The organism is Telmatospirillum siberiense, from assembly GCF_002845745.1.
GTDB lineage: Bacteria > Pseudomonadota > Alphaproteobacteria > Rhodospirillales > Magnetospirillaceae > Telmatospirillum > Telmatospirillum siberiense.
The window spans coordinates 56868-114117 of sequence record NZ_PIUM01000017.1; the positions used below are offsets into that span (position 1 = coordinate 56868).

General features: G+C 64.2%; 49 protein-coding genes and 1 tRNA gene (2 of these 50 only partly in view). 22 read left to right on the forward strand and 28 right to left on the reverse strand.

The genetic code is table 11. The features are described 5' to 3' along the window. The 6 genes from CWS72_RS14855 to CWS72_RS14880 all read right to left on the reverse strand — a co-directional run. Positions 1 to 386, reverse strand: partial view of an ABC transporter ATP-binding protein gene (locus tag CWS72_RS14855; protein WP_101251406.1) — the 5' end (the start) only. The gene continues 604 nt to the left of window position 1, outside the view; 386 of the gene's 990 nt are visible here — the first part of the coding sequence; it begins with the start codon at positions 384 to 386; its stop codon lies beyond the left edge, outside the window. A gap of 4 nt (positions 387 to 390) precedes the next feature. Next, positions 391 to 1281, reverse strand: coding sequence for an ABC transporter permease (locus tag CWS72_RS14860; protein ID WP_101251407.1), 891 nt, complete (start codon positions 1279 to 1281; stop codon positions 391 to 393). A 26-nt stretch (positions 1282 to 1307) separates the two neighbouring features. Beyond that, a complete protein-coding gene (locus CWS72_RS14865) occupies positions 1308 to 2249 on the reverse strand; it encodes an ABC transporter permease (RefSeq protein ID WP_101251408.1) in 942 nt (313 codons plus the stop codon). A 32-nt stretch (positions 2250 to 2281) separates the two neighbouring features. Next, positions 2282 to 3874: a gamma-glutamyltransferase gene (ggt, locus tag CWS72_RS14870; protein WP_101251453.1), complete on the reverse strand. Its 1593-nt coding sequence runs from the start codon at positions 3872 to 3874 to the stop codon at positions 2282 to 2284. Between the two features lie 2 nt (positions 3875 to 3876). After that, complete coding sequence (locus tag CWS72_RS14875; protein WP_101251409.1) at positions 3877 to 4569, reverse strand: GntR family transcriptional regulator; 693 nt, start codon at positions 4567 to 4569, stop codon at positions 3877 to 3879. 102 nt (positions 4570 to 4671) lie between these two features. Then, positions 4672 to 6084, reverse strand: a complete 1413-nt coding sequence (locus CWS72_RS14880; protein ID WP_101251410.1) for an amidase — start codon at positions 6082 to 6084, stop codon at positions 4672 to 4674. 69 nt (positions 6085 to 6153) lie between these two features. On the opposite strand from CWS72_RS14880, the gene CWS72_RS14885 reads away from it, so the two are divergent. Beyond that, a complete protein-coding gene (locus CWS72_RS14885; RefSeq protein WP_199175698.1) occupies positions 6154 to 6933 on the forward strand; it encodes an IclR family transcriptional regulator in 780 nt (259 codons plus the stop codon). Positions 6934 to 7086: 153 nt separating this feature from the next. Here CWS72_RS14885 and CWS72_RS14890 read toward each other — a convergent pair whose 3' ends face one another. Together CWS72_RS14890 and CWS72_RS14895 are read right to left on the reverse strand one after the other, a co-directional pair. Continuing rightward, positions 7087 to 8184, reverse strand: a complete 1098-nt coding sequence (locus CWS72_RS14890) for a site-specific DNA-methyltransferase (RefSeq protein ID WP_101251412.1) — start codon at positions 8182 to 8184, stop codon at positions 7087 to 7089. Positions 8185 to 8235: 51 nt separating this feature from the next. Beyond that, positions 8236 to 8850, reverse strand: a complete 615-nt coding sequence (locus CWS72_RS14895) for a ribonuclease HII (RefSeq protein ID WP_101251413.1) — start codon at positions 8848 to 8850, stop codon at positions 8236 to 8238. Positions 8851 to 9008: 158 nt separating this feature from the next. On the opposite strand from CWS72_RS14895, the gene CWS72_RS14900 reads away from it, so the two are divergent. Next, complete coding sequence (locus CWS72_RS14900) at positions 9009 to 9692, forward strand: DUF6901 family protein (protein ID WP_101251414.1); 684 nt, start codon at positions 9009 to 9011, stop codon at positions 9690 to 9692. Positions 9693 to 9703: 11 nt separating this feature from the next. On the opposite strand, the gene CWS72_RS14905 is transcribed toward CWS72_RS14900, so the two are convergent. Continuing rightward, on the reverse strand, positions 9704 to 10771 hold the full coding sequence (locus CWS72_RS14905) for a PA0069 family radical SAM protein (RefSeq protein WP_199175699.1): 1068 nt from the start codon (positions 10769 to 10771) through the stop codon (positions 9704 to 9706). A 230-nt stretch (positions 10772 to 11001) separates the two neighbouring features. On the opposite strand from CWS72_RS14905, the gene CWS72_RS27825 reads away from it, so the two are divergent. Beyond that, a complete protein-coding gene (locus tag CWS72_RS27825; protein ID WP_158240666.1) occupies positions 11002 to 11160 on the forward strand; it encodes a hypothetical protein in 159 nt (52 codons plus the stop codon). Positions 11161 to 11210: 50 nt separating this feature from the next. Here CWS72_RS27825 and moaB read toward each other — a convergent pair whose 3' ends face one another. The 3 genes from moaB to CWS72_RS14920 form a co-directional block, all read right to left on the reverse strand. Continuing rightward, positions 11211 to 11756: a molybdenum cofactor biosynthesis protein B gene (moaB, locus tag CWS72_RS14910; RefSeq protein ID WP_101251416.1), complete on the reverse strand. Its 546-nt coding sequence runs from the start codon at positions 11754 to 11756 to the stop codon at positions 11211 to 11213. Then, a complete protein-coding gene (locus CWS72_RS14915) occupies positions 11743 to 13569 on the reverse strand; it encodes a lytic transglycosylase domain-containing protein (RefSeq protein ID WP_241911737.1) in 1827 nt (608 codons plus the stop codon). The genes moaB and CWS72_RS14915 overlap by 14 nt, the downstream gene beginning before the upstream one ends. 154 nt (positions 13570 to 13723) lie before the next feature. After that, positions 13724 to 14551 (reverse strand): uracil-DNA glycosylase, encoded by an 828-nt coding sequence (locus CWS72_RS14920; RefSeq protein ID WP_241911738.1) that lies wholly within the window; start codon positions 14549 to 14551, stop codon positions 13724 to 13726. A gap of 145 nt (positions 14552 to 14696) precedes the next feature. Between CWS72_RS14920 and CWS72_RS14925 the strand changes: the two genes are divergently transcribed. The 4 genes from CWS72_RS14925 to CWS72_RS14940 all read left to right on the forward strand — a co-directional run bounded on the left by CWS72_RS14925 (position 14697) and on the right by CWS72_RS14940 (position 21837). Beyond that, positions 14697 to 16343, forward strand: coding sequence for an electron transfer flavoprotein-ubiquinone oxidoreductase (locus CWS72_RS14925; RefSeq protein ID WP_101251456.1), 1647 nt, complete (start codon positions 14697 to 14699; stop codon positions 16341 to 16343). Positions 16344 to 16385: 42 nt separating this feature from the next. Then, the gene (locus CWS72_RS14930; protein ID WP_101251417.1) at positions 16386 to 18155 is read left to right on the forward strand and encodes a tetratricopeptide repeat protein; all 1770 of its coding nucleotides are present in this window, start codon (positions 16386 to 16388) and stop codon (positions 18153 to 18155) included. Continuing rightward, entirely contained in the window at positions 18152 to 19057 is a 906-nt protein-coding gene (locus tag CWS72_RS14935; protein WP_101251418.1) for a 4-(cytidine 5'-diphospho)-2-C-methyl-D-erythritol kinase, read from the forward strand. The genes CWS72_RS14930 and CWS72_RS14935 overlap by 4 nt, the downstream gene beginning before the upstream one ends. Before the next feature lie 452 nt (positions 19058 to 19509). Beyond that, positions 19510 to 21837 (forward strand): NADP-dependent malic enzyme, encoded by a 2328-nt coding sequence (locus CWS72_RS14940; protein WP_101251457.1) that lies wholly within the window; start codon positions 19510 to 19512, stop codon positions 21835 to 21837. Positions 21838 to 22052: 215 nt separating this feature from the next. Here the strand turns inward: CWS72_RS14940 and CWS72_RS14945 are convergent, their stop codons facing one another. Together CWS72_RS14945 and CWS72_RS14950 are read right to left on the reverse strand one after the other, a co-directional pair. Beyond that, positions 22053 to 23432, reverse strand: a complete 1380-nt coding sequence (locus tag CWS72_RS14945) for an alpha/beta hydrolase family protein (protein WP_146002762.1) — start codon at positions 23430 to 23432, stop codon at positions 22053 to 22055. A 59-nt stretch (positions 23433 to 23491) separates the two neighbouring features. Then, a complete protein-coding gene (locus CWS72_RS14950; protein WP_146002763.1) occupies positions 23492 to 24535 on the reverse strand; it encodes a hypothetical protein in 1044 nt (347 codons plus the stop codon). Positions 24536 to 24739: 204 nt separating this feature from the next. Here CWS72_RS14950 and CWS72_RS14955 point away from each other — a divergent pair, with 204 nt between their 5' ends. The 3 genes from CWS72_RS14955 (at position 24740) to CWS72_RS14965 (ending at position 27699) form a co-directional block, all read left to right on the forward strand. Then, entirely contained in the window at positions 24740 to 25816 is a 1077-nt protein-coding gene (locus CWS72_RS14955; RefSeq protein WP_101251421.1) for a response regulator, read from the forward strand. Between the two features lie 3 nt (positions 25817 to 25819). Beyond that, the gene (locus CWS72_RS14960) at positions 25820 to 27541 is read left to right on the forward strand and encodes a sensor histidine kinase (protein ID WP_101251422.1); all 1722 of its coding nucleotides are present in this window, start codon (positions 25820 to 25822) and stop codon (positions 27539 to 27541) included. Positions 27542 to 27624: 83 nt separating this feature from the next. Next, positions 27625 to 27699, forward strand: a tRNA-Gln gene (locus CWS72_RS14965). Positions 27700 to 27789: 90 nt separating this feature from the next. On the opposite strand, the gene modA is transcribed toward CWS72_RS14965, so the two are convergent. After that, positions 27790 to 28560, reverse strand: coding sequence for a molybdate ABC transporter substrate-binding protein (gene modA, locus CWS72_RS14970; protein WP_101251423.1), 771 nt, complete (start codon positions 28558 to 28560; stop codon positions 27790 to 27792). 783 nt (positions 28561 to 29343) lie between these two features. Here modA and CWS72_RS14975 point away from each other — a divergent pair. Together CWS72_RS14975 and CWS72_RS14980 are read left to right on the forward strand one after the other, a co-directional pair. Continuing rightward, positions 29344 to 29670 (forward strand): hypothetical protein, encoded by a 327-nt coding sequence (locus tag CWS72_RS14975; RefSeq protein ID WP_146002764.1) that lies wholly within the window; start codon positions 29344 to 29346, stop codon positions 29668 to 29670. 105 nt (positions 29671 to 29775) lie between these two features. Beyond that, positions 29776 to 30537, forward strand: a complete 762-nt coding sequence (locus tag CWS72_RS14980; RefSeq protein ID WP_101251425.1) for a DUF2076 domain-containing protein — start codon at positions 29776 to 29778, stop codon at positions 30535 to 30537. 63 nt (positions 30538 to 30600) lie between these two features. On the opposite strand, the gene CWS72_RS14985 is transcribed toward CWS72_RS14980, so the two are convergent. From CWS72_RS14985 to CWS72_RS14995, 3 genes are read right to left on the reverse strand one after another with little or no spacing between them, the layout of a single operon-like run. Next, positions 30601 to 31299 carry an alpha/beta fold hydrolase gene (locus CWS72_RS14985; RefSeq protein WP_206747701.1) on the reverse strand — a complete coding sequence of 233 codons (699 nt, stop codon included), beginning with the start codon at positions 31297 to 31299 and terminating at the stop codon, positions 30601 to 30603. Positions 31300 to 31304: 5 nt separating this feature from the next. Next, positions 31305 to 33854: a bifunctional lysylphosphatidylglycerol flippase/synthetase MprF gene (gene mprF / locus CWS72_RS14990; RefSeq protein WP_158240668.1), complete on the reverse strand. Its 2550-nt coding sequence runs from the start codon at positions 33852 to 33854 to the stop codon at positions 31305 to 31307. Between the two features lie 49 nt (positions 33855 to 33903). Further along, positions 33904 to 34566 carry an MBL fold metallo-hydrolase gene (locus CWS72_RS14995; protein WP_274540603.1) on the reverse strand — a complete coding sequence of 221 codons (663 nt, stop codon included), beginning with the start codon at positions 34564 to 34566 and terminating at the stop codon, positions 33904 to 33906. Positions 34567 to 34991: 425 nt separating this feature from the next. Here CWS72_RS14995 and CWS72_RS15000 point away from each other — a divergent pair, with 425 nt between their 5' ends. After that, a complete protein-coding gene (locus tag CWS72_RS15000) occupies positions 34992 to 36677 on the forward strand; it encodes a methyl-accepting chemotaxis protein (protein ID WP_101251428.1) in 1686 nt (561 codons plus the stop codon). Between the two features lie 143 nt (positions 36678 to 36820). On the opposite strand, the gene CWS72_RS15005 is transcribed toward CWS72_RS15000, so the two are convergent. The 4 genes from CWS72_RS15005 to bioB form a co-directional block, all read right to left on the reverse strand. Continuing rightward, positions 36821 to 37375 (reverse strand): histidine phosphatase family protein, encoded by a 555-nt coding sequence (locus CWS72_RS15005; protein ID WP_158240669.1) that lies wholly within the window; start codon positions 37373 to 37375, stop codon positions 36821 to 36823. Then, positions 37372 to 38502: an MFS transporter gene (locus CWS72_RS15010; protein ID WP_101251430.1), complete on the reverse strand. Its 1131-nt coding sequence runs from the start codon at positions 38500 to 38502 to the stop codon at positions 37372 to 37374. The genes CWS72_RS15005 and CWS72_RS15010 overlap by 4 nt, the downstream gene beginning before the upstream one ends. Before the next feature lie 5 nt (positions 38503 to 38507). Then, positions 38508 to 39635, reverse strand: coding sequence for an alpha/beta fold hydrolase (locus CWS72_RS15015; RefSeq protein WP_158240670.1), 1128 nt, complete (start codon positions 39633 to 39635; stop codon positions 38508 to 38510). A gap of 541 nt (positions 39636 to 40176) precedes the next feature. Continuing rightward, complete coding sequence (bioB, locus tag CWS72_RS15020; protein WP_101251432.1) at positions 40177 to 41178, reverse strand: biotin synthase BioB; 1002 nt, start codon at positions 41176 to 41178, stop codon at positions 40177 to 40179. A 100-nt stretch (positions 41179 to 41278) separates the two neighbouring features. Here bioB and CWS72_RS15025 point away from each other — a divergent pair, with 100 nt between their 5' ends. From CWS72_RS15025 to CWS72_RS15045, 5 genes are read left to right on the forward strand one after another with little or no spacing between them, the layout of a single operon-like run. After that, the gene (locus tag CWS72_RS15025; protein WP_101251433.1) at positions 41279 to 42463 is read left to right on the forward strand and encodes an aminotransferase class I/II-fold pyridoxal phosphate-dependent enzyme; all 1185 of its coding nucleotides are present in this window, start codon (positions 41279 to 41281) and stop codon (positions 42461 to 42463) included. Then, complete coding sequence (locus CWS72_RS15030) at positions 42460 to 43137, forward strand: alpha/beta fold hydrolase (protein ID WP_199175700.1); 678 nt, start codon at positions 42460 to 42462, stop codon at positions 43135 to 43137. The genes CWS72_RS15025 and CWS72_RS15030 overlap by 4 nt, the downstream gene beginning before the upstream one ends. Further along, on the forward strand, positions 43138 to 43914 hold the full coding sequence (locus tag CWS72_RS15035) for a methyltransferase (protein ID WP_101251435.1): 777 nt from the start codon (positions 43138 to 43140) through the stop codon (positions 43912 to 43914). Further along, a complete protein-coding gene (gene bioD, locus CWS72_RS15040) occupies positions 43911 to 44525 on the forward strand; it encodes a dethiobiotin synthase (RefSeq protein ID WP_101251436.1) in 615 nt (204 codons plus the stop codon). The genes CWS72_RS15035 and bioD overlap by 4 nt, the downstream gene beginning before the upstream one ends. Continuing rightward, the gene (locus CWS72_RS15045; protein WP_101251437.1) at positions 44522 to 45811 is read left to right on the forward strand and encodes an adenosylmethionine--8-amino-7-oxononanoate transaminase; all 1290 of its coding nucleotides are present in this window, start codon (positions 44522 to 44524) and stop codon (positions 45809 to 45811) included. The genes bioD and CWS72_RS15045 overlap by 4 nt, the downstream gene beginning before the upstream one ends. A 253-nt stretch (positions 45812 to 46064) precedes the next feature. On the opposite strand, the gene CWS72_RS15050 is transcribed toward CWS72_RS15045, so the two are convergent. The 6 genes from CWS72_RS15050 to CWS72_RS15075 all read right to left on the reverse strand — a co-directional run bounded on the left by CWS72_RS15050 (position 46065) and on the right by CWS72_RS15075 (position 50574). After that, entirely contained in the window at positions 46065 to 46799 is a 735-nt protein-coding gene (locus CWS72_RS15050; protein ID WP_199175701.1) for an SDR family oxidoreductase, read from the reverse strand. 31 nt (positions 46800 to 46830) lie between these two features. Beyond that, a complete protein-coding gene (locus CWS72_RS15055; protein ID WP_101251439.1) occupies positions 46831 to 47643 on the reverse strand; it encodes a glycoside hydrolase family 25 protein in 813 nt (270 codons plus the stop codon). A 165-nt stretch (positions 47644 to 47808) separates the two neighbouring features. After that, positions 47809 to 49131, reverse strand: a complete 1323-nt coding sequence (locus CWS72_RS15060; RefSeq protein WP_101251459.1) for a CCA tRNA nucleotidyltransferase — start codon at positions 49129 to 49131, stop codon at positions 47809 to 47811. An 11-nt stretch (positions 49132 to 49142) separates the two neighbouring features. Beyond that, positions 49143 to 49418 carry a hypothetical protein gene (locus tag CWS72_RS15065; RefSeq protein WP_101251440.1) on the reverse strand — a complete coding sequence of 92 codons (276 nt, stop codon included), beginning with the start codon at positions 49416 to 49418 and terminating at the stop codon, positions 49143 to 49145. After that, positions 49415 to 50011, reverse strand: a complete 597-nt coding sequence (locus CWS72_RS15070) for a CoA pyrophosphatase (RefSeq protein WP_241911739.1) — start codon at positions 50009 to 50011, stop codon at positions 49415 to 49417. The genes CWS72_RS15065 and CWS72_RS15070 overlap by 4 nt, the downstream gene beginning before the upstream one ends. A 23-nt stretch (positions 50012 to 50034) precedes the next feature. Further along, positions 50035 to 50574, reverse strand: a complete 540-nt coding sequence (locus tag CWS72_RS15075) for a DUF1285 domain-containing protein (RefSeq protein ID WP_101251442.1) — start codon at positions 50572 to 50574, stop codon at positions 50035 to 50037. Between the two features lie 110 nt (positions 50575 to 50684). Between CWS72_RS15075 and CWS72_RS15080 the strand changes: the two genes are divergently transcribed. The 4 genes in view from CWS72_RS15080 to CWS72_RS15095 are tightly spaced (at most 3 nt apart) and all read left to right on the forward strand, a layout consistent with a single transcriptional unit that may run on beyond the window. Beyond that, a complete protein-coding gene (locus CWS72_RS15080) occupies positions 50685 to 51653 on the forward strand; it encodes an AAA family ATPase (protein ID WP_420824068.1) in 969 nt (322 codons plus the stop codon). Next, the gene (locus CWS72_RS15085; RefSeq protein WP_101251443.1) at positions 51653 to 52519 is read left to right on the forward strand and encodes a DUF58 domain-containing protein; all 867 of its coding nucleotides are present in this window, start codon (positions 51653 to 51655) and stop codon (positions 52517 to 52519) included. The genes CWS72_RS15080 and CWS72_RS15085 overlap by 1 nt, the downstream gene beginning before the upstream one ends. A 3-nt stretch (positions 52520 to 52522) precedes the next feature. Continuing rightward, on the forward strand, positions 52523 to 55225 hold the full coding sequence (locus tag CWS72_RS15090; protein WP_101251444.1) for a DUF4159 domain-containing protein: 2703 nt from the start codon (positions 52523 to 52525) through the stop codon (positions 55223 to 55225). Further along, positions 55222 to 57250, forward strand: the 5' portion of a protein-coding gene (locus CWS72_RS15095; protein WP_101251445.1) for a hypothetical protein. The gene runs 17 nt beyond the window's last position; only the first 2029 of its 2046 coding nucleotides appear in the window; its start codon is at positions 55222 to 55224; its stop codon lies off the right edge, out of view. Before CWS72_RS15090 ends, CWS72_RS15095 begins: the two co-directional genes overlap by 4 nt.

Sequence of the window (57250 nt, forward strand, 5' to 3'; positions counted from 1 at the left end):
GCCCGGGCCTCGGCGGCCGACAGGCCCTGATGCAGACGCAATGTTTCGCCGATCTGGTATCCGATGGTCAGGACGGGGTTGAGGCTGGTCAACGGCTCCTGAAAGATCATCGAAATATCGTTGCCGCGGATGGAGCGCATTTCGCGCTCCGGCAGGCCGAGCAGGTCGCGGCCGTCGAAACGGATGGATCCCGCGATGCGTCCGGCCGATGGGGGGATCAGGCGCATCAGCGACATGGAGGTAACCGATTTTCCGCAGCCGGATTCGCCGACGATGGCCAGCGTTTCGCCTTCCTCGACATGGAAGCTGACGCCCTCGACCGCCCGGTTGACTCCCTCCGGGGTGCGGAAATGGGTCTGGAGATTTTCGACTTCGAGCAAGGCCATGGCGTCAAACCCCCTTGACCATGCGCGGGTCCAGCGCGTCGCGCAGCCCATCGCCCAGCAGATTGACCGCCAGCACGGTGGTCGACAGGAAAAGGGCGGGGAAAAAGACGATGTAGGGCTTGACCTGCCAAAGGGCCCGGCCCTCGGCCATGATATTGCCCCATGACGGAATGGATGGCGGCGTGCCGGCCCCGACGAAGGACAGAATGGCTTCGAGGATCATGGCGCTGGCGCAGATGTAGGTGGCCTGCACCGTCATCGGGGCCAGGGTGTTGGGCAGGATGTGGCGGAAGATGATCATCGGGGTTCGCGTGCCGCAGGCGATCGCCGCATCCACATAGGGCTGATCGCGCAAGGACAGCACGACGCCCCGGATCAGGCGCGACACCCTAGGGATTTCCGCGATGGTGATCGCCAGGATGACGTTGCCCATGCTGCCCCGGGACAGGGTCATCAGGGCGATGGCCAGCAGAACCGGCGGAATCGACATCAGCCCGTCCATGGCCCGCATGATCAGCCCGTCGCTCCAGCGCACGAAGCCGGATACCAGGCCGATGGCGAGCCCGACCAGGGACGACAGCAGTGAGACGCCGAAGCCGACCATCAGCGAGGCGCGCGTTCCGTAGATCACGCGGGAATAGATGTCTCGTCCCAGTTGATCGGTTCCGAACCAGTTGTTTCCCGAAGGGGGCCGAAGGCGCCGCGCCGGCGCTAATGCGCCTGGATCCAGGGTTCCGAGCCAAGGCGCCAGGACGGCCGTCAGAACCAGCAGCAGCAACAGTCCCGCCCCCAACACCAGCGTCGGATGCCGTGCGATGAAAGTACGGACGGGGCCCCTGCGGCGGATGGGCGGCAGGATATCGGGCAAAGCCTCGGCGACCGCGAGGTTTGCCATCGTCCGGTCGGGGGATGGGAACTGGGTCAATAGCGGATCCTCGGGTCGAGAAGGTTGTAGCAAAGGTCGATCAGCAGGTTGATCAGCACGTAAGTGCCGCTGCAGAGCAGCACGACGCCCTGGATGACCGGATAATCGCGATGGAGGATGGCGTCGATGGTGAGGCGGCCAAGTCCGGGAATGGCGAAGACGCTTTCCGTCACGACGGTTCCGCCGATCAACAGCGCGATTCCCAGGCCGATGACGGTCACGATCGGAACCGAGGCGTTCTTCAGGGCGTGGATCATCAGGATACTGGCGGATCCCAGCCCCTTGGCCCGTGCCGTGCGGACATAGTCCTGGGTCAGCACTTCGAGCATGGTGGCCCGGGTAATGCGGGCGATCAGGGCCACATAGACGCAGCCCAGCGACGCCGAGGGCAGGATCAGGCGGGACAGCCAGGGCCAGAGACCATCATCCATCGGGACATAGCCCTGGACCGGCAGCCAGTCGAGGTTGAGCGCGAAAACATAGGCCAGCATATAGCCGACCACGAAGACCGGCAGGGAGAAGCCCAGCACCGCCAGCGCCATCAGAAAGCGGTCGATGAGGCTTCCCGCCTTCCAGGCCGCGATCACCCCCATGGGAACGGCCAGTCCGACCGAGACGAGCATGGTCATCCCCATCAGGGACAGGGTCGGACCGACGCGCTGGCCGATCAGCATCGTCACCGGCTGGTCGCTGAAGATCGATTGCCCCAGGTCGCCGTGCGCCAGTCGCCACAGCCAATTCCAGAATTGGACCGGAAAGGGACGGTCGAGGCCCAGGCTGGCGCGGATGCGGGCGATGTCGGCGATACTGGCCTGATCGCCGGCGATCATGGCGGCGGGATCTCCGGGGACCACGAACAACAGGCTGAAGACGAACAGGCCGACCAGCAGCATCACCGGGACCGTCGTCAACAGGCGTTTCAACAGGTAGATCAGCATTGCTTTTCCTTCTTCCTGTTCCGATGGCGCATCTAATAGCCCAGGGCGCAGCCGTCCTTGCGGGGGTCGGACGCGCCGGTCAAAGTGCCGTTTTCCCAGTCGATCATGATCGACTGGGCTCCGCCGATGGGCGCGGCTGGTTCGGTGAGCCGGAAGCCGCGTTCGGCCAGCGCGGAACGGGTGGCGGACGGCAGGGTATGTTCGGCGTCCACCTCGCCCGAGCCCGGTTTGGGAAACAGGCGCGGCAGTTCCATGGCCGATTGCATGTCCATGCCGTAATCCAGGACCCTGGAGAGGAAATAGGCATGCCCCATGGCCTGATAATGGCCGCCCATGACGCCGAACGACATATGCACACGCCCGTTTTTGGTCACCATTCCCGGGATGATGGTGTGCAACGGTCGCTTGCCGGGCGCGATGGTGTTGGGATGGCCCGGTTTCACCACGAATCCCTGGCCCCGGTTATGCAGCAGCACGCCGGAGGCGGGCGCCGCGATGGCGCTGCCGAACGGGTTGAATAGAGAGTTGATGAAGCTGACGGCGTTGCGATCCTTGTCGACCACCGTGATATAGACGGTGTCCCGATGTTCGGGCGGCGCGAAGCAGGGAAGGGTCTCCACCGCCCGCTTCGGGTCGATGACGGCGCGCAACCGGTCGGCCAGGGCGTCGGAAAGCAGCCAGTCGGTGGGGACGGGAGCCTGATCCGGATCGGCCAGCACCGCGTCGCGGACCGAGTAGGCCAGGCGGGTCGCTTCGATCTCCCGATGCAGGCGTTCCACCGACATCGGTTCGCCCTCGGCTCGGAAGCCCCTCAAGATGTTGAGGATCAGCAGGGCGATGATGCCCTGTCCATTGGGGCCGCATTCGTGGATGTCGTATCCCCGGAAGGTGGTTTTCACCGGCGTGAAGTAATTGCCCCGGGCCGATTTGAAATCATCGAGGGTATGGAGTCCGCCCTTGGCGCGCAGACAGTCCACCAGTTCCGCCGCCACCGCGCCCTGGTAGAAAGCATCGCGACCGGCGGCGCCGATTGCTTCCAGGGTGTCGGCGAGCCGGGTTTGCCGATGCTTTTCGCCGGCATGCGGCGTCCGCCCGTCCGGCAGAAAGATGGCCGCCGTGTTCGGATCTTTCGCCAGCAGATCCTTCTGCGCCGCCCAATCGAAGGCGACGCGGGGGGTGATGGCATAGCCATCCCGGGCCAGGGCGATGGCGGGGCGCAGCACCTCTTCCATGCTCTTGCGTCCATGGTCGGCGATCAGCCGCGTCCAGGCGTCCACCGCCCCGGGGATGGTCACCGCATGGGGGGAATGCCTGGGGATCTCGGTAAAGCCGTTCTCCCGATACCACTCCGGGGTGGCGGCGGCCGGCGCCCGGCCGGATCCGTTGTAGGCGATCAATCGATCGCTGCCGGCGGGAGAGAAAAGCGCGAAACAATCGCCGCCGATCCCGGTGGAGCCCGGTTCCACCACGCATTGCACGGCGCAGGCGGCGACCGCGGCATCCATGGCGTTGCCTCCGGCGGCGAGCATATTGACGGCGGTCAATGTGGCCAGGCCGTGGGAGGTGGCGGCCATGCCGTTGCAGGCGACCACCTGGGAGCGGCCGGGTGACTGGAAGTCTCGCATGTTCAGGCCTTTCGGGCTTTTTCGGGGGCGCACAGCCCGTCTTGGGATTTGATGAATTCGACGAGGCTGGGCGCGGTGCGCAGCACATGGGCGCGCATGGCGGCCTCGGCTTCCGCCGGATCGCCCTTTTTGATCGCCTCGACCAGCAGTCGCTGCGGCGGGGTGGCGCCGCGCGGCTTCTCGGCATGATGAAACCAGATGCGCAGGTAGGGATCGATGGTGGCGTAGAGCGAGTTGATCTGGCGGATCAGCGTCGGGCGCCGGCTCAGTCCCGAGAGATACTGATGAAACGCCTGGTGGTGATGGTTCCATTGACCGTTCTCGCCCGCATCGCTTTGTTCCATGCGATCGAGGAACCCGTTCAGTTCGGAGATCACCCCGGCATCGATGGACGGTATCGCCAGGCGAAGGGCCAGGCCCTCGAGCACCGCCCGGATTTCGAACAACTCGCTGATTTCATCGGCGGTCAGTCTGGTGACCACCGCTCCCCGGTTGGGACGCGTGGTGACCAGCCCTTCGACCGCCAGCCGGGCCAGGGCTTCGCGCACCGGCATGCGGCTCAATTGCAGTTCGGCGGCGACGTCTTTCGCGATCAGGTGGTCGCCGGGCCGATACCGGCCCTCGCGGATGGCGGCCAGAATGAAGCGGTAGGCCTCCTCCTGGGCTGAGCTGTAGGACTGCGGATCTCCGTACATTGGCGTCCCCGGAAATTTAAGATTGGATCCACGTATCCATGCATCCATATATCCAAAAAGTCAGAGTGTCCATAATTTAATCAGTATGGAGTTAAGCCTAAATTATGAGCATATTGGGTGACGCTTCCAGCATTGCCGGACCGATTCGACGGCCTGCGCCAGCTTCAGCAATCCAAGCTCGTCACGGTATTTTCCAACGATCTGGATGCCCACCGGCAGGCCGCCGGCGGTGAAGGCGAAGGGGACGGAAATGGCGGGATGACCGGTTATCGAGATGTGATAACAGGACTTCATCCAGTCGATATAGGTTTCCATGTCGGTGCCATCGATGGCACGGACATACTCCTCTTCCACCGGAAATGGCGGCACCTGGCTGACCGGGGCGACAAGGAAATCGTGGGTTTCGAGAAAATTCCGCATGCGGTGGAATGCCTGCAGGCGGGCTGCCTCCGCCTCGGCCACCCGTCGGCCGGTGAGGGCCAGTCCCAGTTCGATATTCCAGATCACCGTCTCTTTGAGCATATCGCGATGACGCTCGAGGGTGGATCCGTAGCCCGTCGCGAAAGCCAATCCCCGCAGAGCCTGGAAGGCGGAGTTGGCCTCGCCCAGATCCGGCGTCGCCTCCTCGACGACGCATCCTAAGTCTTCGAAAAGACCGGCGCTCGCCGCGGTGATCGAACGGATCTCGGGATCCATCGGCAGGCCGCCGAGGTCGGGACTGATGGCGATCCTCAGTCCCTTGGTGTCGCCATCCAGGGACGTGCGGAAGAGGGCGCCGTCGCCGGGGACCGACAAGGGGTCGCGGGGATCGGCGCCGGCCTGCACGCTGAGCAGCAGGGCGGTATCGGCGACGGTCCGGCCCATCGGTCCGGCGACGGTCAAGGTGCTGAAGGCATTGGCGGAAGGCCATTGGGGGACCCGTCCGATCGACGGCCGGAGACCGACGACATTGCAATAGCCGGCGGGATTGCGGAGCGATCCGCCCATATCGCTACCGTCGGCAAGGGCGGTCATGCCGGTGGCGAGCGCGATGGCGGATCCGCCGCTGCTGCCGCCCGGCGTGCGGCTGATGTCGTAAGGATTGCGGCTATAGCCGAAGAGCGCGTTGAAGGTGTGCGATCCGGCCCCGAATTCCGGCAAATTGGTTTTTCCGACGCAGATCGCCCCCGCCGCTTTCGCGCGGGCGACCACCAGGCTGTCGACGTTCGGGATGAAGTCGGCGAAGAGCTTCGATCCGAAAGTGGTGCGCAGGTCCCTGGTCTGGAAGGAATCCTTATGCGCGATGGGCAATCCGTGAAGCGGGCCGAGATCCTCGCCCCGGGCCTGCCTTTCGTCGGCGGCCGCCGCATTCTCCATCGCCTTGTCGGCCTCCAGGGTGACGATGGCGTTGAGGCGGGGATTGATTTGGGAGATCCGCTCAAGATGCGCGGCCATCAGCTCCCGTGCGCTGAGGTGGCCGGCTCGGATTTCGCTGAGTGTTTCGACGGCTGGACGCAGGCAGGGATCAGATTCCATAGACAGGCTCCGTATCGATATGCGATACTTAATATCGCTTAATGGATAGAATGGATCTTTTTGGAGATCATGGCAATGGATGTCGCCGAAGGAGGGCGGGATCTCCTGTTCGTCGAATCGCTGGAGCGCGGAATGCGGCTGTTGGCGGCTTTCCGCGGAACGACGGACAGTCTGGGATTGACCGAACTGGCGGCGGCGACCGGGCTGACCAAGAGCGCCGCGCAGCGTTTCGCCCACACCTGGGAGCGGATGGGCTATCTGGAGAAGGACGCGCGAAGCCGTCGTTTCCGGCTGGGGATCCGGGTGCTCGAGCTGGGTTTCTTCTTCCTGCGCGGCCATCCGCTGGCCGGCCGGGCGATGCCCCATCTGCTGGCGGTCCGAGAGCGGCTGGGGGTGGCGGTCAATCTCAGCCTGCGGGACGGAGCCGACATCGTCTATGCGGTGCGCGAGCCGGATCAGCGGCTGACCTTGGCGGAAATGCTGCCGGGACGGCGGATGCCGGCCTTTTGCACCAGTGCCGGCAGGGCCTTGCTGGCGCATTGCGGGGATGACGAACTGGATGCCGTCCTGGCGGCCCCGGGCCGGATCCGCTATACGCCCCACACCGAGACCGATGCCCAGGCGCTACGCCGGGAAATCGAGACGGTTCGCCGCCAAGGCTTCGCCATCGCTCGCGATCAGGTGCTGATCGGCCAGATCGGTGTCGCCGCCGCGGTCCCCGATTTCGGACGGCAACCGGCGGCGGCGGTCAATATGACAATGACGACCGACCAGTGGGGCGAGGCGCGGATCGTTCGCGAACTGGTTCCGCAGCTGATGGCTGTCACCGAAGCGATCAGCCGGGGGTGAGGGCTGGATTGGCCGAACTGCCGGGCGCGGGACTGCGAGTTTCCGGCCCCGGGGGAGGCTCTAGGCTTGCGTGACGCTGAAAAAACTCCGTTTTTTCAAATGCTCAAACGCCGCTCGGGCTAACGGCGCGATTCAATCTAAACGCAACGCGCTCTAATGCAGTTCGGCCCGGATCTTCTGGCGCAACAGGTCGATGGTGTGGAATTCGCCGTTCTGTTCGAAATGCCAGAACGTCCAGCCGTTGCAGGCCGGCGCTCCCTGGACGGCGGCGCCGACCTGATGGATCGACCCCTTGTGGTCCGCCGAGATGAGCGTTCCGTCGGCACGGATCTTCGCCGTCCAGCGGCGGCGCTCGCCGCCCCACAGAAGATCGCCCGGTCCCAGATAGCCGCGTTCGAGAACCGTGCCAAAAGGAATGCGCGGTTCGTTGCGTTTGTTGGGCGTGGTCAACACCGAGAGGTCGATGACCTCGCGGACCGCGTTGATGCGGGCGCGGGCGGCGGAAATATAGGTTTCGTCCCGCTCCAGGCCGATCCAGCGCCGTCCGAGCTTCTTGGCGACGGCGCCGGTGGTGCCGGTCCCGAAGAAGGGATCCAGGATCACGTCGCCGGGATTGGTGGTGGCCAGCAGGATGCGATAGAGCAGCGCCTCCGGCTTTTGCGTCGGATGGGTCTTCTTGCCGTCGCTTTTCAGCCTCTCGGATCCGGTACACAGCGGCAGCATCCAGTCGCTGCGCATCTGCAAGCCGTCGTTGAGGTTTTTCATGGCCTCGTAATTGAAGGTGTAGCGTGCGTTCGGCGCCTTCACGCACCACAGCAGCGTCTCATGGGCGTTGGTGAAGCGGGTGCCGCGAAAATTCGGCATGGGATTGGTCTTGGTCCATACCACGTCGTTCAGGATCCAAAAGCCGAGATCCTGGAGTATCGCGCCGACCCGATAGATGTTGTGGTAGCTGCCGATCACCCACAGAGAGCCTTCGTCCTTCAGGACGCGCCGTGCCGCGGACAGCCAGTCGCGGGTGAAGCGATCGTAGGTGGCGAAGCTGTCCGAAGGGTTGCTCTGGTCCCCGAAGCGATCCCATTCCTCATCGACGCCGTCGACACGGCTGTTGTTGGGGCGTAGCAGTTCGCCGCCCAACTGAAGGTTGTATGGCGGATCGGCGAAGACGAGGTCGACCGATCGCGCCGGCAGCGCGTTGAGGGAGGCGACGCAATCGCCTTGCAGAATCACGTTGGTTTTGAGCGTGGCCATCGGCGCACTTTGAGTCAAAGATGAGCCCTCGTCAAGAACTCACTGGAATCCCTATTCTTTTAACAGAAGATCGCGAATCGGGGCGAAGCTACGGCGATGATGGGGGGTAATCCCCTGGTTATGAATCGCCGCCAGATGTTCGGCCGTTCCGTAGCCGGCGTTGCGATCCCAGCCATATCCCGGCATGGTCAACGCCAGGGAACTCATCAGGCGATCGCGGGTGACCTTGGCGATCACCGATGCCGCGGCGATGGAAAGGCTTTTCCGATCGCCCTTGACGACGCATTGAATTCGGCAGGGCAGCGGCGGCCGTTGATTGCCGTCGACCAGCGCCCAATCGACGGAGGTCTGCGTCAGGAGGGCGTCGAAGGCCCGCCGCATGGCCAGAAATGTCGCCTGCAGGATATTGATGCTGTCGATTTCACCGACATCGGCCTCGCCGAGACCGACCTGGGCGCAATCCCGGATGATGTCGAACAGATAGTCCCGCTTCTTGGCCGATAAAAGCTTCGAATCGTTGAGCTGCCGGAGCAACGGTTCGGGAAGCGAGTCCGGCAGGATGACCGCCGCGGCGACCACCGGCCCGGCCAGGGGGCCGCGGCCGACCTCATCGATACCGCAAATCGTCCCATCCAGGGCGTGCTCAAGAGAAAAGTCGGGATGCATGAAAAAAACGCCTGCTCCAAGATAAAGGTCGGTTATTGCTTTCACTACCGTGTTACGTGCGGGAGTGGAAGCTTTCAACACGAAAAGAGCAAAAATCGCGCATAATGTGGTATTCATGACAGAATCAACGGGTGATTACCGCTTCATCGAGATATACCATGGAGCACTATGTCATCTATCGCTTCTTTGCCGCGGACAACGAGAAAATCGAGGTTCGGCTGGATTTTGATGCGATCACATTCGAATTGTTGCCGGTAACTGGGCAGCCCACGCCGGATTGGGCGAGATTGGATCATCATCCCTGTCGGGACTGCGCCTGCCCGACGGACGTCATCTACTGTCCGACGGCCCTGGCCCTGGCCCGGTTCATTGGATCCTTCGACACGCGCTTCTCTTATGAGAAGGCCGTCGTCGAAATCGAAACACCACAGCGGGTTATCCTGTCGAAAGGAAGTTTCCAGTCGGGCATGGCTTCGCTGCTTGCGGTGGTTTGCGCCACGTCGGGATGTCCGGCCACTCGGTTCCTGCGGCCCCAGGTCCGCTTTCTCATTCCGTTTTCCGATGGGCGGGAAGCCTTGTTCCGGACCGTGTCGACCTACCTGCTTTGCCTCCATATGAACGCCGCCGAAAAGGAACCGGTCCAACGGCGCTATCTTGACGAGGTGGCGGCGCGTTACGTCTTGTTGCGGCAGGTGACGGCCAATCTGGTCGTGCGGTTGCGGCCGGTGCTAAGGCGTCATGCGGCTCTCAACGCCGATATTCTTCTCGATGCCTTTTCCGAGATCGCCGCCGTCGATTTCGACGAGGGACTTGCCGAATTGCGGATGTTTTGCGGCGATTGACCGACCCCTCCTCAGAACAGCGTCATCTGGTCGCCGGGACGGGGCGGCGGGGCGAAAAGGTCGGTTCTCGTCAACCGCGCCTGCCCGCCGATGAGGCCGTATCGGCGCATGGCCATCTGGAATCGTTTTTCCAGAAGGGTGCTCAATGTGCCTTCGCCGGTGAACCGCCGGCCGAAGGTGGCATCGTTCAGTCGTCCTTGCCGATATTGCCGCAGCAGGTTGAGAACGTGGATGCGTCGTTCCGGGCGATGCTTCTCCAGCCATAGATTGAACAATTCACGGGTCTCGTGGGGAAGGCGCAACAGCGTCCAACTGGCGCTTTTTGCGCCATGGGCGGCCGCGGCCTCCAGGAGGCGCTCCAATTCGTGATCGGTCAGTCCGGGAATGACCGGAGCGACCGAAACGGCGGTGGGAATGCCGGCATTCGCCAAGGCGCGGATGGCCGCCAGGCGACGCGTCGGCATGGCGGCTCGGGGTTCGAGGAGGCGGGCCAGGTCGCGGTCCAAGGTGGTGACCGAGAGAGCGACGCTGGCGAGGCCATCGGCAGCCATTGCCGCCAGGATGTCGATATCGCGGACGACCAGGGCCGATTTCGTGGTGATGGTGACGGGGTGCCGGAAGTCCCGCAATATTTCAAGGATCGAGCGCATGATGCGTTGCCGGCGCTCGACCGGTTGATAGGGATCGGTATTGGTCCCGATGGCGATGGTTCGGCAGCGATATCCCTTATGCCGAAGTTCCGCTTCCAACAAGGCGGCGGCGTTGGGTTTGGCAAACAGCCTGGTTTCGAAATCGAGCCCGGGGGACAAGCCCAAATAGGCGTGGCTGGGCCGCGCATAGCAGTAGACGCAGCCGTGCTCGCAGCCACGATAAGGGTTGATCGATTGTTCGAAGGGAATATCCGGCGAATCGTTGGTGGAGATGATCCGCCGCGCTTGGTCTTGCTCAAGCGTCGTCGCCAAGGGGGGGAGGTCGTCTTCGCGCCACCAGCCATCGTCGAAGGCTTCCCGCTGGTGAGGTTCGAAACGGCCGCAGGGATTGGCGAGCGCGCCCCGATGAGATGTGGGATCGTGGGTCATTCCCGCCAAATTGGGGAAAATAACGAACATTTCAAGAACAAAAAGGGGAAAGTATATCGATGGTTGAGTGTGTGTTGAAGTTTGGCGCGAAAAATTCGGGGAAAATATCGTTTTGATTGATTATTTTATGAGCGGGACTATCCAAAAGGGTATCTGGAATTGTTCCAGTCCTCTCGATAAACTGGAAAAAACGGCGGAATCGCCATCATAAAAACAGGAGGACACGGGGTATGGAAGAACGGAAAGATCCCAACCGCGGGCAGACGGGGAAAGACGCGGAGAAGGAGCCGCCGTCGCCCGACGAACGGTCGGCGGAAATGCGCAATACCGGTGAGGCGGCGGATCGTCAGCCGCAGTATGACGCCTTCATGCGGGTGATCCGCCGCTGATCGACGAGGCCGCCGGGGGCGACTTAACGATGCCCCCGGTCATCTTCATGTCAGTCGTGCGGCTTGAGATGTTCCAGCAATCGGGGCATCAGTTCGACCAGATTGCACGGACGGTGCCGGCTGTCGAGCTGCCAGCGCAGGATGTCGTCCCAGCCGTCGCGGCAGGCGCCGGGCGAACCGGGCAGGGCGAATAGATAAGTGCCGTGGGCGAGGCCGCCCGTCGCGCGGCTTTGGATGGTCGACGTGCCGATCTTCGGAAAGGACAGTTGGCGGAACAATTCGCCGAAGCCTTCGATTTCCTTCTCATAGACGGCGTGAAAGGCCTCCGGCGTGACGTCGCGCCCGGTGAGGCCGGTGCCTCCGGTGGAAATCACCACGTCGACATTGGGGTCGGCGATCCAGCGCTTGAGCTGCGCGACCAACAGATCCTTGTCGTCCTTGATGATCCGCTTGTCGACGACCTTATGTCCGGCTTCGGTGATGCGCTCGACCAGGGTGTGACCCGAGGTGTCATCCGCCTCGGTGCGGCTGTCGGAAACTGTCAGGACCGCGATATTGACTGAAAGAAAGGCCCGTTCACCATCAATTTTTGACATGCTTGACCGCCTGAATTTTTGACTCGGCGCCATCATACAACGGCCAATCGCCGGCGGCGATGGCGTCGAGTGACGGAGACGTCTGTCCAAGGCGGTTGCGATAGGCCCAGAAATTGGTCATGACCCGTTCGACGAAGGCGCGGGTTTCATGGACGGGGATGCTTTCCATGAACAACAGGGCGTCCCCATTATGTTGCACGTTCTGCAACCAGCGGGCCACGTTGCCGGGACCGCTATTGTAGGACGCGGCCAGGAAAAGCAGGTTTCCCTTGATCGTTTCGTCATCGAGCAGGCGGCGCACATAGCGCTGTCCCAGCTCCAGATTGACCTGCGGATCGGTCAGCTTTCCCGCGCCCATGGAGCGCGCGGTGCGGGGCATGAGCTGCATCAGGCCGACGGCGCCGGCGGGGCTTTTTGCCCTGGGATTGAACGAGGATTCCTGACGGGCGATGGCCAGGATCAGGGCCCGGTCGATCGACCAGCCGCTGCTTGGGTGCCAATCGGGCAGCGGATAATCGGCGCTGTCGTGATAACGGCCGTCCCTGGCTTCGATCCGGCCGCCCAGGCTGACGGCCAGCGACGGCATGCCGCCGGCGTTGGACAGGGTCAGAATGGACTGGGTGAGCGCCGGCCCGGCATCGTCGGACAGGCGGCGCAACTCGTCCTCGGCGCGGCTCGGGTCGCCGATTTGCAGCAGGGCCAGGGCCCGGCGGCCCGGCGGAACCCGCTTCAGAACGTCGCCGTCCAGGTCGGTAAAGGGCCGGGCTTCCCAGGAGTACTGAATGTCTTCGCCCAGGGCGCGGCGTGCCAGAAGGCCGTAGAATGTACGCGGATAAGCCGCGGCGCGCTGCAGCCAGTGATTCACCAGTTCGGGACGATGGGCGGCCAGATTGGCCCGGGCCGCCCAAAAGGCGCCGGCGGACGTGAGCCAGTTGGAGACGTCGTTGGCGTTGCCGACGGCTTCGAAGTGACGCGCCGCGGCGGAATTGTGCGCTCCGCTTCGCCACAGGGCGAGGCCGGCCACCCAATGGGCTTCGGGAAGGACATCGCCGGAGCGTTCGGCCGCCGCGGCGGCCCATTGCAGGGCTTCGGCGTCGCGGCCTTCCGAGAAATAGGCGATGGAGAGAACGGTCCCCAGTTCGTCCTGGTCGACTTGATCGAACAGACGCTTCGCTTCGGCGCTTTCCATCAGGGCCTGGGCGGTGTCGTATTTTCCCTGACGCGCCAAGCCCCGGAAGCGTTCCTTCAGATCCTGCTGGCGTCGGCGGTCGGCGGCGGCGAGGTCGCGATTGCTCTCTACCGAGAACTCCTCCCACATGGGATCGTCGTCGCGGCTGGTCGAAACCGTGGCGGTGCGTTCACTGCGTGCCGGCGGCTTTAGGGCCGCGGCGCTGCCGCCCAGGCGCTGCCGGGCGAGATCATAGATGGCGTTGGCTTCGGGAAGATCGGCGTAGCGCGCCATCCAATCCTTCAGCTCTTCGGTCTGGGGACGATAGGTCGCGGCGAGATAACGCTGCGCCAGCAAATGGCCGAGCAGCAGCGGGTCATTCAGCCGGGCGATCTCGCGGTCCGCGGCCCCCCATTGACCACGGTCCTGCGCATCGAAGGCGGAACGGTAGATCTGGGCGTCGCTTTCGGAAATGACCGAAGGAACGGCCGTCTGGCGGCCCAGCTTTCCGGCGGCGCCATTGATGGCGGCCACCACGCTTTCGGAATCGCTGTCCGCGGGGATGGGCTGGGCGGCCCACGCTGAGTGCGTGGCCGAGGTTAGAACCAGGGCCAGGAATGCCTGGAGAAGCCTGCTTCGCAGCATCGTCTCTCCTCTTCCGTAATCGATTTCGCCGATTGTTATCTTCAGCTTTATAAATCGATTCGAAGCGGCGGAGCAAGCCTTGATGGCCAATATCCCTAAAGTTTTCCTCAGTTTTGTGGAAACTCAATGCGTTAGGGGAGGGGGTTCGGCATGCTTATTCGGTATGGCTGTCCAGCTTTTTGCGGATAGATAGAAAATCGCTCCATGCCTCTCGCTTCGCATGCGGGGTCCGCAACAGATAAGCCGGATGATAGGTCGGCATCGCCGCGACCGGGCGGGGCAGCCCGCTGGAGGAATAGTCGTACCAGCGCCCCCGCAAACGGCTGATGGCGTCATGCTTGGCGAGCAGCGCGGTGGCCGGCGCGCCGCCCAGAAAGACCAGGATCTCCGGGGAAACCAGCTCGATATGCCGGCTGATGAAGGGCAGGCACAGTTCCACTTCGGTCGGTTCCGGCTTGCGATTCCCCGGTGGCCGCCAGGGGACGACATTGGTGATGTAGGCGTCGTTCCTGTCCAAGCCGATGGAGGCCAGCATGCGATCGAGCAGTTTTCCGCTGGCTCCGACGAAGGGCAGTCCCAACCGGTCCTCGTCCGCCCCCGGCGCCTCGCCGATCAGCATGACGCGGCCTTGCGGATTGCCGTCGGCGAAGACCAGGCGCTGGCAGGTCCGTTTCAGGGCACAGCCGTCGTAGGCTTCCATGGCGCTGCGCAATTCGTCGAGGTTTTTGCACTCCATCGCCAGATGGGCGGCGGTGGCCCGGTTACCATCCTTGTTCGTCCGTGCAGGCATTGCCGCGGCCGGAAAGGACGTGGAGGGCCGGGACGGCGGTGGTGGCTGCGGAATCGGCCTGGCTGGCGCCATTTGCGCCAGCGCGTAGCGATCCAGCGGCTCCTCGCCGGTCGCCTCGTCCACGCCGGCCTCGATATACCAGCGCAGGATCTGGGCGGGCGTCATGGCGGAAGATGTCTGCGGTTGCATCATGGCGCAACACTAGCATGAGGGAGGGATCGCCAGAAGGCCGATTGCCCTCCCTGGTGGCTATGTTATAGAGGCTGTGGCGGGACAAGGGGATATTGGAACGGCCGACAAGCCGAATCATGCCGAAAACGGCTGGAAGAGAATGGCGATGGAAAGAGAATCGATGGAATTCGATGTGGTGATCGTCGGGGCCGGGCCGTCCGGGCTCGCCGCGGCGATCAGACTCAAGCAATTGGCGCTGGCCGGGGGGCGCGAATTGTCTGTTTGCATCATCGAAAAAGGTTCGGAGCTGGGGGCTCATATTCTTTCCGGCGCGGTCTTGGAGACACGCGCTCTCGATGAACTTATTCCCGACTGGAAGGAAAAAGGCGCCCCCCTGCTGACTCCGGCGGGCGAGGACCACTTCCTGTTCTTCACCGAAACAAAATCGTTCCGGCTGCCGACGCCGCCGCAGATGCATAACCACGGCAACTATATCGTCAGCCTCGGCAATCTGGTCCGCTGGCTGGGGGCGCAGGCCGAGGAACTGGGTGTCGAGATATTCCCGGGATTCGCCGCGGTCGAGGTCCTTTACGATGAACGGGGCGCGGTGCGGGGCATCGCCACCGGCGACATGGGCATCGGCCGCGATGGTCAGCCGACCGCCAATCATACGCCGGGCGTCGAGCTTCTGGCCCGCCAGACGCTGTTTGCCGAAGGGTGCCGGGGGTCCCTGACGAAAAGCCTGTTCGAGCGCTATGGCCTGCGCAAGGAGGCCGATCCGCAGACCTATGGCATCGGCGTCAAGGAGCTGTGGGAAATCGATCCGGCCAAACATAAGGCCGGCTTGGTGGTCCATTCGGTCGGTTGGCCGTTGGACGGCGAAACCTATGGCGGATCCTTCCTTTATCATCTGGAGAACAATCAAGTCGCCGTCGGCTTCGTCGTCGGACTGGATTACAAGAACCCCTATCTTTCTCCGTTCGAGGAATTGCAGCGCTACAAAAGCCATCCGGCGATCCGCCCCACCTTCGATGGCGGGCGGCGCATCGCCTACGGGGCGAGGGCCTTGTCGGAAGGCGGTCTGCAATCCATTCCGAAACTGACCTTCCCCGGGGGCCTGCTGATCGGCGACACGGCGGGTTTTCTCAATACGCCGAAGATCAAGGGTATCCATACGGCCATGAAGTCGGGCATGGTGGCCGCCGAAGCTGTGTTCGACAGCCTGGGGGAGGCCGACGAAGGCACCGCCGGCGGGCGTGAAATCGCTGCCTTTACCACGCGTCTTCAGGCTTCCTGGGTCTGGGAGGAACTGTATCTGGCCCGCAACATCCGGCCGGCGTTTCATTGGGGGTTGTGGGCCGGGCTCGCCTATTCGGCGATCGATACCTATCTCTTCAGGGGGCGGGCGCCCTGGACATTGCCCGTGCATGCCGATCACGATCAATTGCGCAAGGCTGCCGACTCGACCCCGATCGTTTATCCGAAGCCGGACGGCCTGGTCACCTTCGATCGCCTGTCTTCGGTGTTCATTTCCAATGCGGCGCACGAGGAAGACCAGCCCGTCCATCTGCAGCTCAAGGATCCAAATGTTCCCATCACCGTCAATCTTGCCCTGTACGACGCGCCGGAGCAGCGCTATTGTCCGGCCGGCGTTTACGAGATTGTAAGAGATGACGCCGGACAATCGCCCCGTCTTCAGATCAACGCCTCCAATTGCGTTCATTGCAAATCATGCGATATCAAGGATCCTACCCAGAACATCAATTGGGTGGTCCCGGAGGGGGGCGGTGGTCCAAATTATCCGAACATGTAATCGTGTGGCGGCGGCCCGGGCGGGCTGCGTGAGGATGGTAATATGGTGATGCGTGGGTCGGCGGTTCGCCTCGCTCTCGGTGCTCGGGGGCTATTCGCCACTCTCCTGATCGCCTCGCTGCCCGCCTGCGGCAACGGCTTGCGCTCGGATGGCCCGACTTCCCTGCCGTCCGACAGCGCCCTGATCGGCCGACCGATGCCGGCCGGCGGTTCGGGGGCGGGGAATTATCTCGCCGGCCGTTTCGCCCAGGACCAGAACGATCTGGCCGCCGCTTCCAGATATCTGCAAAGGGCTCTCGAGCAGGATCCCGAAAATATCGAGATCCTGCAGCGGGCCTATCTTTCCATGGCCGCCGCCGGCCAGTTGAAGGCCTCGGCGGCGATTGCCCAGCGGCTTCTGACCTATGACGGGGAAGCCTCGGTGGCCGCGCTCATGGTGGCCGAACAACAGGGCAAGGATGGGGATTGGAAAGCCGTCGAGGCGACCGTCTCCGGGTTGCCGCGGCGCGGCTTGAACACCTTCATGATGCCGCTGGTGATCGGCTGGGCGAAAGTCGGTCAGGGGAATTTTGATGCCGCCCTCGAAACCATCGCCCCCCTGGCGCAGAACAGCAATTACGCGGCCCTGCACGATTTTCATGCGGCTCTGATAAACGATCTGGCCGACCGCCGGAAGGCGGCGGAGGAATATTACCGAAGCACGTTGGCCGGCAATGGCGGCGCCACCTTGCGCACCGCCGAGGCGGCGATGGCGTTCTACCGGCGGATCGGACAGCCGGGAAAAGCCGACGAAATCATGGCCTATTACCGGCAGGAACATCCCGAAAGCAGCATGATCGGCGACGGTTCAGGTCATGAACGGGTGGTCGATTCGGCCGCGAGCGGTCTGGCCGAGGCGTTCTTCGATACCGCCGGCTCGCTCCGGCAGGGCCGGGCCTCGGAGCTGGGGCTGATCTTCGCGCGCATGGCCATCGATCTGAATCCGGATTTTCCGCTGGCGCAGGTGATGGTGGCCGATCTGCTGCAGGGCCTCGGCCGTCTGCGCGACGCCAACGCGGTGTTCCAGGAAATCAATCCGTCCTCGCCCGTCTATTGGTCGGCCCAGTTGCGCATCGCCGCCAACTTCGACGATCTCGACGATGTGGACGCGGCCACGCGGACGCTTGAAACCCTGGCCGCGCAGCATGCCGATCGGCCGGAAGCGCTGATCACCCTGGGCGACGTGCTGCGCCGGCACAAGCGTTGGGCGGAAGCGGTGGCGGCCTATGACCGGGCGCTGGCCGTGCTTGGGGAGCCAAAGCCGGAACAATGGGGCGTTTACTATTCACGCGGCATCGCGCTCGAACGCTCGAAGCAGTGGACAAGGGCCGAAAGCGATTTCCTGCGGGCTCTCGAGTTGCAGCCGGACGAACCGCATGTGCTCAATTATCTGGGCTATAGCTGGATCGAGCAGGGCGTCAATCTCGCCCAGGCCATGGTGATGATCGAAAAGGCGGTCGTCCAGTTGCCGAAGGACGGCTATATCGTCGACAGCCTGGGGTGGGCTTTCTTCCGTTCCGGTGATTACGTCAAGGCGGTGGAGACGTTGGAACGGGCCGTCGAGCTGCATCCCGAGGACGCGGCGATCAACGATCATCTGGGGGACGCCTTGTGGAAGGTGGGACGCGAGGAAGAAGCCCGGTTTCAATGGCAGCGTGCTTTGATCTCGGACCCGGATCCGGAGATGAAGCAGGACATCGAGCGTAAGCTCGGCGCCGGCGGGACGCAGGATTCGATGGTGGTGCCCCCGGCCAAGAAGCCCTTGTTCAAATGACGCAGTCTCTTTCCTCCCGGCCCGCCGGCGACGCCGTGGAGAGCTTCGCCGCCGCCAAGATCAATCTTTACCTTCACGTGACCGGCCGTCGCGACGACGGCTATCACCTGCTCGACAGTCTGGTGGCCTTTGCCGGAGTGGGCGATCTCATCCGAGTCGGTCCGTCCGACGATTTGTCGCTCGCCATCGATGGTCCGAATGCCGGTTCCCTTGCCGCCGAGCCCGACAACATCGTCTTGAGAGCCGCCCGTGCCCTGGCCGCCGCCGCCGGCGTGCCGGCGAAGGCGGCCATTACCTTGACCAAGCGTCTGCCTGTCGCTTCGGGAATTGGCGGTGGTTCCGCCGATGGCGCGGCGACCCTGCGTGGACTCTGCCGTCTTTGGGGGGTATCGCCGGACGAGACGGAGTTGGCCCGCATCGGCCTGTCCCTGGGGGCCGATCTGCCGGTTTGCCTCGCCGGACGGCCCATGCAAATGGCGGGAATCGGCGAAGTCCTGGCGGCGGCGCCCAATTTGCCCCCAGCCTGGCTGGTGCTGGTCAATCCCCGTGTCGGACTGTCCACTCCGGCGGTTTTCAAGGCCCGGCAAGCGGTTTTCTCCGCTCAGGCGCCGCTCGTCGGATCGCCCTCCGATGCCCATGCCCTGGCCTCGGCCCTGGCCGAGCGGGGCAATGACCTTACCGAGCCGGCGGTTCGTCTGCTCCCCGTGATCGGTGACGTTCTTGCCGCCATTGCCGGGCAACCCTCTTGTCTGCTGGCCCGCATGTCGGGAAGCGGCGCGACCTGCTTCGGACTTTTCGCCGATCGGACCGGCGCCGAGGAGGCGGCCCGACAGCTTGCCCTGGGACATGCCGATTGGTGGGTGGCCGCTGCACCGCTCGTCATTCGGGGCACGCAAGTCTAGCAACGGTCAAAGTCCGTCATGCCCGGCTGTGGATCAAATCCGGCAATGACGGTCTTGGTCGCGCGCGCCACTCATACCGGCGAACCGTTGATCTGACGTGTTCGCCGGTATCAAATAGAGGCGAGGCGCAAACTGTGCCGAACGGCCCATGGGACGCGCCCGGGCATGACGGAAATGGGAATTTCCGCAACTGCGACCCGGCGTTCGAGGGGACGGTGACCGGTTGGGATCGTCGGACATTCGCGGGTCCCGTTCTTTTTTAGACGTATATTTTCGATATTTCTTGTGTTCTTCACGCTGTTTTGTTGGCGTGTATTTGCTATTTTATGTTTATATTTACATTAATACCGTTTGGAGCATGCCCTTGGCCATATTATGCCGAATTTGCATTGGCGGTTCCCGGTCCGCGATTTTATTTTCCCATCATCATTCCCTTGATGGAACCGACGAACATGACAGCCTCTCACTCTTCTTCGGGTAAAGGCACCGGGCCGGAACGCCTGGGCGACGCGGTGGGCGATCTCGAAGCTCTGGCCCTGGAATATCATCAGCGCGGCCGGCCGGGAAAGCTGGCCACGGTGGCCACCAAGCCGATGGAGACGCAGCGGGATCTGGGACTGGCCTATTCGCCGGGCGTGGCGCACGCCTGCAATGCCATCGCGGCCAACCCCGAGCGGGCGGCGCAATTGACGGCACGGGCCAATATGGTGGCCGTGGTGACCAACGGCACGGCGGTTCTGGGACTGGGCGACATCGGGCCGCTGGCGGCCAAGCCGGTGATGGAAGGCAAGGCGGTTCTCTTCAAGAAGTTCGCCGGCATCGACGCCTTCGATCTCGAGGTGAATGAAAAGGACGTCGACGCCCTGGTCGATACCATCGCGCGGCTGGAACCGACCTTCGGCGCGATCAATCTCGAAGATATCGCGGCGCCGGCCTGTTTCGAGGTCGAGCGGCGTCTGCGCGAGCGGATGAAGATACCCGTCTTTCACGACGATCAGCATGGTACGGCGATCGTGGTCGGGGCCGCCGTGCTGAACGGTCTCCATCTGGTCGGCAAGAAGATCGAGGACGTGCGGGTCGTTTCCACCGGCGGCGGGGCCGCCGGCATCGCCTGTCTCGACATGCTGGTCGGGATGGGGCTGACGCGGTCCAATGTCGTGCTGGTCGACCGGGTCGGCGTCGTCTATGACGGCCGCACCGAGGAGATGAACCCCTACAAGCAGGCCTATGCGCAGAAGACCAACGCGCGCACCTTGGACGAGGTCATCGACGGCGCCGATGTCTTCCTGGGGTTGTCCGCTCCCGGTCTTCTGTCCGGGGACATGGTCAAGCGGATGGCCGACAGCCCGTTCATTCTCGCCCTGGCCAACCCCGATCCCGAAATCACTCCCGAGGAGGCCCGCGCCGCCAGGCCCGATGCCATCATCGCCACCGGGCGGTCCGATTATCCCAATCAGGTCAATAACCTGCTGTGCTTCCCCTTCATCTTTCGCGCGGCGCTCGACGTCGGGGCGACGACGATCAACGAGGAAATGCAGCTGGCCTGTCTGAAGGCCATCGCCGAGATGGCCCGCGCCGAGCCCTCCGACGTGGTGGTGGCGGCCTATGGCGATGCGGCGAAGCTGCGCTTCGGTCCCGATTACATTCTGCCCAAGCCGTTCGATCCGCGCCTGATCGTCGAGATCGCCGAGGCGGTGGCCAAGGCGGCGATGGATTCGGGCGTGGCGACGCGGCCGATCGCCGATCTGAAGGCCTATCGGCAGCAGCTCGAACAATATGTCTTCCGTTCCAGCCTGGTGATGAAGCCGGTCTTCCGCAAGGCGCAGCAGCAGCCGAAGCGTGTCGTCTATGCCGAGGGCGAGGACGAGAGGGTGCTGCGTGTCGCCCAGGTGGCCGTCGACGAGGGGCTGGCCCGGCCGATCCTGATCGGGCGCGCCGGAATCATCGCCGAGAAGATCGACCGGCTGGGATTGCGTCTGGTTGCCGGGCGGCATTTCGACGCCGTCGAAGCCGAGAGCGATTCCCGTTTCGACGCTTACGCCAAGTCCTATCATGACCTGATGGGCCGCCATGGCGTGCGGCCGGACTACGCCGGGCTGGTCATGCGGAGCAACGCCACGGTTTTCGCAGCCACGATGCTGAGCCGCGGGGACGCCGACGCCATGGTCTGCGGGATGGAAAAGCCCTTCGCCAGCCATTTCGGCGACGTCATGGACGTCATCGGATTGCGGGCCGACGCCACCATCGCGGCGACGATGAATCTGATGATTCTCGACAAGAGCACGTTCTTCCTGTGCGACACCCAGGTGAATGCCGATCCCACGGCCGAGCAGATCGCCGAGATCGCCGTGATGGCCGCCGAAAAGGTGCGACTGTTCGGGATCGAGCCCAAGGTCGCGCTGTTGTCCCACTCCAACTTCGGCAGCGCCGACACGCCCAGCGCCCGCAAGATGCGGGCCGCCCTGGAAATCATCAGTCATCTGGCGCCCAATCTCGAAGTCGACGGCGAGATGCATGCCGACATGGCGCTGTCCCAGATGGTGCGCAACAAGGTGCTGCCCGACACCCGGCTCAAGGGCAACGCCAATTTGTTGATCATGCCGACGCTGGACGCCGCCAACATCGCCTTCAACCTGCTGCAGGCGGTGGGCGAGGGGCGCACCGTCGGCCCCATCCTGCTGGGGGCGGCCAAGCCGGTGCATATCGTCACCCGCTTCATCACGGCGCGCGGCCTGTTGAACGTCACGGCGGTCTCGGTCGTGGAAGCCCAGTCGGTCTGAGGGTCCTGTTTGTCGGTCGCGGCGATGGGCAAGCCATCGCCGCGACTGTTCCCATGCCCCTTGATACCCTTATCCCAACTCTCGGTGATCGGAACCGATCACCGAGCCCTCAATCGCCGGGTGGGATACATCCGTATCCCTTGGCTTCGCGCCAACGATGGCGCGGGCCCTCATCGAGACTTGGTCTTAAGGCTCAAGAGCGTGATTGCGTCATGTCATGTCGCGCTCGTCTCGTCGATGGTCGGGCTGGGATAGCCGAGCAGCGCGTATGAATACTGCCCAAGATGCGCGTTGAGGACCCAGGGTATCAGGTCCGCGAAATAAGTGATCAAGGTCGGTGGCGTCGCGGGGGTCCAGGCTGGCGGATATTGGGTCGCATCCGTTCCCCAACTGCCCCACTTTCCGTAGAAAGGTGATTGCATCAGGCAAGGGGTGTAGTACGCGGTGCTGCCGCCGTCATAGCCGGATTTGCTCATCATGTCGTTCATGAGCGCATAGGCGTCCGGTCCGGCCGGGTCCAGATCCAGCTTTCCCATCTTGGGTGCGAGTTCGGCGCCGCCGGCAAAAAAGGAAGGATAGTTGACGTCCGAACCGGTCGGCTGTTCGATCAAACCGGCCAATCCCCACCACGCCCTTGGCACCACGTCATAGGTATTGGCGTAGTTCATGTTCCAGTATCCGAATGTCCAGTCGCAATAATCGCAGGGCTGCGCGCTCGTCGGGGCCGGAGTGTAGGGGCCGACCTGTTGCGATGCGGGCGGAGTGAAGAACAGGCCGGCGAATCCCGGTGTGCCCGGTGTAGGTCCCGCCGATGCGAGAATATAGACGTTGGCCCATCCGCTGGCTTCCGGGTTGGGGGCATTTTTGTCGGATGGGGTTGGCGATTGCGCCGCCTGCGGGTAGAGCAGCATCGCCAAGGTGGGAGCAAGGGCCCCGCCGAGGCTGTGGCCGGTGAAGACGAGCGTCTGGCCTGTCTGGGTTACGGATTTGGAATTCAGGAACTGTACCAGGGTTTGCCCGCTGTTCGGATCCTGCATCGTGTAGAGATTGGATATGCCATCGGCCGTTCCCGCGTCGATGGCCGGTGTCGATGGCGATGGGGCCGAGGAAAAACCGTTCCAGACCAGTTGGTTGGGAGTCGGGGTGAGATTCGCCGTCGGAGGCCAAGCCTTCATGTCGGCCGGCGCGACATCCAGATCTTCGAGGGTTGCCCCCGTCCATCCCGCAGGATTGGTGCCGGCGATGGCCACCACATAGATCTTCAATGACGGGCTTTGCGCGACAAACATGGTGTTGGTGGCGCCCTGATTATTCTTGGCCTGGAAGACGACCGGCCCCCAGACCGTGCCCCAGTCACCTTGGCTGGCGTTTTCTGGGGGAAGGGTGAGGCAGGGATAATTCGGACTGGGCGTGTTCATGAATTTGTAGAACGGCCCCTGATCGGAGGGATCAGTACCTGGGGTTCCCGCCAGAAAAGCCGCCAGTTCTGCTTGCAGGACGTCTGGTTCCCCGGTTTTGTCGAACAAGGCGTTCGAGGCCAGATTCAGCATGAAGACAGATTGCGGAAGGTTGTAAGGCGTTAGGTTCGTTGCCATTTCTCTATTCCCTCTGGTTGGATGTTCGGGTTCGCCGAGTTCGGCGTGTCGAACTTGATTCAGGCGCGGCTGCGAAATCCCATCCGTTTCCCGTCGTAGTCCAGGCAATAGTCGTATCCGCCCAGCAGATGGATGCTGGTGTTCAGGCTGCTGCCGGCACCGGCCCGGTTCATCAGCATGAAGGCCGGTGGTGTGAAGGGCGAAGCTTGTCCCAGCGTGAACCGATAGGCGCAGACGCCGTCCGACACCGCGATGTCGAAGCTGACGCCGGGCAGGAACGTGCCGTTTGGCTGAGTCTCGGGGGTTGGCGGGGGATCGGGCTGCCACAGGCTGGCCGGAATATTGGCGCTTTCGGTGAACAGCATCGGCCGTGGAACGCCGGTATCCATCAGCAGATCGCAGGTGATCGGTCCGGTGGTGGTGCCCTGGTAAGATATGGTCAGGGTGGCGTTGGGACCTTCGTAAATGACGCTGTCGGGGTCTTCGGAGAGGGAGCCCTTGGGGGGAAGGCCGACGAACTCGAAGCCTGCAATATTCCGGCTGTTCAGACCGATATCGATCCCTTGCGGTGTCAGCACGTAGCCGGCGCTCAAAGGCTGGTTGTTGACGGTAAGGGAAAACAGCGGATTGGCGGCCCTGACCGTCGCCTGGTCGGCATGGAATCCGATGCCCATCATGCCGCCGTCGAAGGGCTGCCGCGTCTTGCCATGGAGGAGCATGTAGGAGGCCACCATGACCTTGACGGTCGTCTGGGGATAATCAGCGGGATCGTATTTCGACTTGGGAGCCTCCGAACCGAAAAGGCGTACCGGCAGGTCCGCCCACCATCCCCAGATCTGGTTTTGGCTGGGCAGGTAGGTGACGAGCAGGGCGGGATCGCCCTGGGTTTGGATCTTGTTCCGGTAATAGCTCGACAGAAACTGACTCCCGATGGCGATGCCGCAAGACCCGGTGTCGACCTGTAGCGCTTTGGGTTGGGCATCGTCGGCCCCCCCATCGGGGGCGGGGCCGACCAGGGCCTCCACGAAGAAGCCCTTCTGATCCATGTTGGACCCCGGCGTGAAGCCGAGGGGATAGCTTGATCCATTTGTCGTGGATACCATCTTCATTCCTCCGAACATTGCGGAATGCCACGCAATCGTGGCCCGTCGATCGCGCAAAACGGGTGTCGGAAAGACAGGCCATCCGGCGTTTTCGATAAATCTCTAATAGATTATAATTTTCATTCCCACATCCCATGATTGTGGGATGCGCCTGTCCGGGCGGCACGGTATGGAACGGCGGGGGCTGAAGGAAGGGAGGGACTGATGTCGCTGATCCTCGTCATCGAAGACGAGTGGGAATTGCGTTCGGGGCTCGCCACCGGCCTGCGCCATGCGGGCTTCGACGTCTCCGAGGCCGAGGACGGCGATACCGGTTACGACGCCATCCTTTCCCTCCGGCCGGATCTCGTCCTGTGCGACATCGGCCTTCCGGGATTGCGCGGCGACAAGGTGCTGGAGCGGCTGCGGCGCGAGCGCCCGGATCTGTCCCGTCTGCCGTTCCTGTTCCTGACGGCGTTCGCGGATCGTCAGAGCATCCTTGCCGGGCATCAGCTCGGGGCCGACGACTATCTGGTCAAGCCCATCGATCTCGAACTTCTCGTCGCGGTGATCGCCAAGCGGCTGGAGCAGGTCGAACGATGGGAAATCTCGCGCCGTTCCGACCTGGAGCGGCAGCGCGACCAGTTTCTGTCGGCGCTTTCCGAGCGGAGTCAGCTTTCGTTTCTCTCGGCCGCCGATGTGCTCCATCATCTGTCCGACGCGGTTTTGCTGTTCAACGAAGCCCGACAGGTCATCTTCATCAACCGGGTCGCCAGGCGTCTCCTTGCGCAGGAGGATGGGCTTTCCCTGCGCAATGGGGTACTGACGGGGACCAGAGGCGAGGACAGCCGGCGTATCCAGGCGCTGCTTTCCGCCGTGCTTTCCCCCGTCGACGGGGTGGAGCCGCGCCCGCTGGTCCTGCCGCGTCCCTCGGGACGGCGGGCCTATGAGGCGCGTGCCTGCCGCCTTGACGCCGGGCTTGATCTTGGGCCGGACTGCGCCGCCCTGGCGGCGCTTTTTCTGTCCGATCCCGAATTTCGGTGCCGACCGTCCGAGGCCGCGTTGTGCGCCCTCTACGGCTTCACGCGGACGGAAGCCAGGATCGTCGCCAATCTGACCCTGGGACTGTCGGTGGGCGAAGTCGCGCACGCCCAGCGGATCAGCCGGAACACGGTCCACCATCATCTGAAGTCGATCTTCGTGAAGACCGACACGACCCGGCAGAGCGAACTGGTCGCGCTGGTCCTCTCGGGGTTGGCGGCCCGCTCCGCGGTTCCCGCCGCTCTCGCGGATCGCTCCTGATTCATGCTCGATACGCAGACCCTGATGATCGTGCTGGCGATGATCGCCGTTTTCGTGGCAATCGTCGTCCTGATCGCCTGGCGCGGAGAGCGGCGCTATGCGGGGATGCGCGAGATCAGGATCGGCCTTCCCCTGTTGGCGGGGGCGATGCTGCTGAGCGGGCTGCGGCAGGTTCTGCCGGCGGTTCCGGCGATCGGGCTTGGCAATCTTGGTATCGTCGTCGGCAGCGTGCTGTCGCTGAACGGCGTTCTGATGCTGGCGGGACGGCGCCCCCTTTGGTTCTGGCATATCGCCTTGGCGACCGCTTTCCTGCTTCCGTTCTTCTATTTCCTGCTGATCGAGCCCTCGACCCCGGTCCGCGCCGAACTCGCCGGCCTGTTCGACGCTTTTCTCCATTGGAGCGCCTTCGTCGTCCTGATCCGTCGGTCCGGCGGCGGCCTCAAGACGCGGCGTTCTCTGGCGGCGTTGCTGCTGCTGCATGGATCGGTCGAGGCGGGCAGGGGGCTGGCGACACTCTTCTGGGATCCCGCCGTCGATTATCGGGGGCCGAGCCAGCTCGTCACCTTTTCGGCGCTTGAACAGATTTTTTTTGCGGTGGCGCTCACCATGTTCATGATCCAACTGGTGAGCGAGCGCCTTCAGGCCGACCTCTTGCGTTCGGAAGCGCGGATCGCCTCGGCTTTTCACGTGGCGAGCGACGCCTTCGCCCTTTTCGACGGCGAGCGCCGGCTGATCGCCGTCAACCAGTGTTTCTGCGCCTTCTTTCCCGACGCCGCCGACCACGCGCGGGCGGGGGCGGCCATGACAAGCCTGTTTGGCCTGGCACCGGACCGTTTCGGGCTCGACGCCTCCTGGCTGGGCGAGGTCGCGGCGGACGGCGATCTTCCCGCCCTCGACCGCGTGGTCCGCCTGCCGGACGATGTCTGGCTGCACGTCAGCAGCGAGAGAACGGGAGACGGGGGGCTGGTTCTATGCTGGAGCGACATCACCGTCTTCAAGCAGGCGGAAGGCATTCTCGCCAATGAACTCGCCCGGGAGCGTGAATTGGCCACCATCCAGCGCAGTTTCGTTTCCATGGCCTCGCACCAGTTCCGCACGCCTTTGTCGATCATCGATATCAACGCGCAGCTTTTGGAACTCGCGGGCCGTCCACCGATGGGCCGCGACGAGGTGTCGCAGCGGGTGACACGCATAAGGCGGACGGTCCGGCGTATGATCGGCCTGATGGAGGTGATGCTGGGCGCGGCCAGCGCCGAGGCCGGGAAGATCCAGGTGAACCGGGTGCCTTGCGATCTCGCCGGGCTGTTGCGCGACGCTTGCGAGCGCATGCGGGAAATCGCGCCCGACCGCCTGTTCGAGCTTGATGTTGAGCAGTTGCCGGCGACCGTGCTGTGCGACGCCAATCTTATCGATCAGGTGATCGTCAATCTGCTGTCGAATGCCGTTAAATATTCGCGCAAGCCTTATCAGGTGATGGTCTTGGGCCGCACCGAGGGCAATGCCGCCGTCTTCGCGGTGGAGGATTTCGGGGTGGGCATCGCGCCGGAGGACCAGGCCCATATCTTCGAACGCTTTTTCCGCGCCAATAACGTCGGGTCCATCGCCGGCACCGGCATTGGCCTGACCCTGGCGCGCTATATCGTCGATCTGCACGGCGGCGGCATCTCGGTGGCCAGCCAGCTGGGCGCCGGTTCGACCTTCACGGTCCGCCTGCCCATCGTTTGACCGCGTGCCGGCGGTGGGCTTCCCGATGTGAAACCAAGTTGCATCCGCCCGCCGCTTATCATATGGTGCCGCCCTCTCCTTGTTGGGGCGTAGCCAAGCGGTAAGGCAGCGGGTTTTGATCCCGTCATTCGGAGGTTCGATCCCTCCCGCCCCAGCCACTCACGCCGGATTCTCGGCGGCGGAGAATTTCAGGCTTGCAGAATTCAGAAGCGGCCCGTCCAGGCGATGGGGATTCCGCCCTTATGTTCTCAATGTGACGGTTCGGAGAACCCATAGTCCTTGAAGACGGCGCGGCCGGCCGCGCCGGCGACGAAGGCTGCGACGGCGGCCACTTCGGGGCGCTGATGGCCGGCGACGACGGCCAGGGGAAAATCGAGCACCGGCGAGATTTCGGCCGGGAATTGCAGGATGATTTTCAGCTTGCCGTCTCTTGCCACGTCGCTGGCGAAGCCGATGCCGGCGGGGACTTCCCGTCTTTCGACCATCAGGGCGACGGCCCGGACATGGGGCAGCATGGCGATTTTCCCCTGGAGGGCCGCCCACTGTCCCGTCTTTTCCAGCGCGGCGCGGGCGAAGCGTCCGGCGGGGACCATGTCGGGGTCGGCGATCGCCAGTTTGCCGTCGCCCAGTTGGGCGGCCAGGGACTCGCCCGGCGCTCCGCCGAAGCTGAAGCCGCTGTCGGCAGGAGCCACCAGGACGAGGCTTGTCGAGGCCAGGCGAACGATGGGGGTTTCGCTCAACATTTTTTTCCCGTTCAGGAAATCCATCCACTGGGGATCGGCCGAAATGAAGATATCGGCCGGGGCGCCGTCGACGATCTGCCGGGCCTGGGCGGGACTGTGGCCGATGACCAGCGTGAAGGGGACGCCCGCCTCGCCGGCCGCCTGGGCGATCCGCGTCAGGGGCTCTTCCATGGCGCCGGGAGCGTAGACCACCACCTCGGCGCTGGCGGGTCGCGCCGGCAGCATCCAACCCAGCATCGCGATCAGCAACAACGTCCGCCCATGAAAGCCCGGCATTTTCCACCTCTTATGGTTGCCCGGATATAGGATATCGAAAGGCACGCCACGTAAAGCGCCGCGTGCCCGGGGCCGCGAATCCAGGTTAACAAACGGTTGGTGCCGACAATTTCGTTCGCCGGCTCACTCCCAAGAGTCGTCATACCCGTCCTTGACACCCGGCTGTCCGGCACGGATTTTGCCCTTAACAAATGGAAAAATTCATGCGCGACCGATCAATTATAAGTCGTCACACCCAGACTTGATCCGGGCATCCACGTGCCGCTTCCAATGACGTCGGTCGGTCCTCTGCAATCATGGATTGCCGGGTCAAGCCCGGCAATGACGGTTTTTTTTGGTTGTGATCACCACTCAAGCACGGCCATGACGCCAGGTTAACAAAATCGAAATCTGAGTTCGAAGCCCCGGCCGCCAGTCGCGCTTCGATCCGCATCTGTGCTCATCTGCGTTCATCTGTGCTGATCTGTGTTTCCTTATGATCGATTCCGGCGGGTTATCCCGAGACCGGATTCACGCATCTCCATTTTTAACGTATTATCAATATATTAAGCGTCATTGCGAGGAGCGGGGCGACGAAGCAATCCAGCCTACCGGAAGGGCTGGATTGCTTCGCCTTTAGGCTCGCAATTGACGGCATGTCTCCCCGGCAAAGTTGAGATGTGTGAATGCCATAGCCCTTTGCCCCGCCACGGGCGCGATCGGCGCTTTGCGAATGGGACGACCTTCGCGTATTCTGGAAACGGACGGCCTTATCTCTCCCAGCCGAAGGGATGGTGAGCGCAATTGCGTTGGATTCGTTGGGGTTTGGGAATTCTGCTGGCCGCCTTGATCCTCGGAACCGAGATCGAGGAGGGGCACGGCATTCATATCGCCCTTCTCCTGGTGAGCGGCGCGGCGCTCGCTGGCGTCGCTTGGTGCTACCAGGACAGGCCCCGTCTCAGCATGCTTTTCGCCGCGATCGGCGTTTCCTCTTTCGTCGTCATCATCGGCATGCATTGCTTCAAGGGGGACTGGGACGCGCGGTGGGCCGGTTGGGTGTCCGTCGTGTTGCTGGGGCTGATTTTCGTTTTCCTCGGACGTCGTCTCTTTCTGGGTACGCGGCGCCCTTGATTTGCCATCCTTGACGGCTAAATCTTTCTCGACCCGGAATTTTCCCCGGCGGGGAAACGACGCCTGAGGGCGCGTTTCTGTTTTTGTGAAGTCAGGAGAGAACGGATGACTCCTCAGGAGAGGGATCTGATTCAAGGTGTCTTCGACCGCCTGGCCCGGTCGGGTGTGGGCCAGAAGGACGCCGAGGCCGAGAGGATGATCCAAGACCAGATGCCGCGTGTTCCAGACGCCGCCTATGGTCTCGTGCAGGCGGTGATCGTCCAGGAAATGGGTCTCAATCAGGCGACCGCGCGCATCAATGAGTTGCAGCGGCAATTGGACGAGACGCGCGCCGCCGCGGCGGGCGCCCCGACAGGCGGCTTTTTGAGTGGCGCCGGCCCCTGGGGCGGCGGTTCCGTCCCCCGGTCCGGTCCGCAGGCGGCATATGCCCCCGCCGCCGTTCCCGCCGCCGGGCCGGGCTACGCCCAGCAGGCTCCCGCTTATGCGCCGCAGCCGTCCGGTCCGTGGGGCCAGCCGCAGCAGCAGCCGTCGGCTGCCGGAGGCTTCCTGCGTAACGCGGCGACCATGGCGGCCGGCGTCGCCGGCGGTACGCTGATCGCCGAGGGTCTGAGTTCGATGTTCGGTGGACACCGTTTCGGTGGTGGTCTCGGCGGCGGCTTCGGCGGCGGTCTGGCCGGCGGCAGCCCCTGGGGCGGCGGTCCCACGGAAATCGTCGAGAACGTGACCAACAATTATTACGGCGACCAGGCCGGTGGGCGCGGCGCGACGGAGGATGCCTCCTATCAGGACGCTTCCTACCAGGACACCTCCGTTGACGATGCGGGAGCTGGTTTCGACGGTGGCTTCGACGACACCTCCGACGTTTGATTGAAGCTTGACCGGTGCCGGTACCGCCGGCACCGGTCGATCATCGATCGGGCGGAGGTGGGCCTATTTCGGTAGGCGCCGCAGGATCTGGTCGGCCAGCTTGTTGTAATCGCCGTCGAAATGATGGCCGCCCGGCAGCTGCAGAACCTCGACGTCCCGGCTGTTCAGACCGGGGCACACGGAGCTCTTGGTCTCTTCCGAGCCATAGACGCAAAGAAGTCTGACGCCCGACAGCTTGGCCAGTTCGGGGGGGACGGGCAGGGCGCTTTTGTGCGGCTGATCGTGCAGCCAGTCACCCCAGTGGATTTCCCAATTGGCGTAGGTGTTCGAGCCGAGCATGGTGGCCAGTGCCACTTTCGTCCTCAGCGGATCGGGCATGCGCGACAGGACGAAGGGCAGGACGGCGGCGCCGAAGGAAAACCCGATCAGAATTACCCGGTCCTTGTCCCACGCCTTCAAATAGGCGGCGAGGGTCGCGTTGACGTCGCGGGCCGTTTCCTCCGGGCTGCGCGTGTCCCAGAAATATTTCATGCAGTCGAAGCCGAGCACGCTGATGCCGCGGCCGGCCAGCAGAGTTCCCAGTTGCTTATCGAGATCGGCCCAACCGCCGTCACCCGACAGAATGACCGCCAAGTCGCGGTCGGTGGCGTTCGGAGTCCTGTATTCGACCAGCGTTCCCTTGGGCAGGGAGGGCGTGGATTGGGCCTGGGCGGGTCCAATGGGGGTACAGAAGGCTGACAACAGCAGCCCAAGGATCGCCACGCCTCTCATTTCGCGACCAGTCCCTTCACACCGCCGGAAATCAGGGCCGCCACGTCGGCGGCCACCCGAGGCAGGACCATGCCGCCCGGAGAAGCCATGAAGCGCGGCTGCCATTGCGGCAGGAACTTTTCCTTGTAGCGGCGCAGTCCCTGGAAATTGTACAGATCCTCGCCGTGCCGATAGAGGAAGGCGCCGACCCGGTTCCACAGCGGTGCCAAGGCGTTGTCGCGCATGCCGGAAAGCGGGGCCACGCCGAAACTGAACCAGCGGAAGCCCTGCGCCTGTCCCCAGAGCATGCTCTCGATGAACAGATAATCCATCACACCATAGCCGCTGTCCTGGCGATGGCGCATCAGATCGACGGCGACTTCTTCCTTTTCCCCGGATAGCCAGAGATTGGCGAAGGCGACGATCCGGCCTTCGCGGCGCACCAGGGCCATGGGAAAGCGGCTGATGTAATCGGCGTCGAAGCGGCCAAGGGAAAATCCCTTTTCCTTGGTGTGGCGGCTGGACAGCCATTCGTCGGAAACGCTTTGCAATTCGCCGAGAAGCGGTGGGACCGCCTCGATGGGAATGACCTCGAAGCTGGCGCCGTCCTTCTGAGCCCGCTTGTGGGCATAACGCAGTTCGCTGCGTGTCGGTCCCTGGAGGGAAAAACCGTCGAGCCGCACCCGGGCCTCCTCTCCCAGTTTGACGAAGGAAAGACCGAGATCGAGGTAGAACGGCAGAGCCTCGCCGGAAACCTGATAGAACACCGGCCAGCCCGCCGCCCGGTCGACCATTTCGCGGAAGAGCCAGATGAGATCGGGCCATTCCTCCGCGGGGCCGACGGGATCGCCGAGCGCCACCCAGCTCCGTCCCGACCGGGCATACATCAAAAAGGCCGTCTTCCGCGCATTGAAAAGGAAGCTCTTGTCTCCCAGCAAGGCGATCTGCGCCTCCGCCGACGGGGAGGCCTCGGCGATGGTTTTAGCCGTCGCCAACTGCTCGGCGTCGGGAGCCCGCGGGCGGGCGCGGGCGGGGGCCAGCAGGCGCGACAGCATATAGGCTCCGGCCAGCGCGGCGACGACCACCGCGGCGCGCAAGGCGCGCGGCGCTTCCGAAGCGAAGGCGAAATGCCACCACATCTGGCGGGAATAGCCATGATGTTTGAAGGCGAACTGTCCCAGCCACAGGCTGCCGCCGATGATGGTGACCACCGCCGCCGCCCAGGTGGGCGTAAAGCGTTGTTCGATCAGCGAGGCCTTGCGGTAGAAGGCGCGTCTGGCGGGAACCAGTCCCCCGAACAGAATGGCCAGCAGCCCTGCCTCTTCCCAGTCGAACCCTTTCAGAAGCGAAAAGACGATGCCGGCCGCATAAAGTCCGAGGGCCAGCCAATAGGCGCCGTCCAGGCGCCGATAAAGTCCACGGGCCAGCAGCAGAAGCCAGACGCCGACCACGCTGCCCAGCAGATGCGAGAGTTCGACCACCGGCAGCGGCAGGAAATTCTGCAGCGTGGCGAGTCGGATCGGCACGGCCGGCGTGGCTCCCGACCAGAGGAGGACTGCCCCGCCCAGGAGCGCCATGGCGGCGAACAGGCTGGGCGCCATGATGTCGATGGTGCCGCCCAGCCAGCGGGCGGTGGTGGTCAAGGCGCGGCCGCGCTGAAGGAGTTCGACGACGGCGAGAAGCAGGGCGGCGATGACCAGGGGGAGAAGATTGTAAATGGTCCGGTAGAGAACCAGGGACCCCAGAACCTGGGTCGGCGGCAACTGGGGCAGCATCAGCACCATCAGACCCTCGAAGACACCCAGTCCTCCGGGGACATGGCTGATCACGCCGGCCATGATGGCGACGGCGTAAAGACCGATGAAGGCGAGGAAGGACGGGGCGCCGACGGGCGGCAGCAGGAAATGCAGGGCGGCGGCGGCCAGGACGAGGTCGATCACCGCCAGGAACGTCTGGGCGGCCGTCATCCGCCATGAGGGCGGAGCGATCCTTTTACCGGCGATGACGAAGCCGCGCCGTCCCCAGAAGGTGGCCCCGGCGTAAAGCAGCAGGCAGGCCAGCAGGGCGGCGCCGATGGGGCGGACTGACGACGCGGGCAGGGCGATGGCGATGCCGACGGGATGCGGTTCGAACAGCATGGCCATGGTGACAACGCCGGTGACGCCCAGCCCGAAGGTCAGGGCGCAGAAGGCGACGATGCGGGCGACGTCTCCGCCGGAAATGCCGGCACCCGAATAAAGGCGGTAGCGGATCGAACTTCCGGTCAGGGCGGCGAAGCCGGTGCTGTGGCTGATCGCCTGGGCGATGAAGGACGCCAGGGCGATCCGGCGGTAGGGGAGCTGGACGCCGACATGGCGGGCCGCCAGGGCGTCGAATCCGGTCAGGGCCCAGTAGGAGCCGGCGCTGGCGACCACGGCGGCGATGATGGCCGGCCAGGGCGTCCGATGCAGCACATGCTGGACATCGGCCAGGGTGAACTGGTGAAGCGACCGGTGCAGGATCCACAGCGCCAGGGCGAAGACGAGGACGCTGGAAAGCGCCAGCGCGGTGCGGAGGATTTTCGGCATTTGCCCTGACCAGAAAGCCGCCTTTGGCTGATCTTCCGCCATGTCGGCCTCAGGCAAGGACATGGTCGGCGACAAAAGGGTTGGTTCGACGTTCTTGGCCGAACGTCGAGACTGGTCCGTGTCCCGGCACGAAGGTCACGTCGTCCCCCATTGGCCAGAGCCGGGTGGTGATCGAGCGGATCAACGTGGGATGGTCGCCGCGCGGGAAATCGGTGCGGCCGATCGATCCGGCGAACAACACGTCGCCGACGAAGGCCAATTGGCTGGGTTGATGAAAGAACACCACATGGCCGGGGGTGTGTCCCGGACAATGCCTGACATCGAACGTCTGCGCGCCCACCGTCACCGTGTCGCCGTCCGTCAACCAGCGCGAGGGGGTGAAGGGACGGCAGTTCGGAACACCGAAATCGTCGCCCCGTTCGGTGATGGCGTCGATCAGAAAGCCATCGTCCGCGCCGGGGCCTTCGATGGGCACGCCCAAGCGTTCGGCAAGTTCGGCGGCGCCACCGGCGTGATCGAAATGGCCGTGGGTGATCAGAATTTTTTCGATGACCGGATGGTGGGTTTCGATCGCCTGTTCGATCCGTTCAAGGTCGCCTCCCGGATCGATGACCGCTCCCTTGCCGGTTTCCGTGCACCAGACGACGGAACAATTCTGGGCGAAGCTGGTTACCGGGACGATGACGGCTTGCAGGGGAGTTTGCTGGGGCAAGGAGTATCTCCGTTTGGTGTCGTGCCGTCGAACTTCTTCGGGCGGCCGTCGGTTGCATATTTTGTGGGTATTCTAAAATATAGCCCTGGATAGAACGAATGGTGCTCAGGGCAAAACCAAAGATCGTGAAATCGCCAAATAAGTTTTCTGACCTGAAACTGTTTCGCCATATGATTTCATTTGTATTTCAACCTTGTGAACGATGATAATTTTTACTTTAGTCATATATCCTTTATGGAAAACTACATCATTATATATGAGTCTTATCCATTCTATGCATTTAGACCTGCCGGCATAAGGTAGAGGAAAGATACATAACCGTACATGGGTGTGGGAACGCTTCGATCCTTACGAGTCCACTGAACAATTGAATTCTTGTTCTTGTGGATCTCGCAACCAATCGCCCCTTCCGAGGAGGAGGAGAGATGCGCGTCAGTCAATCGTCTACCGTCAGAAAAATTGCCGCTTTGGTAATCGCCCTGCTCATTATGCTCGTCGCTTCGGTCGTTTACACGCTTCTCGATTTCCGGGGAAGTCTGATGGACGCCCGGCGTGACAAGGTGAGGGAACTGGTCCTGTCGGCCAAGGGGGTCGCCGAATATTACAAAGCCAAAGCCGATCGCGGCGAACTTAGTCAGGACGAGGCGATGAAGCAGGCCTTCGCCGCTATCGGAACGATCCGTTTCGACGGGGACAATTATTTCTACGCCTATGACTACGATGGCGTCCTGAGGATGATTCCGACACGGCCCGACCTGGTCGGCAAACCTCGCCTGGAGGCGCAAAGCCCCGATGGCGTCTTCTATGTGAAGCGCCTGATCGAAGAGGCCAGGAAGGGGGGAGGTTTTTATAGCTACGGCTACGACAACGGCGGCCAGATGAAGAAGATGCGCCAGAAGGTTTCCTATGGTGCCGGCCTTGATGGATGGCGGCTTGCCTTTGGCGCCGGCATCTACGCCGACGATGTGGACGAGGTTTTCTGGGACAAGGTCGTCGAATTTGGCGGCGTCAGCCTGGTCCTGCTGATTATCAGCTTGGTTTTCGCGTTCTATATCGCCCGCAGCATCGCCGCGCCCCTGGGAGAAATCGGCGGGGCGATGGCGGAACTGGCGAAGGGCGATACCTCGGTTTCGCTGCGCTATGCCGAGAGGAACGATGAAATCGGTCTCATGGCCCGGTCGGTGCAGGTCTTCAAGGACGGTATCATCGAAGCGAACCATCTTTCCCGCCAGCGCGAGGTGGAACAGGCTGAAAAGGAGCAGCGGGTGAGTCGCATCGCGAAACTTGCCGAAACCTTCGACGCGAGCGCCGGGTCGGTGATCGACAAGGTGGCTTCGGCCGCCGAGGCCATGCAGTCGACCGCCAATTCCATGTCGGCCGCCGCCGAACAGACCAGCCAGCAGGCGGCCTCGGCGACGACGGCGGCGCATCAGGCGTCGCAGAACGTGCAGACCGTGGCGTCCGCCGCCGACGAGCTGAGTTCGTCCATTCTGGAAATATCCCGGCAGGTCAGTCAGGCCGCCCAGGTCAGCCAGAAGGCCGTCGGACAGGCCGACCGGACCGGCGAAATCGTCGGCGGACTGGAAACGGCGGCGCGGCGCATCGGGGAAGTGGTGAAACTGATCAACGATATCGCCAGCCAGACCAATCTTCTCGCGCTCAACGCCACCATCGAGGCGGCCCGGGCCGGTGATGCCGGCAAGGGCTTCGCCGTGGTGGCCAACGAGGTGAAGAGCCTGGCCAACCAGACGACGCGGGCCACCGAGGACATCAGCCAGCAGATCTCCGCGGTCCAGCAGGCCACCAGTGAGGCGGTGCAGGCGATCACCGCGATTACCGTCACCATCCAGGACATCAACCAGATTTCAGGCAATATCGCCTCCGCCGTCGAGGAGCAGGGCGCGGCCACACAGGAAATCGCCCGCAATGTCGAGCAGGCGGCCAGCGGCACCGGGGTCGTCAGCCAGAACATTCAAGGGGTCAATGAGGCGGCGAGGATCGCCGGCAACGGTTCGCGCGAGGTGATGTCGGCGTCGACGGAACTTTCCAGGGAATCCGAACAGATGCGTCTATTGATCCACGGGTTTATCGAGGACATGCGCAAGGCGTGAGGGTATCCGCAGGTCCTAAGGCTCTGGGACGAAACAATCGCTCCAGAGCCTTAGGGTTTATATGATGCCTGCGCCTCCGGCTTCGGCCAAGCTCATGCGCCGCTCGGGCTTTAGGGCTTGGAGCGATAATTTCGCCCCAAGCCCTAAAAGGCGGGAGGCCAGGAGAAGATGCCGGCGTTGGGCATTTCGGACCATCCCAGGATCCTGCCGACCCCCCGGCTTGAAACCACCAGCGGCAGCCGGTCCGCTTCGGCGAGACCGGCTGCCCGGCGGGCGGCTTCCATGACCCGGTCGCGAAAAATGTCCTCGGCTTCGCCGCCGGGTGGCGTGACCCCCGATCTGATCAGGCGCTGCGAGGCATCGTCCGCCGGTAGGCCGTTCCATTCGCCCAATCGCCGTTCCCTGAATCCTTCCCAGAATTCGGTCTTTTCGGGATCGAGCCCCAGTTCGACGGCGATGATCCATGCCGTCTCGCGGGTCCGCCGCAGCGGCGAGGCGATCAATTTCAAACCGCTTGACCGGTGACCCAGCCGGTTTTGCAGGTGGCGTGCCGCCTCGTGCGCCTGCCGGGTGCCGGTCGGCGTGAGCAATGGGTCGACATCGCCGCCGGAGCGGATCTTCCGGGCGTTGTCCGTGCTTTCCCCATGGCGGACGAACAGAAACCCCCGGCCGGGGGCGATACTGGGCTCCAGTGTCATTGCCGTTGCCAACCGATCAACCCGATCGTGGTGAAAAGCGCCGCCGCGCAGATGGAAAGAGCGGCCAGATCGCACACGGCCCATTGCAGGCCGTGGATGCCGGACAACAGTCCGATCAAAGCCGGGCCCGCCGCCAATCCGATGCGCTCGCTGGCGCGATAGATGCCGAGAGCCGCCGGACGCGGCAAGCGGTTCGCCGCGGCGAGGGCGACGCTGGTCTGCGCGGGCATGGCGATGATTTGCCCGACCGCCAGGAGAACGGCGGCGGCGAGGGCGATGGCGGTGGCCTGATCACGGCTGGCGATGGCCACGGCGGAGGCCAAAAGCAATGCTCCGGCCGACAGAACCTGTCCGAGAGTGGATGCCCCGGAGGAGCGTTTGTCGAGTTTCCGTCCGGCGACGGGGCAGAGCAGCATGACGGCGGGATAGACGGCGGCGACGGCGGCGATGGTTTCCGGCGGGCGGTCCTGCGCGGTCAGCAACAGGGGGAGGGCATAGATAAAGCCGCCATTGACGGCGCGTGTCGGCAGGGCGGCGAGCATCAGAAAGGTGGGGAAGGCGGGGCCCAACCGCCAGGTCAAGGGGATGGTTTCGGCCGGCTGATCGCGATGATGGGCGCCGCCGATCCTCCATGCCACCAGGGCGCCGGCCAGGCAGAGAAGCGCTCCGCTTTCCGAGGCGGTGCCGAATCCGAAGCCACCGACCAGGAAGCCGCCGAGGAAGGATCCCATCAGCATGCCGGCGAAATAGACGCCCAGGTAACGCGCCGTGGCGCTCGCCGTGCGGTCGGGACCCGAGAAGGAAAGAAAGGCGTCCTGGGCGGCCAGCATGCTGATGCCTATCCCGAAGCCGGTGGTCGCCCGCGCCATGGTGGCCAGCAGGGGATTGCCGACGGCGATCCCGCACAAGGCCAGGCCGATGCCGGCCAAAATGGCACCCAGGGCCAGCATCTGGCCTTGGCCGATCCGCCGGGTCAGTCCGGAGACCAACAGGGCGACGCCGACGGCGATCCAATAAACGGTGGCCGGTATGGCGCCGAAGGTGACGGGCACCGCCGGAACGATGAAGGAATCCCCGGCGGCGGTGGCAAACAGGCTGGTCGCGACCAAGATCTCGGTTTTACCCATGATGGTCAGATCTGCTGTAGGGGTGAGGCTTGACGCCAGGACATATAGGAAGCGACGGCGATCTTCTGCGGACGGACGGCGACGTCGGTCGTCCCGTCGGTGAACAGCAGCCGGATTGGTGCCGAGCGGAGCGGCAATGTCGATTCCGCGGGCAGGATCGCGCCGGATAGCCAGGAGCCGATCAGGGACAGGGACTCATGGTCGGCCAGCGCCGGCGTATGCCCCGTAGCCGGAACATGCGCCACCGTCATGCCATCGCCCTTGGCCATTTGCATGCGGCGCACTGTTTCCGGCAGGAGGGCGTCGGATTCTTCGCCATGCAAAAGCAGAATCGGGCATTGCAGGGCGTGAAAATCGTTCCACTGATCGATGTCGGTGGCCGCTTTTTCGGCATAGGCCTGCGTCGTCCTCGGGTCATGGCGGTATTCGCGGCCGCCGCCGGCCTGGCAGCGCTTGGTCTGGCCCATGATGTTGTGGAGACGGATGGCGTCGCCGATCGGCCCGTCATGCTTCTGGGCGGCGCCGGCGCGGCGGAACAGATCGGCCGGGGTCGGAAAGACGTGATGGCGGCTGACCGTTTCGGCGCGGCGCCGGCGGCGGTCCGCCGACATTTCGGGGCCGATGTCGTTCAAAATCAGGCGGCTGATCAGGGACGGCCGCCTGGCCGCGATATCCATGCCGATCGATCCCCCCAGGCTGGAGCCGACGAGAACGATGCGCCGCAGACCCAATCCGTCGATCAGCGATTCGACGGCATGGGCGAGGATGGCGGGGTTGTAATGGGATTGCTGGGCGAGCCAGCCCGACCGGCCGCGCCCGGGCCAGTCGATGGCGACGACGCGGTGCGCCGTCGACATGTCGGCGGCCAGGAAGTCGAACCGTCGCGCGCTGTTGACGATACCGCCCAGGCAGACGATCGCTTCGCCGCGCTCATCGCCGGGTGCGCTGTCGATATAGGCGAGCTTGGCGGGATAGGTCTTGCGCAGGCGGTCGATGGTGGAGTCCTGGAGCTCCGCCGGGACGGTGTAATCGAACCAGCGATAGGCGCGGACTCCAACGGCGTCGGCAACGTGGTTGGCGAGATCCTCGATCGTCCACCATTCCAGATCGGGAAGGGACAATCCGATCGACATTATCCTGAGTATCTCATCAAAAAGAGCGGATTCGGCGACCGCGGAACTTCCCTCGTTTTTTGATGATATATTGAATGTAGTGTCCATGGGGGGCTCGCTCTGTTTGAGTCAGCAGACGGAACACCGCATCCACCCCTGGCGATTATTATATTCTGCTTTTATTGCAGAAATTTCATGTTAGATGGTCTTTGTATTATATGAGTATGCGTCAAATCGGCACAACAAAGAAAATACAACCATATGTAGAAAAAATTTTATTCAATATTCTTAAGGATGTTTATCTCTGCTGAAAATTCAAGGGAAAGTGCCATATTCGATCGCTTTCATAGCACGGAAACGCCATCGGTATTATGACGTTTGTACGATATCGGCGTGCAAAAATAGGCCATCTTGCCTAATAATAGAAATAATTTTATGAAATATAGAAATTTTCAGACCACAATAATCGAAATATTATTCCGAAAATAGCGCATCCCTTCGGCTGGCGAAGGGATGCGGCTTAAGGGCCTCGCGCTTTGGTTGATGGGGCCTGAGGGAAGCCTCAAACCCCTTCGGGTTTGAGGCCGAGGCGGCCGAAGAGGGACTTGTCGGTATGGGGTGATGGGTTCTGGGTGGTGAGCAGTCGCTCGCCGCAGAAGACGGAGTTGGCGCCGGCGAGGAAGCAGAGCGCCTGGGTCTCGTCGCTCATCTCCTGGCGGCCGGCGGACAGCCGGACGTGGGATTGGGGCATCAGGATGCGGGCGACGGCGATGGTGCGGACGAAGTCGAAGGGATCGACGTCGGCGACGTTCTCCAGGGGCGTGCCGGGGGCCTTGATCAGCAGATTGATCGGCACGCTCTCGGGATGCCTGGGCATGTTGACCAGGGTCTGCAGCATGCGGGCCCGGTCGTCCTGTTGCTCGCCCATGCCGACGATGCCGCCGCAGCAGACCTTGAGACCGGCCTCGCGCACATGCTCCAGGGTGTCCAGGCGGTCGTCGAAGGTCCGCGTGGTGATGATCTTGGAGTAATGTTCCGGCGAGGTGTCGATATTGTGGTTGTAATAGTCGAGGCCGGCCTCCTTCAACTGCTCGGCCTGCTTGGCGTTCAGCATGCCGAGGGTGGCGCAGGTCTCAAGACCCAGCGCCTTCACCCCCTCGACCATCCGCAGCACCACGTCGAAGTCCTTGCCCGGGCTCTTCCAGGCGGCCCCCATGCAGAACCGCGACGCGCCCGACTCCTTGGCCGCCCGGGCGGCCGTCAGGACCGCCTCGACCTCCATCAGGTCTTCCTTCTCGACCCCGGTGTCGTAATGCGCGCTCTGCGGACAATATTTGCAGTCCTCCGGGCATTTCCCCGTCTTGATCGACAAAAGACGGCTGATCTGGATCCGGTTCGGGTCGAAATGCTCCCGATGCACCGTCATCGCCCGATACAGAAGATCGTTGAAGGCAAGCGCGAAAAGAGCCTCGATCTCCTCAAGACTCCAGTCGTGCCGAAGCCCGTCGGCCGCCGTGGCCGGGGCCTCCCCGGTGGCGTTGGGGGTCTTGTTGGAGAGATGCATGGCGGACGCCCTTCCTTGTGATTTGCCCGATGGCCGTCAATACCACCTTTGCATCCTGGAAAAAAAGCCTTTAGAAGGCAGGGCATTGAGGGATGTGCCAATGCATGACTTCGAAGACAAATGGCGCCAATGCCTGGATGGCCTTGATCAGGCCGGTCGACGGCGGCGGCTGAGAACGGCCGGGCGCGCGGCCGACGGGACTCTGGAAATCGACGGCAGGCCGCTGCTGGATTTTTCCTCCAACGACTATATGGGGCTGTCCCGCCATCCCGTCCTGATCGAACGGGCCCGGGAGTATGCGGCGCGTTGGGGGGCCGGATCCGGCGCGTCGCGCCTGGTGTGCGGCAACCTCCTCCCCTTCGCCGAAGTGGAGGAGAAGCTGGCGCGCGGCAAAAAGGCCGAGGCCGCGCTGGTGTTCGTCTCCGGCTTCCAGGCCAATTCCTCGATCCTGCCGGCTTTGTTCGACGTCAAGGTCCTGGGCGCCGAGCCGCTCGTCTACTGCGACAAGCTCAACCACGCCAGCCTGATCCAGGGATGTCTGGCCGCCGGGGTCCGCCAGATCCGTTTCCGGCATAACGATCTCGATCACCTGGAGGCCCTGCTCGCGCAGCGCAAGGACGAGGCGCGTCCCAAATTCATCGTGACCGAAAGCGTCTTCAGCATGGATGGGGATCGGGCCGATGTGGCGGGGCTGAAGGCCCTGGCGGAGCGTCATGGGGCGTTCCTCTATCTCGACGAGGCGCATGCGACCGGCGTGCTGGGCGATGGCGGCTTCGGATTGGCCAAGGGAATGGCCGGGCCGGGCTGCCTGGTCCTGGGAACCTTCAGCAAGGCCCTGGGCGGTTTCGGCGCCTATGTCGCCTGCACGAAAACCCTGCGCGATTATCTGATCAACCGCTGTCCCGGGATGATCTATGCGACGGCCCTGCCGCCGGCGGTTCTCGGCGCCATGGATGCCGCGCTCGACCTGGTGCCGACGCTGGAGGCGGAACGGGTCCGGCTCGCCGGCATGGCCGAGCGCTTCCGCGTCGCCATGGCGGCCGCCGGCCTGGATACCGGAGCGTCGTCAACGCAGATCGTGCCGGTCATGCTGGGGCCGGAGGAGCGGGCCCTCGGCCTGGCTCGCGCGCTGGAGGAGGAGGGGCTGCTGGGCGTGGCCATCCGTCCGCCCACCGTGCCGCCGGGCAGCAGCCGTATTCGGTTCGCCTTTTCCGCCCGTCATGGCGAGCGGGACGTCGAGCGGTTGATTGAGGCCGTGGTCCGGCTGGCCGGGAGGCGGTGGTGAGCCCGGTGTTCCTGCTGGTCCATGGCTGGGGATTCGACGCCTCCTTCTGGACTCCCCTGCGGGATGCGCTGGCGGGAACCGACAGCATCGCCTGGGATCTGGGGTTTCACGGCTCCTTGTCGTGCCCCCCGCCGCCGGCCGGCCGGCCGGTCATCGCGGTTGGCCATTCCTACGGTCTGCTCTGGCTTCTCGAAAAGCGGCCGGTGGCCTGGCAGTCCCTGGTGTCGATCAACGGTTTTCCCCGCTTCGCCGCTGGCGGCGATTTTCCGGAAGGCGTCCCGCCGCGTCTTCTCGATCGCATGATCGCCCGGTTCGGCGAAGCACCGGAAGCGGTCTATCGCGATTTCATGATCCGCTGCGGGGTGGCGGATCCCTCACGCGCAGATCTCGATCCGAAAGCCCTGGCCGACGGATTGAATGCCTTGCGGCATTGGGACGCTCGGAGCAGGATGGCCGACCTCGGCCCGGCCGATCTGGTCCTGGCCGGCCGTGCCGATCCCATCGTGCCGGAAGGCCTGACCAAGGCCGGTTTTTCCGGACAGGACATTTTCTGGCACGAGAGCGGTCATTTGCTTCCCCTGGAAGCGCCGGAGTGGTGCGCGGCCCGGCTGCGGCGGCTTCACGGCGGATTGTTTGGAGGAGAACCGGCGCGTCACGGCGCCGGGTGGAATTGAATGAGCAACAAAACGTCGGAAGAACGCAAGCAACGCATCACCCGGGCTTTCGCCGCCAGAGCCAGCGGTTACGATTCGGCCGCCGATGTGCAGTGGCTGGTCGCCTCGCGCCTGGCCGAACGGATCGAGGCGGCGGCTCTCAAGCCGGACAGCCGGATCCTTGAAATCGGTTGCGGCACAGGGTTCCTGAGCGCCCGTCTGGCCGACGCTTTCCCGGATGGGGAATTGGTCCTGACCGACATCGCCGCCTCGATGCTCGAGCGCTGCCGGATCCGCCTCGGCGACAGGCCCCGCTACCAGGTGCTCGACGGCGAGCGTCCACAGGGGCTGGAGGGCGGCTTCGATCTCATCACCTCGAACCTGGCGTTTCAATGGTTCGTCGATCTGCAAGGGGGCATCGAACGGCTGGGCTCGCTGCTCGCTCCCGGCGGCCGGCTGATGTTCGCCACGCTGGGGCGCAAGACCTTCGATGAGTGGCGCCAAGCCCACCAGGCGCTTGGGCTGGCTTGCGGCACGCCGCGATATTCCGGTGTCGACGATTTTCCCTGGCCGCCCGGTTTCCCGCACGGCATGGACGAGGAGCTGATCCGTCAGCCTTACGACGACGGTCACGATTTCGTCCGCACCTTGAAGGCGCTCGGGGCCGGCGAGCCGGCGCCCGGGCACCATCCGCTTTCTCCCGGTTCCTTCCGCCGTCTTCTCGGCTCGCTGCAGGGCGAGTTCACCGCCACCTACCATATTTTGTATGGCGAGCTTCAGGCGAGGGGGGCCAAATGAGAGGCGTCTTCGTTACGGGCACCGATACCGGCATCGGCAAGACCATGGTTGCGGCCTGGCTGGTGCGTTCCTGGCGGGCCGATTACTGGAAACCGGTGCAGTCGGGCATTGCCGAAGGTCTCGATGCCGATGTGGTGCGTCGTGTCGCGCCGGAGACGGCGATACATCCGTCCGCCTTCATGCTGAACGAGCCCCTGTCGCCGGATCAGGCGGCCCGCCTGGATGGCGTCGCCATTTCCCTGGACGATTTTCATCTGCCGGAAACATCCAATTCCCTGGTGGTCGAAGGGGCCGGCGGCGCCATGGTGCCGCTCAACGATCGCCATATGATGATCGATCTGATGGCCCGCCTGGGGTTGCCGGTGGTGTTGGTGGCGCGCAGCGGCCTGGGCACGATCAATCACACCCTGCTGACCTTGGAAGCCATGCGGCATCGCGGTCTGGCCGTTGCCGGCGTCATCATGAGCGGACCGCCGAATGACGCCAACCGGCAAGCGATCGAGCATTTTTCCGGCATAGGCGTGGTCGCGCAACTGCCGCTGTTGAGCGGTGCCGACGGCTTGCCCGGCCATCCGCCGCTGACTTGGCGGCCCTGGGAGATTCAGCCATGAGCGATAGCATTCTCGATCTCGACCGCCGGCATGTCTGGCATCCGTTCACCCAGGAACAGACGGCGCCGCCGCCCATGGTGGCGGTGGCCGCCAAGGGAGCCAGCCTTTTCACCGAGGACGGACGGGAATTGACCGATCTGGTTTCCTCCTGGTGGGTCAATCTGCACGGCCATGCCCATCCGGTCATCGCCGCGGCGGTGGCCGAACAGGCGGCGCGTCTGGAGCAGGTCATTTTCGCCGACTTCACCCATGCGCCGGCGGCCCGGCTGGCGGCCCGGCTGGCCGCCCTGCTGCCGGGCGATCTCGATCGCGTCTTCTATTCGGACAACGGCTCGACCGCCGTCGAGGTGGCGCTCAAGGTGGCGTTGCAATATTTCGGCAATCGCGGAGAGGACGGGCGGCGCCGTCTGCTGGCCTTCGAGGGGGGGTATCACGGCGATACCGTCGGGGCCATGTCGGTGGGGCGCAGTTCCGGCTATTTTCGAGCCTGGGAAGGCTTGTTGTTTCCCGTCGAAATGGCCCCCTACCCGGTCACCTGGATCGGCGACGCGGCAATCGCGGAAAAGGAGGCGGTTGCCCTTGCCGCCTTGGAGGCCGCTCTCGGCGACGATGTGGCGGCAGTGATCATCGAACCCCTGATCCAGGGCGCCAGCGGCATGCGCATGTGCCGGCCGGAATTTTTGCGCGGTGTCGCCGAGCGGGTGCGCAAGGCCGGCGCCCTGCTGGTGTTTGACGAGGTGATGACCGGCTTCGGCCGCACCGGTGCGCCTTTCGCCTGCATTAAAGCCGGCGTGACCCCCGATATGGTCTGTCTGTCGAAGGGATTGACCGGCGGTTTCCTGCCGATGGGGGCGACGGTGGTGCGCGAGCCGATCCATCAGGCCTTTCTGGGTGAAAGCGTGCGGCAGGCGTTTCTGCACGGCCATTCCTATACGGCCAATCCCCTGGGCTGTGCCGCCGGGCTGGCGTCTCTCGATCTGCTGCTTGGCGACGACTGCCGGGCCCGCATCGCCGCGATCGAGGCGATTCACCTCGAGCGGTTGGGTGCCCTGGCCAAGGGCGGAAAGATCCGTCACCCCCGCGTGACCGGCACCATCGCCGCCCTCGATCTGGGCGAGGGCGATTACGCCAGCTCTCTCGGCGGCAAGGTCAGGAAGGCTTTTCTCGATCGGGGTTTTCTGTTGCGCCCGTTGGGGCCCGTCGTCTACTTCCTGCCGCCCTATTGCATCGAGCCCGCCGAATTGCACAGGGCCTGGGACACGCTGGAGACGGCGATCGGGGGTTGAGCACGGACACCGGCAGGGACGCCCAGAGGCGCTAGCTTAACCCTCGCCCGCTTTGCGGGAGAGGGTGGCCGCTTTAGCGGCCGGGTGAGGGGGGCTTAGCGTCCGCGTGACATAAAGACCTGTTTGTTTCTGCACACTTTTTCCGCGCTCCCGCGCGTAAGTCCCCTCACCCAACTCGCTTCGCTCGTCCCCTCTCCCGCGAAGCGGGCGAGGGGATATTTTTCTTATCCGAGCGCCGGTGTCCGTACCACCATCAGTACATTCTGTTCGCCGTCGGGCTGACGATGATCTCATTGACGCAGACGCGGGGCGGCAGGCCGGCCAGATACAGGACCAGGTCGGCGACGTCGGCCGGCTGCAACATGGCGGCCCGTTCCTCGGTGCCGATGGGCGAGGGCCGTTGATCGAGAAGCGGGGTGGCCACCTCGCCCGGCGACAGCACGCAGGAGCGGATGCCGTTCCTTCCGTCTTCCATGTTGATGGTGTGGCTCATGGCGACCACGCCGCATTTGGTGGCGGTATAGACGGGGCCGGCCAGGGTGCCCAGGAAATGGGCCGCCCAGGAACCGATATGAATCAGAAGCCCGTCCTTGCGAGGGCGCATGAGGCCGAGCGCCGAGCGCGAGACCAGAAGCGCGGCGCTCAGGTTGCCGCCGACGATCTGGCCGATGCTTTCCGCCGAGAGGTCGCTCCAGCGCCGGCCGGCGACATTGACGCCCGCCGCGTTGACCATGACGTCCAGCCGGCCCAGGCCGGAGATGGCCTTCGCGATGGCCTCCGCTTTTCCCGGGAGACCGAGATCGCCGTCCTCGACCACCGCCTTGCCGCCGGATTTCGTGATGCGCTCGGCCGTCTCCTCGAGCAACGGGCGCCGCCTGCCGGTCAGGACGACGGTGGCGCCGGCTTCGGCCAGGGTCATGGCGCAAGCCTCGCCGATGCCGCTGCCGGCGCCGACCACCCAGGCGACTTTCGACGATAGGGATTTCAAGGAAAACTCTCCGTTGTGGGATGTTCGCCGCTCAGGAGATGACCGAGCGGCCGCCGTCTTTTTTCCAGAAATGGATGAGCGCGGCGGCATCGCCCCGGAACATGTTGCGGTCGCAGCGGTCGATGCCCCAGACGCCACGCACCCGCTTGCCCCTGGGGCCTCCCTGTTCGGTGTCGCCGGCATATTGCCAGAAGTGCCACCCCTTGCCCCGCCAGGCGCGGGGAAGCTCGGGCGTCGACCGATAGTCGGCGAGCCAGAGCGGGCATTGCGCCAGGATCGAACGCTCGCCGACACCGCCGCCGCCTAGGCAGCGACCGCTTCCCGCTGCCGGCTTTCCATCGGCCCAGGCCGAACTGGTATAGATCAGCGGCCGCCGGCCGGTGGCGGCGAAGACGGCGTGGACGAAATCCTCGGCTTGGCGCAATTGCATGGTGTTGGCGGGGTTGGAATCGTTGAATTCGAGGTCGAGGGCCATCAGGGTGTCGGGACCGGGTTTCGCCGCGGTCAGGAACATCTTCGCCTGTTCCGCGCCGGAATATTGATGCGTACCGTAATGATAGGCGCCCCAGAGCAACCCCGCCGCCTCGGCCTGGACACGGCGCTTGGCGTACAGGGGGTCGCGGAAGTCCCCCCCCTCGCTGGCTTTGTGGATGACGCCCAGGATGTTGCTTTTCTTGCGCGCCAAGTGGAAATCGCTGACATCGACCAGATGGCTGATGTCGATAACGGCGTCCAGTTTGGTGGGTGACTTTGCCGCCGCCTTTCGGGGTCGGTTGGCGGCGGACGCCATCGGCGCCGCCGCGAGACTCAGCAGTCCTGCCAGCACAAGTCTACGCGTCAACATTTTCGCAACACACTTCTTCCCGCGGTGGTCTGGAGGTCGCGGGTAGCCCCCCAATGGGAAGGATTCTACATAACAAAAGCCGTGACGGGCAGAAAAAATGAGGTTGAGAGCCGAAAAAACGTTTGGCGCCGTGCCGTGGGCTCCGCTTTTCAGGAAAGGATTGAGTCATGGCGGGGACGTTTCGATGTCCCGGCTGACCAGTTCCCGCAGCCGATCCAGGGTCTCGTCGCGGCTGGCGCGGTAGTCGCCGGCCTCCCACCAGCGTTCCATGGCGGCCAGATAAACTCCGATCCGTGGGCCGCGGGGCACCCCCAGGGCGATCAGGTCCCGGCCATGGACGGGCAGTTCGACGGGGCGCCAAGTGTCCGAACGGTCGAGAAGGCTGATCCATCGTTGGGTTTCCGCCGCCGTCATCCGGTCGCCGACGGCCTTGCGACGCGCCCAGGCCAGCAATGCCAGATCGCGGAAATGGGGGGCTCCGACGCGATGGAGAAGGCGTCTCGCCGCCTTGTCGTCCATGGACTCGTCGGGCAGGACGGGGGGGGCCGCCAGGGCCGACAGCCGTTCGGCCAGGGCATTCGAGAGTTTGAGGCGTTTCGCGACATTCTCCGTCCCTCGCGCATCGACATCGAGAGCCGCGGCCAGGCGGCGCAAGGGGTCGGGGGCGACATTCGGTCGGACCAGTCCCCGCGTTTCCAGGAAGACCAGAACCCGCAGCCGCCCGAAATCCCGGGCTTCCGGCAGCAGATGCTGCAAGATGTGGTGGCCTTGCATCAACAGAAGCACCCCGGCCGGATCGGGCGCTTGCAGCAGCTTCATGACCTCGCCGCACAGCCGCTCGCCCGACAGGTCGGCCAGTTTGTGCGCCTGGATCCGGCAGGCCTCCAGGGCGTCGATGTCGGCCGGGGGCCGCCCGTAATGGGCGTAGAAGCGGAAATAGCGGAGCAGGCGCAGCACGTCTTCCTCAATGCGCTGCATGGCGTTGCCGACGAAGCGCACGCGCCCGGCGCCCAGATCGGCCAGGCCGTCGAAGGGGTCGATGATCATGCCGTCCGGTCGGCAGAACATGGCGTTGATGGTGAAATCCCGTCTGGCCGCGTCCAGCGTCCAATCGTTGGTGAATTCGACCCGGGCGTGGCGTCCGAAGGTTTCGATATCGCAGCGCAGAGTGGTGATCTCGAAATGCGCCTTGCCGATCACCGCCGTGATGGTGCCATGGGCCAATCCCGTGGGAATGGCCCTGATACCGGCCTTTTCCAGAAGGGCCGTCACCCGTTCCGGCGGGTCATGGGTGGCGATGTCGATATCGCGGATCGGCCGACGCAGCACCGCGTCGCGGACACAGCCGCCGACGAAGCGGATTTCGCCTCCCTCGGCCGTCAGGGCCGCGATGACGGCCCGGGTGGCGTCGGCTTCCATCCAGTCCTGCGGCGGAAGCTGTCCGACCGGAACGTCCTTGGGCAAGCTGTCGGTGATATCCGACGCCATCGGGCCGGCCTTCACCGAAATCCGCCGGGAAGCAGATGCCCTTTTTCATCGACGGCGGCGGGATGGTATCCCCCCTTGGCGTAACCGGTGTGCAGGGTTCCCCCGATGGCGACCAGCAGGGCGAGGGCGACGCCCGCGGCCAGAAGCCAACTGATGGGAACGCTTTGCCATTCGGGCCCCTGGCGGCCGGCTCGGCGGGCCCGTTGCTGGGCCCAGGCCAGCCAGAGCCCCCAAAGCGCCGTCGGCAGCAGAATCGGCAGGATATATTCGATGAGGATGCGCGTCATCGGACCAGGGTTTCGTAAAAATTGACCAGCATGGCGGCCGTAGCGCCCCAAATATAGCGTTCGCCGAAAGGAATGGCGTAGAAATGGCGGGTCTCGCCCGCCGGTGTGACGCGCGAATGCCGCTGATGATTAACGGGATTGAGCACGAAGGAAAGCGGTACCTCGAAAATCTCCTGCACCTCGAAACTTTCGGGGACCAGGGTGAAGGGCGGGTGGATCAGGCCGACCACGGGCGCCACCTTGAAACCGGTGACGGTCACGTAATCGTCGAGCCGGCCCAGGACATCGACCGCTTCGGACGGCAGGCCGATTTCCTCCCGGGTTTCACGCAGGGCGGCGGCCGTCGGGTCGGCATCCTCGGGTTCCATGCGTCCGCCGGGAAAGCTGATCTGTCCGCCGTGATGGGAAAGATGGGCCGTGCGTTGGGTCAGCAGAACGGTCAGGCCGTCCTCGCGCCGAACCAGGGGAACGAGAACGGCGGCGGGAACCAACTCCGTCGGAGCGGCGCGGGCCGCAGAGCCGATCGCGTCGCCGAGCAGACGCGACGTTTCCGCGTCCGAACGCCTGGACGGGGCGGTTCGGCTGGCGGCCAACGCCCGGGCGATGGCATCACGGGTCAGATCACAGAATCGAGTTTCCCGAGAGGAAAGAAAATCCCTTTGCTCCATACGCCGTACAAGCGCTCCCCATCGATCGTCTCTTCCAGGCCCAGGGCCACGATCTCATAATAGACCGAACGCGTGAGCCTGGCTTCAAGTCCTTCACGGACGGTCAGATAGGGCGGGGCGCCATCCTTCTTGCAGACGATGCGCAAGGAATGAGCCCGGTCCAGCGTGACGATCTCGTCGACGTTGGTGCGAAAACTGAAGACCGTCTCGCGTCCGGATCCACAGACGAACAGTTCAACCGCGAGGAAAGGCACGTCCTCGACTTCGATACACCCCTCCTCGCTGGGGGTGACGAGCCAGTAGCTTCCGTCGGGCCGCCGTGTCAGGGTGGAGGCAAACAGGCACACCATCTCTTTGCGGGGAATCGGCGTGCCATGATAGAACCATTTGCCGTCACGGGCGATCCTCATGTCGAGAGGTCCGTGGTTAACCCGGCACTCTCCCGATTCTTCGATCGGAGCGTCGATGATCGCTTGGTTTCGCTTCATGCTTCAGCCATTTCGCTTAGTTCCCCGGAGTGATCAGCGTGACGTCTAATATCCAACCGTTAACGGATACCCCTTCCGCCGATGGTCTGAGTCAGGATCCTACATCTAAAGTGGTGGGTGAGGTCGAAAGCCTCAATAGCCGATTGGCGGAAGCACGCGAAGTCATCGCTCGTGTGATCTTCGGTCAGGCCAAGGTGGTCGACGACAGCATTATCACGTTGCTGGCGGGCGGGCACGCCCTGTTGATCGGCGTTCCGGGGTTGGCCAAGACGCGTCTGGTCCAGACGCTGGGCACCGTTTTCGGCCTCGATGCCAAACGCGTGCAGTTCACTCCCGACCTGATGCCCGCCGACATTCTGGGGTCCGAGGTTCTGGAGGAGGCTGAAAGCGGTTCCCGGTCCTTCCGCTTCATCAATGGGCCGGTGTTCTGTCAGCTTCTCATGGCCGACGAGATCAACCGCGCCAGTCCGCGCACCCAATCGGCGCTGTTGCAGGCCATGCAGGAACACAAGGTCAGCATCGCGGGTCAATATCACGATCTGCCTCAGCCGTTTCATGTGCTGGCGACGCAGAACCCGCTTGAACAGGAAGGCACCTATCCGCTGCCCGAGGCGCAGCTCGATCGTTTCCTGATGCAGATCGACGTCGATTATCCCGATCTGGAGGCCGAGCGGCATATGCTGCTGGCCACCACCGGCGCCGAGGAGGACAAGCCCGTCGCGGTCTTCGACGCGGCGGAACTGATCGCGGCGCAACAACTGGTTCGCCGGGTGCCCGTCGGCGAAAGCGTGGTCTCGGCGATCCTGACGCTGGTACGGGCCGGCCGGCCGGCCGAAAGCCCCCTTGAGATCGTCCGGCGTCACGTCGCCTGGGGACCGGGGCCGCGTGCCGCCCAGGCCCTGATGCTGGCGGTGCGGGCGCGGGCGCTGATCGATGGGCGTCTGGCGCCCTCGGTGGAGGATGTGGCGGCGCTGGCCAGACCGATCTTGCAGCATCGCATGGCCTTGGGATTTGCCGCCCGGGCCGAGGGCGTCCGGATCACCGATGTGATCGAAGCCCTGCTCGCCACGGTTCGCTGATGGTCGAGGACGTTCGCGGCTTGCAACTCGAGGCGGAGACCCTGGCCGCCTCGCTGCCGGCACTGCTGATCGCGGTGGACCGGGTGGCGGCGAATGTCACGCAAGGGGCCCACGGCCGCCGGCGCAGCGGGCCCGGCGAGAATTTTTGGCAGTTCCGCCGATATCAGCCGGGTGATCCGGCGACGGCCATCGATTGGCGACAGTCGGCGAAATCCGATCCCCTCTATGTGCGCGAGACCGAATGGGCGGCGGCGCAGACGGTCTGGGTGTGGCCCGATCCATCGCCCTCGATGCGCTGGCGCTCGCGTTCCGATCTTCCGGAAAAACACCGCCGTGCGGCGCTGCTGGCCCTGGTCGTGGCCTTGCTGTTGTTGCAGGGGGGGGAAAGGGTCGGTCTTTTGGGGGGCGGCGAGGCGCCCGGAACCGGAACGGCCCTGTTGCCGGCGATGGCCGGCGACATGCTCGCCTCCGCCGGCGAGGGCGCTCTGCCCGATGTTCCGGTGGCACGCCGCGCGCACGTCCTGCTGCTATCCGACTTCCTGATGCCGCCGGAGCGTCTGGAGGCGCAATTGCGGCGATGGGCCGATGCCGGCGTGCAGGGACATCTGGTCCATCTTCTCGATCCCGCCGAAATTGATCTTCCCTATCAAGGTCGTGTCCGCTTTTCCGGTCTGGAGGGCGAGGGGGATGTGGAGGTGCCGCGCGCCGAGGCGTTGCGCGAAGCCTATGCGGCGCGGCTGGCGGCACATAGGGCCGCCTTGCGGGAGCTGACGGGGGCAATGGGCTGGACGCTGCTCGATCATCGCACGGACGAGGAACCGGGGGCCGCCGTGATCGCCTTGCACAACGCGTTGGCGAGGCGTTAGGCCATGTGGGCGTTCGGTTCGCTTTCCTTCGGCGTGCCCTGGGCTTTGGCGGCTTTCGGACTGCTTCCGGCGCTGTGGTGGTTGCTGCGGGCCATCCCTCCGTCTCCCCGGCGGCAGGCTTTTCCGGCCTTGCGTCTTCTCATCGGATTGACTACGCCGGAACGCTCGGTGGCGCGGACTCCCCTGTGGCTTCTGCTGTTGCGCATGGTTCTGGCGGTCGCGGCGATTACCGCCGCGGCTCATCCCATTCTCGGGACGGCTCCGGTGCGCGGCGGCGGGCCGTTGCTGCTGGTGGTCGACAACGGATGGGCCGCGGCCAAATTGTGGCCGCAACGGCGTGCCGCCATGGATCGGTTGGTCGGCGAGGCGGCGCATGCCGGACGGCCCGTCGTCGTGCTGACCACCGCGCCGCCGGCCGACGGATCGCCGCTTGCGGCAAGCCGTCTGCTGCCCGCCGGCGAGGCGCAGGGCGTGGTTCAGGCGCTGGCGCCGCTGCCTTGGCCGGTCGATCGTCAGGCGGCGGGCAAGGCGCTGGCCGATGTTCCCGGAAACGGCTCGATGCGGGTGGTCTGGCTCGCCGATGGGCTGGCTGACGGGCAAAGCGCGGCTTTCGGGGCCCTGTTGCGCCGGATGGGCGGGCTGGAGGTGATGGAAGCCCCCCGGGACGCGGTGGCCAAGCTGTTGCTTCCCCCCCGGGCCGACGGCAAGGATCTGACCTCCCGTCTGCGCCGCCTGCCCGCCGCCTCGCCGGCCACGGTGAGCGTGCGGGCCGTCGACGACGCCGGGCGGACCCTGGCCGTGGAGCAGGCCGGCTTCGCGGCGGGCGAGGGCGACAGGGACGTGGTTCTGTCGATGCCGGCCGAGTTGCGCAATCGGACCTCGCGCATCGAGATCGAAGGCGAGGCGACGGCGGGGGCGGTGGCCCTGCTCGACGACCGTTGGCGCCGCCGGCCGGTCGGGCTGATCGACGACAGCGCCGGCCGTTCGACCTCGCCTTTGCTCGACGATCTGTTCTATGCCGAGCGGGCGCTGTCATCGGTGGCCGATGTGCGGCGGGGAAAGGTGGCGGAGTTGCTGGGGCGCAGCCTGTCGCTCGCCATCATGCCGGATGCCGGAGTCATGGGCGAGGAGGATGCGCGCGCCCTGCGCGCCTGGGTCGAGCAGGGCGGCGTGCTGCTGCGGCTGGCCGGCCCCAATCTGGCGCGCAATCCGGACGATCTGTTGCCGGTGCGCCTGCGCGGCGGTGGACGCATGCTGGGCGGGGCGATGAGCTGGACCCAGCCGATGACCTTGGCCCCGATGCCGGACAACGGTCCGTTCAGCGGATTGCCGGTGCCGAAGGATCTGAAGATCGGCACTCAGCTTCTGGCCGAACCCGGTCCCGACCTCAACGATCACACCTGGGCCCGATTGGAGGATGGGACGCCGCTGGTCACCGGCGCTCCGCTCGGCAAGGGCTGGCTCGTGCTGATTCACACCACGGTCGGTCCCGCCTGGGGCGATCTCGGCTTGTCCGGTCTGTTTCCGCAAATGCTGCAGCGCCTTCTCGATCTTTCGCAGGGCTTTGCCGGCGGTATCGTCGACCATCCGCTGGCTCCGGCCGAAGTGCTCGACGGCTTCGGTCAATTGGGGGCGCCGGGTGGAACGGTCGAGGCAATTCCGGCGAACGCCGCGCCGCCGTCCGTCGGTCCGCGGCATCCGCCCGGATATTATGGCGACGAAGGCGGCCGTCGCGCGGTCAACCTGGCCACAGACATCGGTCCGATGCAGGCCTTGAGCCTTCCCGCGGGGGCGAAGGTCACGGCGCTTGGCGCGGCCCCCTTGGAGCGCGATCTGCAACCGTTCCTGCTTTTCGCCGTGCTGTTTCTCCTGCTGCTCGATCTGTTGGCCGTGTTGGCTCTTCGCGGCCGGTTTCCGCGCAAGGGGGCGGCGGCCATGCTCGCCGTTTTCATGGCTTGCGCCATGCCGGCGCCCGGCGGGGGCGACGCCCGGGCCGCCTCCGGCCAGGGCATGGACATCGATCTGCAGGCGGCATTGCAGACCCGGCTGGCCTATGTGGTGACCGGGGATGCCCAGGTCGACGAGACGAGCCGCGCCGGCCTGTCCGGCCTCTCCCACGTTCTCGAACGGCGAACCACCGCCTCCCTGGGCGAGCCCGTCGGCGTGGACATCGGCCGCGATGCCCTGATGGTTTTTCCCCTGCTCTACTGGCCGGTGACGGGGGGGCAGGGGCCGTTGAGTTCCGCCGCGCGGGAGAAGGTCAACGATTTCATGCGGCATGGCGGGCTGATCCTGTTCGACACCCAGGATCGCGGGGACGGCGGCTCCGACAAGTTGCGCCGTCTGACTTCGGGCCTCGACATTCCGGCGTTGGCGGCGGTAACCGAGGAGCATGTGCTGACCCGTTCCTTCTATCTGCTGCGGGACCTGCCGGGGCGGACCGAGGGGGCGCCGGTCTACGCCCAGGATGGCGGCGACCCGGCCAACGATAACGTCTCTCCGGTGATCATCGGGGCGAACGACTGGGCGGGGGCCTGGGCGGTCGATCGGCGCGGCACGCCGATCCACGCCGTGGTTCCGGGCGGCGAGCAGCAGCGGGAGATGGCCTATCGCTTCGGCGTCAATCTGGTGATGTATGCGCTGACCGGCTCCTATAAGGCCGATCAGGTTCATCTGCCGGCCATTCTGGAACGGTTGAAGCGATGATCCTGCCCCATCTTCTGTTCGCGCCGATTCTTCCGGTCTGGGTCTTGGCCGGCGTGGCGTTTCTCGGGCTCGCCCTGTCGGCCTGGGGCTGGCGCGGCGGTCTGCGCGCCTGGTGGCGGCTGATTCCCCTGGCGGCGGTTCTTCTGGCCTTGGCCAATCCGCGCCTGACCCGGGAAGAGGCGACGGCCCAGGACGACATCGCGGTGGTGATGGTCGACGACAGTGCCAGCATGGCCGTCGGAGATCGACACCAGCAGAGCGAACGGGCGCTGGCCGAGGTGCAGGAGCGTCTGAAGGCGCTGCCCCATTTGGCTGTGCGGATCGAACATTTCCGTCCGGCTGCCGGACGTGACGAGGGAACGCGGTTGTTCGGCGCCCTTGATCGGGCGCTGGCCGACGTGCCCCGGCGGCGGCTGGCCGGTGTGGTGGTGATCTCGGACGGGCAGATCCACGACATTCCGGCTAAGGCGGACACGGGCGTCCCATTGCATCTGCTGCTGGCGGGACATCCGGGCGAGCGGGATCGTCGGCTGGTCGTCGAAAAGGCGCCCGGGTTCGCCATCGTCGGAACGAGCGCGACCTTGTCCTTCCGCATCGAGGATCCGGGACAGGCCGGCAGCGCCGATGTCGCGATCCGCCGCGACGGCGGGGCGGCCTCGCACGTTACGGTGCCGCTCAACCGTTCGACGACGGTCGAGGTGCCGGTCGAGCATGCCGGCCCCAACATCGTCGAGATGGAAGCGGCGGTGGCGCCGGACGAGCTGACCCCGGTCAACAATCGGGCGGCGGTTTCCATCAGTGGCGTGCGCGATCGCCTGAGGGTCTTGCTGATCTCGGGCGAACCGCATGCCGGAGAACGGACATGGCGGAACCTGTTGAAGGCGGACCCGTCGGTCGACCTTGTGCATTTCACCATCCTGCGGCCGCCCGAGAAGGACGATCGCACGCCTTTGCGCGAATTGGCGCTGATCGCCTTCCCGGTCCGCGAACTGTTCGAGGAAAAGCTGCACGGCTTCGATCTGATCATCTTCGATCGGTACCGGCGGCGTACCGTGCTGCCTCCCGCCTATTACCTGAACATCGTCAATTATGTGAAGGGGGGCGGGGCCCTGCTGGTGGCGGCCGGACCGGAGTTCGTCAAACCCGATTCGCCTTACAACACCCCACTCGCCGACATTCTGCCGGCGGTTCCCGACGGACGGGTGGTCGAGGAGCCGTTCCTGCCGGAACTGACCGACGTCGGCCGCCGGCATCCGGTGACGGCCGATCTGAGCGGCTCGGAAAGCGAGCCGCCGCACTGGGGGCGATGGCTGCGCGTGATCGCCAGCCGGCCGAAGGCCGAGGGCGTCACGGTGATGAGCGGTCCTCAAGGATTGCCGCTTCTGATGCTCGACCGTGTCGGCGACGGCCGGGTGGCCGAACTGATGAGCGACACGGTGTGGCTGTGGGCGCGCGGTTGGGACGGGGGCGGACCGCAGGTGGAACTGACCCGGCGCCTGGCTCATTGGTTGATGAAGGAACCAGAGCTGGAAGAGGAACAATTGACCGCCGATATCCGTGGCGAGCGCATGCATGTTCAGCGGCGCAGCCTTGCCAAGGGCGATATCGACGTCACGGTGACGGCGCCCGATGGCGGGCAGCGCAAGCTGCATCTGGCGGACCAGGGCGACGGACGGAGCACGGGGGAGATGGTCATCGACCAGCCCGGCCTGTGGCGGATCGACGACGGCCAGCGTGTCGCCTTGAGCGGCGCGGGCCTGCTCAATCCCGTCGAAATGTCGGAGCTGCGGGCGACGCCCGATAAGCTCAAGCCCGTGGTCGAGGCGTCGGGGGGCGGTTGGCGATGGATCGCCGACGGCGTTCCGGATCTGCGCATGGTCGCGCCGCAGGCACGGACGGCCGGTTCGGGGTGGTTCGGCTTCCGTGCCAATGGCGATAAGATCGTTACCGCCGTTCATGACAGTCCGTTGCTGCCCGATTGGCTGCTGCTGGTCCTGTCCCTGGGCGGACTGATCGTCGCCTGGT

Bases quoted from the DNA above. Each gene is read 5' to 3' on its own strand.
- CWS72_RS14860 (WP_101251407.1), bottom strand. From the start codon at position 1,281: ATGGCAAACCTCGCGGTCGCCGAGGCTTTGCCCGATATCCTGCCGCCC.
- CWS72_RS14865 (WP_101251408.1), bottom strand. From the start codon at position 2,249: ATGCTGATCTACCTGTTGAAACGCCTGTTGACGACGGTCCCGGTGATG.
- ggt (WP_101251453.1), bottom strand. From the start codon at position 3,874: ATGCGAGACTTCCAGTCACCCGGCCGCTCCCAGGTGGTCGCCTGCAAC.
- CWS72_RS14875 (WP_101251409.1), bottom strand. From the start codon at position 4,569: ATGTACGGAGATCCGCAGTCCTACAGCTCAGCCCAGGAGGAGGCCTAC.
- CWS72_RS14880 (WP_101251410.1), bottom strand. From the start codon at position 6,084: ATGGAATCTGATCCCTGCCTGCGTCCAGCCGTCGAAACACTCAGCGAA.
- CWS72_RS14885 (WP_199175698.1), top strand. From the start codon at position 6,154: ATGGCAATGGATGTCGCCGAAGGAGGGCGGGATCTCCTGTTCGTCGAA.
- CWS72_RS14890 (WP_101251412.1), bottom strand. From the start codon at position 8,184: ATGGCCACGCTCAAAACCAACGTGATTCTGCAAGGCGATTGCGTCGCC.
- CWS72_RS14895 (WP_101251413.1), bottom strand. From the start codon at position 8,850: ATGCATCCCGACTTTTCTCTTGAGCACGCCCTGGATGGGACGATTTGC.
- CWS72_RS14900 (WP_101251414.1), top strand. From the start codon at position 9,009: ATGGAGCACTATGTCATCTATCGCTTCTTTGCCGCGGACAACGAGAAA.
- CWS72_RS14905 (WP_199175699.1), bottom strand. From the start codon at position 10,771: ATGACCCACGATCCCACATCTCATCGGGGCGCGCTCGCCAATCCCTGC.
- CWS72_RS27825 (WP_158240666.1), top strand. From the start codon at position 11,002: ATGGAAGAACGGAAAGATCCCAACCGCGGGCAGACGGGGAAAGACGCG.
- moaB (WP_101251416.1), bottom strand. From the start codon at position 11,756: ATGTCAAAAATTGATGGTGAACGGGCCTTTCTTTCAGTCAATATCGCG.
- CWS72_RS14915 (WP_241911737.1), bottom strand. From the start codon at position 13,569: ATGCTGCGAAGCAGGCTTCTCCAGGCATTCCTGGCCCTGGTTCTAACC.
- CWS72_RS14920 (WP_241911738.1), bottom strand. From the start codon at position 14,551: ATGATGCAACCGCAGACATCTTCCGCCATGACGCCCGCCCAGATCCTG.
- CWS72_RS14925 (WP_101251456.1), top strand. From the start codon at position 14,697: ATGGAAAGAGAATCGATGGAATTCGATGTGGTGATCGTCGGGGCCGGG.
- CWS72_RS14930 (WP_101251417.1), top strand. From the start codon at position 16,386: ATGGTGATGCGTGGGTCGGCGGTTCGCCTCGCTCTCGGTGCTCGGGGG.
- CWS72_RS14935 (WP_101251418.1), top strand. From the start codon at position 18,152: ATGACGCAGTCTCTTTCCTCCCGGCCCGCCGGCGACGCCGTGGAGAGC.
- CWS72_RS14940 (WP_101251457.1), top strand. From the start codon at position 19,510: ATGACAGCCTCTCACTCTTCTTCGGGTAAAGGCACCGGGCCGGAACGC.
- CWS72_RS14945 (WP_146002762.1), bottom strand. From the start codon at position 23,432: ATGGCAACGAACCTAACGCCTTACAACCTTCCGCAATCTGTCTTCATG.
- CWS72_RS14950 (WP_146002763.1), bottom strand. From the start codon at position 24,535: ATGGTATCCACGACAAATGGATCAAGCTATCCCCTCGGCTTCACGCCG.
- CWS72_RS14955 (WP_101251421.1), top strand. From the start codon at position 24,740: ATGTCGCTGATCCTCGTCATCGAAGACGAGTGGGAATTGCGTTCGGGG.
- CWS72_RS14960 (WP_101251422.1), top strand. From the start codon at position 25,820: ATGCTCGATACGCAGACCCTGATGATCGTGCTGGCGATGATCGCCGTT.
- modA (WP_101251423.1), bottom strand. From the start codon at position 28,560: ATGCCGGGCTTTCATGGGCGGACGTTGTTGCTGATCGCGATGCTGGGT.
- CWS72_RS14980 (WP_101251425.1), top strand. From the start codon at position 29,776: ATGACTCCTCAGGAGAGGGATCTGATTCAAGGTGTCTTCGACCGCCTG.
- mprF (WP_158240668.1), bottom strand. From the start codon at position 33,854: ATGCCGAAAATCCTCCGCACCGCGCTGGCGCTTTCCAGCGTCCTCGTC.
- CWS72_RS15000 (WP_101251428.1), top strand. From the start codon at position 34,992: ATGCGCGTCAGTCAATCGTCTACCGTCAGAAAAATTGCCGCTTTGGTA.
- CWS72_RS15005 (WP_158240669.1), bottom strand. From the start codon at position 37,375: ATGACACTGGAGCCCAGTATCGCCCCCGGCCGGGGGTTTCTGTTCGTC.
- CWS72_RS15010 (WP_101251430.1), bottom strand. From the start codon at position 38,502: ATGGGTAAAACCGAGATCTTGGTCGCGACCAGCCTGTTTGCCACCGCC.
- CWS72_RS15015 (WP_158240670.1), bottom strand. From the start codon at position 39,635: ATGTCGATCGGATTGTCCCTTCCCGATCTGGAATGGTGGACGATCGAG.
- bioB (WP_101251432.1), bottom strand. From the start codon at position 41,178: ATGCATCTCTCCAACAAGACCCCCAACGCCACCGGGGAGGCCCCGGCC.
- CWS72_RS15025 (WP_101251433.1), top strand. From the start codon at position 41,279: ATGCATGACTTCGAAGACAAATGGCGCCAATGCCTGGATGGCCTTGAT.
- CWS72_RS15035 (WP_101251435.1), top strand. From the start codon at position 43,138: ATGAGCAACAAAACGTCGGAAGAACGCAAGCAACGCATCACCCGGGCT.
- bioD (WP_101251436.1), top strand. From the start codon at position 43,911: ATGAGAGGCGTCTTCGTTACGGGCACCGATACCGGCATCGGCAAGACC.
- CWS72_RS15045 (WP_101251437.1), top strand. From the start codon at position 44,522: ATGAGCGATAGCATTCTCGATCTCGACCGCCGGCATGTCTGGCATCCG.
- CWS72_RS15055 (WP_101251439.1), bottom strand. From the start codon at position 47,643: ATGTTGACGCGTAGACTTGTGCTGGCAGGACTGCTGAGTCTCGCGGCG.
- CWS72_RS15060 (WP_101251459.1), bottom strand. From the start codon at position 49,131: ATGGCGTCGGATATCACCGACAGCTTGCCCAAGGACGTTCCGGTCGGA.
- CWS72_RS15065 (WP_101251440.1), bottom strand. From the start codon at position 49,418: ATGACGCGCATCCTCATCGAATATATCCTGCCGATTCTGCTGCCGACG.
- CWS72_RS15075 (WP_101251442.1), bottom strand. From the start codon at position 50,574: ATGAAGCGAAACCAAGCGATCATCGACGCTCCGATCGAAGAATCGGGA.
- CWS72_RS15085 (WP_101251443.1), top strand. From the start codon at position 51,653: ATGGTCGAGGACGTTCGCGGCTTGCAACTCGAGGCGGAGACCCTGGCC.
- CWS72_RS15090 (WP_101251444.1), top strand. From the start codon at position 52,523: ATGTGGGCGTTCGGTTCGCTTTCCTTCGGCGTGCCCTGGGCTTTGGCG.